Origin of the sequence: Metaclostridioides mangenotii (genome assembly GCF_017873185.1) — a bacterium.
Lineage (GTDB): Bacteria > Bacillota > Clostridia > Peptostreptococcales > Peptostreptococcaceae > Metaclostridioides > Metaclostridioides mangenotii.
Genome location: NZ_JAGGJX010000001.1, coordinates 1 through 57,671, shown reverse-complemented (window position 1 = coordinate 57,671; position 57,671 = coordinate 1). Strand labels below are relative to the sequence as shown.

Genomic DNA, 57,671 nt, shown 5'->3' with positions numbered 1-57,671 from the left:
ATATGCCTGTCATTGTAAGTATAGCCAAGTCTGATCTAAGCGTTGCTCTCGTTACGTTTAAAGTAGCGGCAATATTCTCACTTGTTATCGGCTCATTCTCTTTGACAATTTCAATAATCTTTTGTTGCCTCTCATTAAGTTGAATAGGTTTCACCTTCTTTCATTGTGCTATACTTTATAACTTTTAATCCTGATATAGTATATTATATAACTCAATATATTGTTCTGTAAATAGTAATTTTACTAATAATTAATTTTTCTTGTCAAATTTTGCAAAATTCTTATTTATAACTACAAATATATCGAATAATAGTCTTACTTAAGTAAATAAAATAAATCTTAAGTATATCTACAACTCACTAAAACAATTATTATATATCATATTGTTGCCGATTGTGCTTAAAGGTAAATAATTTATATTAATTATTTTTATTTGTAAAGAAACTAATTTTTTAGTTATAAAAAAATATACAGTCTCTAATTTTTAGACTGCATAATTTCTTTAATTAAATTCATATAATTTGTGTTATACCATTTAAAATTAAACGTATCTTATTAATATTTTATTTAACTCCATAATTTTACGCCATAATTTCTGTTATAAAATTCACGATATAAATAACTAAATTTCGTATATTTTATGCTTGTATTACTGACCTTCATTAAACATATTAGCGAATAAATCTAATTTATGTAAAAATTCTTTTTGCATCTCGCCTAATGTTGATATCTTATTTTTAATTAAAAATGTACCTTTAAAAGTATCTGTTTCAATAGCAAGTTTTGTACTCATAATAGATTTAGAAATCTTCATATATTTTATATCTCTTCTATTAAATACTTCCACTTTTTTTACTTCATTATATAATTTGCTTATAGTAATAGAAATCATTTTATTATCGTTTATCATAAGTATTGTTTGTCTATCGATTATTGTAAAATCTCTAGCTTCAGCAAAAGCACCAATCATATTAGACTCACCATGCTTAGTTATTAAATCATTTATGACTTTTTTTCTTATAACCAACATTTTATTTCTCCCCTACATTAGTTTTTAATCCGTTTATTAAATTCATAAATTAGTTTCTAAGAACTATAATAAATTATATACTAAATTTTACAACTAATCCATTATTTAAATTTAACTAATGTCCACCAGTTACAGCAGCTGCAGCGTTGCCTTGTATTTTCTCACCTGCCTCACCAAATCCATATTAACTAATATTAATTTATTGCATAAAAAAAGGCATGCCCTTAATGGACTTGCCTTTATATTATAAATATTTAAAATCAGACAAAACTTATCGACTTATTTGATATGTCATCAATCAATATTTCACCTAAAATTTGCTCATAACCCCAAATCTAATAATTGATAAATTCTATTAAAACCAACTACTTATATACTATCTTAGATAAATCACATATCTTTAGCATAGTATCGTAAATTTGTTTAAGTAAACCTAATCTATTATTTTTTAATGCCTCATCATTATCCATAACCATCACTGAATCAAACATAGAGTCTACAGCAGGTCTTAGAGATGCAAAAGTCTCAAGTGCTTCATCATATTTTTTGTCAGAGATGAACTCTTCAACCTTAGTCTTTACATTTTTAAACTCACTGTACAATTTTTTTTCAGCCTCTTCTTTAAATAGAGACTCCTCTACTTTATCATTTTCAGCAGCCTTCTGAGCTAATGTAGACACCCTATTAAAAGCTGTAAGCATTTCTACTAGTTCATCTCTATCTAACCAGCTATTAAGCGCTAAAGCCCTACAGTACATATCGTAAATGTCGTTTACATCAGAACTTATAACAGCATCTACAACATCGTATCTTATACCCATATCTTTAAATAAGATTCTAACTCTCTCATTGAAGAAATTCATAATACTAGCACATACTGCTTTTTTATCAAATTCTATCTCAGAATAATTATCCAATGCACACTCAATAAGAGTTTTTAAATCTGCATCAATCTTTTTATCCATAAGTATACTAAGTACACCTAACGCTTGACGTCTTAAAGCATATGGATCTTGTGATCCAGTCGGCTGAATTCCTATTGCAAAGAAACCAGCTATTGAATCAAGTTTATCCGCTATTGAGACTGCAACCCCAGAATTAGTTTGCGGAAGAATATCTCCTGAGAATCTTGGAAGGTAGTGTTCAAATATAGCTTCACAAACTGCATCATCTTCTCCTGATACTTTAGCGTACTCTTTGCCCATAAATCCTTGAAGCTCATCAAACTCTCCGACCATTCCTGTAACTAAGTCTGCTTTAGAAAGTTTAGCAGCTCTTGAAGCATGTATTTTTTCTTCTGGTATATTAAGTATATCTAATATATCCAAACTCAACTTGTCCATTCTTAAAGTCTTTTCATATATAGATCCAAGTTGTGCTTGGAACACAACATCTTTTAATTTTTCAATATAAACATCTAAACTGTGTTTTATATCTTCGTTGTAGAAGAATAACGCATCTGCAAGTCTAGCTTCTAGAACTTTTTCATTACCTTCTTTTACGTTATCTATTCTAAAATCATTCCCATTTCTAACAGCTATAAAGTTTGGAAGTAATTTTCCATCCTTTGTAACAGGGAAGTACCTTTGATGTTGCTTCATAGGAGTTATAACTACTTCTTTTGGCAACTTTGTATAATTTTTATCAAATTCTCCATAAAAAGCTGTTGGATATTCCACTAAATGAGTTACTTCTTCGAGTAATTCTTCGTCTAATTCCACAGTTCCATTTAAACTATCTGCAACTTTAATACATTGTTCTTTTATAATTTCTTTTCTCTTATCTTGGTCTAATATTACGTAGTTTTCTTCTAATTTATTTAAATAATCTTCTAATGAAGTTACTATTATTTCACTTTGTCCAAGGAATCTATGACCTTTAGTTTTATTAGAAGAAACTATTCCTTCAAGATCAAACTCCACTACTTTATCATTTAATAATGTAACTAACCATCTTATAGGTCTAACAAATCTTAAATTTTTTCCTCCCCAACGCATCGACTTAGGGAATACTACAGATTTTATAGTCTGTGGAAGTATCTCTTTTATTATTTCTTCACTTGACTCGCCTTTTTGTCTGATCGTAGCAAACATATACTCGTCTTTACCAACTTCTTTAAAGTATATATCTTCTGGATTTAAACCTTTGCTCTTCATAAAACCTAGTGCAGGCTTTGTGAAATTATTATCTGCATCCATTGCTATCTTTTTAGCCGGTCCTTTTACTTCTTCTTCTAAGTCGCTTTGTTTTTCTACTATTCCATTAACTATTAAAGTCAATCTTCTTGGAGTTCCATAAGCTTTAATATCTTCAAAAGCTATTCTGTTCTCATTAAATAATTTAGAAAGATTGCTCTTTAATTGAAATAATGTATTTCCTACAAATCTAGCTGGCATCTCTTCAACACCAATTTCAAATAAAAGGTAATTATTCATTATTTGTCACCTTCCTTTAAAAGAGGGAATCCCATTTCTTCTCTTTGATTTACATAAGTTACTGCTATAGTCTTTGCCATATTTCTAACTCTACCTATAAAAGAAGCTCTCTGGCTGACTCCTATAGCTCCTCTAGCATCTAGAGTATTGAAAGCATGTGAACACTTAAGCACATAGTCGTAAGAAGGCATTACAAGCCCCTCATCCATTAGTTTAAGTGCTTCTTTTTCGTATGTATCAAATAGATTAAACATCATGTCTATATCACATTTCTCAAAAGCATATACAGAGTTTTCAAATTCAGCTTTCCTAAATACTTCTCCATAAGTGATTTCGTCATTCCATTTTATATCGTATACACTGTCAACTTCTTGGATGTACATAGCTAATCTTTCAAGACCGTAAGTAATCTCACCTGTTTCTAGCTCACACTCTACGTTTCCGACTTGTTGGAAATATGTGAACTGAGTGATTTCCATACCATCTAACCATACTTCCCATCCAAGGCCCCATGCACCCATTGTTGCTGCTTCCCAGTTGTCCTCTACAAATCTTATGTCGTGCTCGTTAGGGTCTATACCAATTTCTTTTAAACTCTCCAAATAAAGCTCTTGTATATTATCTGGAGACGGTTTCAATATCACTTGGAATTGATGATGTTGATATAGTCTATTTGGGTTTTCGCCGTATCTACCGTCTGCTGGCCTCCTAGATGGCTCAACATAACAAACCTTCCATGGCTCAGGACCTAGTGATCTCAAAAATGTATTTGGATTCATTGTTCCTGCACCCTTTTCAACATCATATGGTTGCATCATGATACATCCTTGCTTTGCCCAGTATCTTTGCAACGCTAGTATCATATCTTGAAAATTCATAAAAACTCCTCCTATAATAATAAAGCCTCTCGTCTTCACGAAAGGCCCCTAATAGTTTCTAAAACTAACTTTCTCTAATTTTTAGGTTATCAAATGACACAAAATTTGTCAATATTGACAGAGAAATATTTTTAGTTTTAAATCATATTTTTTATTTGTTTTCTTCATCTTTTTCTTTTTTGCTTTCGAACTCTTTCATAAGATCATCTGTAATATCTTTATCATCATTTTTTGAATCTTTATTTTTGTCAACTACTACATCTTTAACATCTTTTGCAGTATTTACTATCATATTTTTAAGAACGTGAAGCTTTTCTTCGTTTAATTCACCTAAATCTACAACTTCACCGCTTTCTTCGTTCTGAACTTTTATGCGGTATTTTGTTATTACTGCTGCAGATAACCCTACTAAAGTTATTACTGGGACTAAAGCAGCTCCAACTACTCCTACAGTTAAAGGAATGTTCATCATAACTTTATTGTCTTTCTCAACAATTACTCTAACAACGCTACTCTTCTTTAATAAATCTTTTAGTTGATTCTTTATATCTTCTCCATCTTTACCAAATACATCTTCTAATGTTTCTTTAGCTTTTTTACCTTTGTTTTTCTTTTGGTTTTCAAGGTAAACTACAGCTTCAACAACATCTCCATTACATTTTATCAGTGCTTCCTTAGCATCAGCATAAGTAGCACTTGGAATTCTCTCAAATACAGCGTCTACTTTTTCAATAGTTATATTATCCATTATTATCCACTCCTTTATCATTTTGTACACTTTTAAGTAAGTGTAATGACTTCATGTTTATATTGCCTATATGAGTTTGCAAATATTTCTTTAATACATTGTCAAGCTCATTAAGGATATATTTAGAGACTTTTGCTCTACTACATTTTAAAATATCATTACTTAATACATATTCCATAAGCTTTACAGTTGTTAAATCCAACTTGATATTTTGTACGAAATGATTACTACAATTATTGCACAAAATACCGCCTTCTTCAATATTAAAAACATAACTCTCAGAATTTTTTTTTGAACAACTTATACACCTATCGACAACAGGTTTTACCCCGACATAATCCAAAAACTTTAGTTCAAATGCAGAGGTTACATACTGCTTATCTACATTATCTTGTGTATATAAGTAAAGAGTTTGCGCTAACAATGTAAATAGTCTATTGTTGGTTTGGTTTTCATAAATCGAATTTTCTACCAACTTTATAATATACGCTGCGTACGAAAATGCATCGAAATCGTAAGATATATTGTAAAAATTCTTGATAATGTCACTCTGCGTAACTCTATACATGTTACCTTGTTTTTTTAATATGAAGTCACTGTACGAAAACAATTGACAAGACGATAGAAGAGAACTTTTATTTCTTCTTGCCCCTTTAGCGATAGCAGAAACTTTCCCTAATTTACGAGTAAATAACGTAAGTATTAGATCGTTTTCTTTATATTTTACTGCTCTAAGTACTATCCCCTGGGTATTCAAAATTATCATCGTCTTTACTTGTCTCCCTCATATCTTCATTTTCTCCATATATATTATTGTACTGATTAATATATAAATATGCGTCTATGCTTCCAGTCATTTTAAAAACTTCCCAACAAAGATCGTCCATTTTTAAAAACCCCCTTCTTACTTTTATATCTATATTTTTAGTAAGAAGAGGATAATTCATACATAAATTTATAAAGCAATTTTTGACAATAATATCGTTGCTATTGTAAAGTAAACTACTAATCCAGTAATATCAAGTACTGTAGATATAATAGGTGCTGAAATAGTAGTTGGATCTGCATCAATTTTATTTAAAATTACAGGAAGTAATGCTCCTAAAGTTGCACCAAGTGCCATATTTATAAATACAGCTATCGATACAACAAAAGTTATATCAAATGTTTTTGTAAACATAAATATCGCTATTCCTGTGATTATACTACAAATTAAACCAGTCATTAGACCGACTAAAAACTCTCTTAAAACATTTCCGTAGTCCAAATCTTTGTTGGACGATATATTAATAACTGTTACTGATGCAGATTGTGTTCCTGTATTTCCACCCATACCTATCACAAGTGGTATAAAAAACACAAGTGGCGCATATGTAGGATTTAAAACATCTCCGAAATTGTAAAATATCATTGTTGAAATAAATCCACCTATTAATGATATAATCAACCAAGGAGTTCTTCCTCTAATTGACGACATTACTTGCTCTTTAATAGTAATATGTTCATTTTCTGAAAGCCCTCTTTCATGCTCTGAACTTCCAGCTATTTTGTACATATCTTCAGTTGCTTCTTCTTCCATAACATCTATAATATCATCTACAGTTATTATACCCTTGAGTACTCCTTGTCTATCAATTACAGGGATAGTTACTAGATTATACTTTGAAACTAACCTAACAGCTTCCTCTCGGTCTTCATCTACGTATACAGATACTAGATTTTCACTCATCAAATCGCCAATAATACTTTTGTCTCTGGCTATAATAAGTTCTCTAAGAGAAAGTACACCAACCAATTTTTCTTTATCGTCGACTACATAAATATAGTAAATAGTCTCAGCTTCTTCTGCCTCTTCACGCATGTGATCTATAGCTTGAAGTGCCGTCATATCTTTATTTACTGCTATATATCCAGTAGTCATAGTACCGCCAGCAGTATCCTCGTCATAAAATAATAACTCTTTTACATCTTTTGCGTCTTCTTCACTTAAAAGATTTATTATCTTTTCGCGTTCTTTTTCATCTATTTTATTCAAAATACCAGCCATATCTCCAAGAGACATAAGCTCTAGAATATTTTTAGTGTGTTCTACATCAATCTTTGAAAGAACACTAATAAAAAAATCTGAATCGCTTTCTTCAAAAATTGCTGCTGCCATATCTAGAGGAAGTACCTCAAACATCTTTATCTGCATCGCTTCATCTAGATTTTCGATTATGTCTAAAATATCCATTATATGATATTCTTCTATAAGTTCTCGAAGCTCTAACAGCTTATTGGCGTCTATCAAACTAATTACCTCAGATAACAAATCTCCGGAAGTTTCCTGTTTCCTATCCATATAACCCACCTTTATTTTTCATTATACCCAAAATTATTAATATAGTTTTGCAAGTTTCTCCAATTTTCTTTGACTTTTACCCACAGTTGAAGATTTACTTTTGAGCCTAAAAGGAATTCCATATCTTCTCTTGCTGATTTACCAATCCCTTTAAGTTTTCTACCGTTTTTTCCTATTATTATACCTTTGTGAGAATCTCTCTCACAGTAGATTATAGCAGAAATATCTACTAAGTCTTTATCTTTTCTGCCTTTTATTCTCTCAACTTCTACTGCAACACCATGAGGAACTTCATCGCTTATATAGTGCAGTACTTTTTCTCTGATAAGCTCAGATATAAGTACTCTCTCTGGCTGGTCAGTAATCATATCGTCTGGGAAGTATTTTGGACCTTCCTCAAGATAAACTTTTATTGCCTTTATAAGAGAATCTATATTTTTACCTTTAAGCGCTGATAAAGGTACAATTTCTTTAAATATACCTTCTTTATTGTACTTTTCAATCAAGTCGAAAAGTTCCTCTTTTTGATCTAACTTATCTATCTTATTTATAATCAATATAATAGGAGTTTTTGATTCTCTCAAATCCTCTATTATTTTTCTATCACCTGGACCAATGCTTTTAGAATCATCCACTACAAATAAAATTACATCTACATTTTTTAAAGCATCTGAAGCGGCCTTAACCATAACCTCACCTAATTTGTTTTTAGGCTTGTGTATACCTGGAGTATCTAAAAATACTACCTGTGATTCCTCATCAGTGTAAACTGCTTGAATTGTGTTTCTTGTAGTCTGAGGCTTATCACTCATTATAGCGATCTTCTCTCCGACAATATTATTCATCAAAGTAGACTTCCCAACATTTGCTCTTCCTACTATACTGACAAATCCTGATTTAAACATCAAATATCTCCTAACTAATTTTGAATTAAGCTATATTAAAATTCTTCACCTGAAAAATAGTTTGGAAGTAAATCTCCAATCTTTTCTTCAAATATATCCCCTTTAGAAAATCCAGTGATTATGCTGATATTGGTTCCAAACTCTAATATAACTTGTCTACATATACCGCATGGGTATGTAGGTAAGTTTTTTTCTGAATTATCGCTGGCAATAGCGATTTTCTCTATATCAAGATCACCTTCTGATATAGATTTAAATACCGCTGTCCTCTCCGCACAGTTTGTACCTCCATAAGACGCACACTCTATATTGCATCCTGTGTAGACTTTACCTGATTTTGTAAGTAAGGCAGCGCCTACTTTAAATTTTGAATACGGGGAATATGAAAACTCTCTAGCTTTTTCTGCAAGCTTAAGTAGATCTCTGTTGTCCACAACATTTCCTCCAATCAAAAAAATATATAAGTAATTATTTAATACTAAATATTATACCATAATAACATGTAAAACATAAGTATTTCACTTGTTTTAACCAACAATTAACTACCTTTAATTGTAAAATACACCAAATTGGAAAACTAAAATAGCGATTAGAGAACCGAGAAGTGCTCCAGCAAAGGTCTCCCAAAAACTGTGAATCTTTCCTTCTATCCTACTCTGCGCAACTAATACTGCCATTATATACGCAAGTGTAGACGCTACAACTCGTTCTGTCATTAGAGTTATTGCAGTTGCTATAGCAAAAGCTAAAGCTGCATGTCCACTCGGCATACCGCCTTTTAAAGGAGTTCCTGAAGACGTAAGTGCCTTTACTACAACAACGGCTAAAAGCACTAACAGTATACATATTAACGTTATGTGAAGTTCCGATTCTCTAAGCTTTAAAATAAACAAACCAGATAGCTCCGTAAGTTTATCAAAGAAAAGTATATATCCTACGACCACTGAATTTAGAGCTGCAACCAAAACTCCACCTGCAGCAACGTCTTTAGCTATTTTTGCAAGAACATGATATTCATCTGTAACTAAATCTATAGTTTTTTCAACAGCTGTATTAAACATTTCTGCTACTACAACTAAACTTATCGAAAATAGCAACATTATCATCTCAATTCTAGATAGATTGAGAAATAAACTTACTACAAGTACGAGCGCTGAACCTAGGTAGTGTATCTTCATATTTCTCTCAAATTTAAAAGTATAAAGAATTCCTTCAATAGCATCATTAAATGCCTTTATTAAACCTCGTCTCTTTTTTTCAGGTTTCATAATATTAATCCCTCGTTATATTTAATTTCCCAAGAATATGCTCTTCCTTATGTCTCATCTCTTTCGTATTTTCTACTGTATCATGATCGTATCCAAGTAAATGGAACATGCTGTGGCATACTAAAAAACAAACTTCTCTTTCTATACTGTGGTTATACTCTATACTTTGATCAAGCGCTTTTTCTAACGATACTACTATATCTCCTAATGAAACTTCTCCTAATTCAACATCAAATTCATCATCCAATAGAGGAAATGAAAGTACATCTGTTTCCTTATCTATTCCTCTGAATTCTCTGTTCAATTCTCTAATTTCTTTATTGTCTACAAAAGATAAACTCACATCGTAATCATCGTCATAACCTTCATAATGTAGACATTCGATTATTATATCATTTAATTTATCTATAAGTTCATCCTCTAAATTTATCTTGTCTTGTCTATTCTCTAAAATTATCTCCATTAAAACACCTGCTTTTTAGTTAATCTATTGTTTATATAATTGTATTTTTACTTTATACATTTATAACTTTTATTTAATTCTCTGTATTTCAATTTTATTACTTTCTTCTAGTAAATTTTTCTCTTTCTTTTTCCTTCTTCTGCTCTAATTTGGCTTCTTCTTTTTTATCGAATTTATCGTAAGCTCTTATTATCCTTTGAACTAACTCATGCCTTACAACGTCTTTTTCCGTAAGCATTATGGAGCCAACTCCGTTTACATCCTTAAGTATATCAGTTGCCTGAAGAAGTCCACTTTTCTTTTTATTAGGTAAATCTATTTGAGTTATATCTCCAGTTACTACTGCCTTTGATCCAAAGCCAAGTCTAGTTAAAAACATCTTCATCTGCTCTGGTGTCGTATTTTGGGCCTCATCAAGTATTATAAACGAGTTATCTAGAGTTCTCCCTCTCATATACGCAAGAGGTGCTACTTCTATTGTTCCCCTCTCCTGATACTTTGCAAATTTTTCTGATCCTAACATTTCAAACAAAGCGTCATAAAGTGGTCTTAAATAAGGATCTACTTTGTCTTTTAAATCCCCTGGTAAAAATCCTAGACTCTCTCCAGCTTCAACTGCAGGTCTTGTAAGTATTATTCTTTTCACTTCATCCCTTTTAAATGCCCTAACAGCCATAGAAACCGCTAGATATGTCTTTCCTGTACCAGCTGGACCAACTCCAAAAGTTATATCGTTATTTTCAATAAGCTTAATGTAATCTTTTTGTCCAAGCGTCTTTGGCTGAACAGATTTTCCGCTTTGAGTTATAACAATTGTATCTTCAAGTTCTTTAATTTTTCCTTCGCTTCCTTCAAGAAGTAAAGAAAGTGAATAAGTTACACTTTGCTTATCTAATTTTTTGCCATTAGATACTGTTTTATGTAGCTCATTCATTAGCTTAATTGCTGAGTCTACATTCTTTTCTTCTCCTCTTAAAGTCAGATTACCCTCTCTAAGTATCAAATCTATATTTAAAGTTTTCTCAATTAACTTAATATTTTCATCAAAATCGCCAAACAGTTCTCTTTCAAATCTTGTATCTGTAATTTCAAAACTTTTCTGCATTATCACCTAGTAATTCCTCCTCGAGTAGTTTTTATTTAAAATTATAATGTTCATTAAAGCATAAATTTAATTACATAAATTTTAATTCTTTTGAAAGTCTGGTTTAATTTTCTACATCTTTATTATCGTTGTTTTTATCCTTTTCTTTATCTTGCTCTTCAAACTCATTTCTTATGTCATTAATAGGTCTTTTTTCTGGATTGGAAGGAATTTCTTCCTGACCTTCTTCATCTTCTTTTGGTTTGTTCTGCTCTTTTATAAGTTTTTCAGCTTCTGCTTTACTCAGTGGATAAACTTTAGCTATGTTCTCACTTGTCTGAACTGTAATAACATATTCCAAAATATTTTTATTTATTTTATAACTGTGTTTAACATCTACGATTCTCGCTGATACCGGGATCATATACTCCAACTCTTTTAGAGCTTTTTTTGACAGTTCTTTTTTAAGTTCTTGTTGGTTTTTTTTGACCTTTACATCTTTAGTTTCGTAAAATATACTAGTTCTTATTTTTAAAGGAAATGTGTAATTTCCAATTGATAATTTCTTTTCAGAGTTTTCAACAATATAATCTCTATATTTTATCTTTTTTCTAAAGGTAAGTTTTTTGTCATAAAACATATAAGTACGAACTTTCTTTTTTTCACCTGTCTTGGTTTTTTTCATATTTATGTAATTAGCACTTTTTTTCGATTCATAAAAAGTACTCGCCCACACTTCAGGTATAGCACGATTATTTGAGCCATTAAGAAGCACAGCCCCTTTTTGAACTATGTCTCCTTTTTGCACAATTTGTCTACCACTTCTTGGTATTACTTTCTCTATTATACCATTTTTTAATGCAATTATATTACAATAATTTGAATCATCCGTGGACTTTAATGACTCTGCCTTTTTAGTTACAGTAACAAATATATTTGTCCCCTTAACATTTATTGATACATATGCTACATCGTCGAATTTAGACATTATCGTATCTCTTACTTCTTTTCTATCTATACTCTTTTTATATACTCCTGGTCTTACCCCCGCTTTGCTAAACTCTTTTCTCAGCTCTTCTTTTTTTATTCCTTCTGGAGTTTGGATATACACATCTGTTACAAACTGAGATGTTCCCATTAGAAAAGCTAATGAAATAATAGCACATATCCACATAGCTTTATATTTATAAATTCTCTTTGCGAGAAAAGGAATACCTGTCTTTTGTTTTATTTTAATTTCAAAATTACTGCCCCTATATAGTTCCTTAACACCTTTTAAATCCCGTCTATCCACTTTAAATTCTAGACTCGTGTTCTTTATCCTCTTTACATCATATACACAAATTCCATTTCTTTTAAGGTGATTTAAGAACTGTTCGATTCCTATCCCTTCTATAATAATTGTGTAGTAACCTCTTATGTAACTCAGCAACTTTATCCCTCCTAATCATCGATTAACTCAACACCGAAAACTAGTCCCTTAATACCAATCTCAGTGTCAGTTATAAATTTTAGTGAAAGCTTATCTCCTGTAATTTTTACAGTTTTTATCTTAGTCTTTATCTTTATTGAATTTTGTTCAAACTCTATTATAGACAGGTAATTTTCAACACTTACAAAAGTGCTTCCTGTAATGGTAACTATCGGTTGGTTTACTTGTAAATCCGCTGAAATATCTAACATCGGCATTACCTCCTTAATACATTTTATGATTTTAGGCTTTAATTATGATGATTTTAATATTTAATAAGCAAAAATTATAAAACAATTTCCTTATCCTTAAAGAGTTGGCAATAAAAAATGCCAAACGTTTGGTAATTCTCCAAACGTTTGACATTTTCAATATCTCTATTTAATTTTTATTTCATTTATTATGATTTAATCTCTATTTTTTAGTAAATTTTAGAACAAATTAAACTTCCTACTACTCTTGTTCTATTAAACCATATCCATTATATTTTCTTTTATAAACTACATTTATCTCAAATGTATCTTGATTTGTGAATAAATAAAAATTATGTCCAACTAACTCCATCTGAAGTATAGCTTCCTCTGGGCTCATGGGCTTCATATCAAATTTCTTTCTTCTCTCTATAACTATATTGTTTTCTTGGTCTTCGTAATCTTTATCATAGTCTTCACTCTCATTTGAGAAATCTAAATTTTCATATCTTATACTCTCACCATTAAATTGTTTATCTCTAATTTTATTTTTAAATTTAACTATTTGTCTATTTAACTTGTCGCAAACAATATCAATTGCTGTATATAAATCTTCTTCAACATCTTCAGCTCTAACTATTTGACCACCAACTGAATTTATTGTTACTTCAACTTTTTGTCTCTCTTTTTTAGCACTTACTTTTACTTTAACTTCTGATTCAGGACTAAGGTATTTTTCCAACTTACTCAACTTTTCTTCTATGTATCCTTTGATTCCATCAGTCATTTTCATTTGTAATGCAGATACTTTTATTTGCATAAAAACCTCTCCCTTCAAGCCTTGCAACATTTTATTATCAATTTAGAAAGTATTTATTATACCTCCTTCTAAATTAATATAATTATACTTCATAAAACATTCTTTAAATAGACTGTTTATTTTTTTATCATTATGATATTATAAAATTGAAGGGATAATTTCGAAATATGTACACAATTTAGCTATTAATTAACCATATAAAATAGTTAATAAACCCTACATAAACAAGCCAAACCAATTGAACTAAATTAAGATAACCAGCCTTTTTATTTATTCTAGAAAACTTCATTATCATTATTACAACAACAGCAATCAAAAGTAATATACAAATCATAGCTGTAAATCTAAGTCCAAATCCAAAGAAAAGTATACTCCATGCAAAGTTAAGCCCTAATTGAAGTCCATAATAAAACATAGCATCTACAACTCTTGGAACATTATTGCCTTTTCTCAAAATCAAATACGATGATGTTCCTATAAAAATATATAGAATTGTCCATACTACCGGAAAGATAAATCCAGGAGGTGCGAAGCTCGGCTTTGTAAGAGCTGCGTATAGAGTCTGCATATCTGATCCACTTATTATTTTGACAAAAACACTGCTCAAATATCCAATCAACAATGGTATAGCTACGTTTATCAAAAAATTTCTAATTTCCTTTACTGATATAATCAAATTTTTCCCCTTCTTTCAAATTTTTCTTTGATTATAGATATGCACAGTAAAGCGTTTATTATTCTAAAAAATCTAAAAAGCCTAGAGATTTATCTCTAGGCTGTTATGATCTATTGTAGGTTTTTTTTAACCAATTCGTTTACAAGTTTGCCGTCTGCTCTTCCTTTTATTTTAGGTTGAATAACTGACATTATTTTTCCCATATCCTTCATAGAAGTTGCTCCTACTTCAGATATAGAAGCTTTAACGATATCTTCTATTTCTTCTTCGCTTAATTGCTGAGGTAGGTACTCTTTTAAAACTTCGATTTCAGCTTCTGTTTCCTCTACCAAATCTTCTCTTTCAGCTTTTTTGAATTCAACTAGTGAATCTCGACGTTGTTTCATTTGCTTAGCAACTATATCAATAATAGCATCGTCATCAAGTTCTATACGATTGTCGACTTCATATTGCTTAATAGAAGCTCTAATTAGAGTTACAACAGATTTTCTAACTGTATCTTTGTTTTTCATTGAAGATTTTAGATCTTCTTGTAACTTTTGTTTAAGGGACATTCCCCTCACCTCTTTGTTATTATTTACTATTTCTTTGTGTTTTTTCTTCTAGCAGCTTCAGCTTTCTTTTTACGCTTAACACTAGGCTTATCGTAATGTTCTCTTTTTCTAACCTCTGACATTATGCCAGACATTGCACACTGACGCTTAAATCTTCTTAGAGCACTGTCAAGTGATTCATTCTCTCTAACTCTTATTTCTGACATTCTTTTTCCCTCCCTCCAATAGCGCAATTATGCTGGGACTGTAACTTTTGTTATTCTGCATAATCTGTATTACAACCTAACACCTTGTTTATTATAAACTAAAATTTTACTTTTATCAAGTATTTTTATCAAGAAGAAACTTAAATTATCAAATAATTTTCTTGTGTAGCCTCCGCTTCTTGTTTTACTTAGCTTCGGCTTCATAAAGAGGCAGTTTCTTTCCTGCTAATACATGATAGTGAAGGTGTTTTACTTCTTGACCTCCATCGTCCCCACAATTGTTTATTATTCTAAATCCTTTTTTATCAAAACCTAATTCACTAGCTATTTTATTTATTACCACATGAATGTGTGCAACTATATCCATTTCTTTTTCAGAAATATCAGTTATGCTATCGTAATGAACTTTTGGAACAACCAGTATATGGTATGGGGCAACTGGGTTTATATCGTTAAAGGCTATTACTTCATCGTCTTCATAAACTTTTGTTGAAGGAATCTCTCCATCTACTATTTTACAAAATAGACAATTCATCTCAACACCTCCCTTTTTAATGTATTTCTACATATTATACCAAACTTCCTTCTATAAAATTATCTTTTACGTCAATAATTTTCACTTTTTTTATTAAACCTTGTATGTCGGTGTCACTTTTAGCATAAACTCTGATGTAATTTGTTGTTAATCCTTCATAAACATTATCTTTTACATTTTTTTCAAATAATACTTCTAACTCTTTTCCAATAAATCTCGATGCAAATTTAGCAAAGTTTTTACTACTCATTTTTATAAGTTTTTCACTTCGGTCGTGCTTTATTTGAGGGTCCACTTGATCTCCCATTGTTGCAGCTGGTGTTCCTTTTCTTATTGAGTATTTAAAAACGTGCATTTGTGTAAGCTCTATTTCTTTCAAGAAATTATAAGTACTTGCAAACTCCTCATCTGTCTCTCCTGGAAATCCTACTATAATGTCTGTAGTTATCGCTACATTTGGGATAGCTTCTCTAAGTCTATCTACTATCTCTTTATACTCTTTTGTAGTATATCTTCTATTCATTCTGTTTAATGTTTCATCACATCCACTTTGAAGTGATAAATGGTAGTGCGGACAAAGCTTTTTATTTGTAGATATTTCATTTACAAACTCATCGGTAAATAAAATCGGTTCAACTGAACTAAGTCTAATTCTCTCAAGTCCATCAATCTGACTAAGTTTTTTTATTACATCTAAAAGAGTCAACTGATCTTCTTTTAAGTCTTTTCCGTATGATGCAACGTGAATCCCCGTCAAAACAACTTCTTTATATCCATTTTTAACTAGGTTTTCGGCTTCATCAACTACACTTTTTATATCTCTACTTCTAACTCTACCTCTTGCATAAGGTATTATACAGTAAGAACAGTATCTATCGCATCCATCTTGTATCTTCATAAATGCTCTAGTCTTATCATTGGTTTGACTTATTTCTATCTCTTCAAACTCTTTGATTTTCATAATATCGTCAACTGTACTTATTTTTTTAGATAAATCTAGAGTTTTAATCTCTTCGACTATATTTCTCCTATCATTGGTACCCATTACTAAATTAACTTCGTCAATATCTAAAATCTCCTCAGGAGATACTTGAGAATAACACCCGACAACCGCAATAAGGGCATCTGGATTAACTTTTTTCATTCTTCTAATATATTGACGTGATTTACGGTCACTCATATGAGTAACTGTACATGTATTTATAACATAAACATCGGCGTAATCTTCACTATTTACATGTTCGTATCCATCTTTTTCAAACATTTCAAGCATTGCCTCTGTTTCATACTGATTTACTTTACACCCTAAAGTATAAAATGCTACCTTTTTCAATTTACACTTCTCCTCCCAAATCACTAAGCTCGTATAATACGATAGATGTCGCTACTAAAGACGCAGTTTCAGTCCTTAAAATTCTAGGCCCAAGAGAAACTACCTGTGAATCTATTGCTTCTATTTTTTCTATTTCACCTTCGTCAAATCCGCCCTCAGGCCCTATAAATATCCCAATAGTATTTATATCTTTACCTTTGATTGAATCCTTAATAGACGCTGTTTTTTCATTCTCATAAGGACATATATTCATGTCGTTATCTTTCATATCTTCAAGAGCTTCTTTAAAACTCAAAACTCCTCTAAGTTTAGGAATTTTTCCTCTTTTGCTCTGTTTTGCAGCTTCATATATTATACGTTCCCAACGCTCAAGTTTTTTATCTTCTTTTTTATTATCAAATTTCACTACACTTCTTTTATTTTGCACTAATATTATTTCATCTACTCCTACCTCAGTTAATTTCTGAAGTATCATCTCCATCTTAGTACCCTTAGGCAATCCTTGATAAAGTCTCACTTTGACATCTGGCTCTCTATTTACATCTAGCTTCTTCAGTATATTAAGGCAAACCTCATCTTTAGATATATCTTCAATCTCACATACATATTCGCTTTTTTCTTTATCACAAATTTCTACCTGGTCGCCAACTCTAGCTCTCAATACTTTTGAAATATGTTTTACATCATCGCCAGTCATAATACAAGTATTATCTTCTAAATTTATATACTCTTTATCAACAAAGAATCTATCCATATCAATCTCCTAATTATTAAAAATACTTAGTTATTCTTTTTGCAGACAATCGCAGCCCACTCACCCTGTCTATTTACGTTTATTATTTCAAATCCATTATTTTTTAAGCACTCTTTTACCTCATCTACTTTTGCAAGTATTATTCCCGATGAAATAAACACCGCTTCATCTTTCATAAAATCACTTACGTCTTTTGCAAGTATTTTTATTATGTCCGCAATTATATTTGCAACAACTATGTCAGCTTTTCCATCAACCACTTCTGTAAGGTTTCCGTAAAGGACTTTTACACTATCTTCTACATTGTTATTCGCTACATTTTCTTTAGATACAGTCACGGCAACCTCATCTAAATCAACAGCAACTACATCCTTTGCACCTAATTTAGCCGCAGCTATAGCTAGTATTCCACTCCCACATCCTATATCAAATACTGTTGAATCATTTGATACGTAATTTTCTAACTCATTTATACACATACTTGTAGTCTCATGAGTTCCAGTACCAAAAGCCATACCTGGATCAAGCTCTATGATTAAATCACCTTTATTAGGAGTGTACTCTTCCCATGTAGGTTTAACCACAACTTTTTCACCTACTTTTGTAGGTTTGTAGTAAGCTTTCCAATTATTTGCCCAATCTTCTTCATTGACTTTTCCTAGGTCTATAATTCCCTTTCCAATATCTATTCCAAAATCTTTTAACCCTAAAATTCTCTGCTTTATAATCTCTACAAATTCAGTAACATTTTTTTCTTCAGATATGTATGTCTTTACAATTACATCTTCTTCGTGACCTTTAGATAACAAGCCCTCATCTACATAATCCCAATCAAGTGGATTATGTTCTTGAAATAAAAAATCCTTTGGATCTTCTATTATAGATCCATTTGCTCCTGTTTCGTATAGTATATTTGTAACAGCTTCTACAGCCTCTGTTGTTGTTTTTATATCAATTTCAATCCAATTTTTCATAAGATTCCCGTCCTTTTATAGTTTTCTACTATTCTTCATTATAACACAAATAGATCCTTATTTTTTAATATTAGTATCCGTAAATGTCTATTTTATATTCCAATTTATTGAAAAGCAATTACAAATAAGCTGCTCCTATTATTCCAGCATCTGATCCTAAAGTTGCACAGACAATATCACAAATTTCTTCGTCTTTATACATAATGTGCTTTTTAACTTCTTCTCTTAAAGTAGGTAAAAATACATCGCTCGATCTAGAAACACCTCCGCCAATTGAAATAATGTCTGGGTCCAATGTATTTACAACTCCAGCTATTCCAATGCTAAGAAACTTTATAAATCTTTTTACCGCCTCTATTGATAAATCGTCATTTTTTCTGTACTCATCAAATATCATCTCGGCATTTATTTTATCCAAATCTCCATCTACAATATCATATATTGAAGTCTTATGCCCTTCATATATATTTTTCTTTACGTATTCTATAATCGCAGTTGCAGAGCAAAACGTCTCAAGGCATCCGTTATTCCCACAGTTACAATCATAAAAACTCTCTCCAACTACTATATGGCCTATTTCAGAGCCTCTATTATGACTACCAGAGTAAATCTTTTTATCTATGATTATTCCACCACCTACACCTGTACCAATAGTGTACATCACAGATATTGATTTTCCTTTCATACTACCAAAGATTGCCTCTCCTAAAGCCGCGGCTGTTGCGTCATTATCAACATTAAAATCTAGTAATGGCATTTTTTCTTTTAGTTTACCTATAAAATCAATATTGTCCCATCCGAGGTTTATACAATTAACCAAACCATTTTTCTTTACAATACCTGGTATACCTATTCCTATAGATTTCAAATTATTATTAGACATATTTACTTGTTTTAACAAACTGTTTAGCAATATTTCAATATCAAAAACTATTTTTTCCACGTTTTTATCTCGGTCAATTTTCTTATCGATTCGCATTATTATTGTTCCATTTTTATCTACTATACCAGCTCTTAAATTAGTGCCCCCTATATCTATGCCTAAATTATACATACGGTCTCCTCATCGAATTTTTATTTAAAAAAGCCCCATATTATTACATGTGGCTTCTATCAGACTAAACTTTTAATATTTTTTATAATTTTTCTAGATAGAAAGTGCGATTATTGTAATTATTTTTGCTACATAATTCCGATGTCTTTATTTTACCACAAAATAATTTTTTTATGACTATACTATTGCTAATACTAAACTTAGATTGCTAAATACCAATCTATATATAAATTTAACAAATTCGTCCATATATAAATATCAAATGATTTCATTAAATATAATTAATTTATTTTATAAATTTATTTTTTAGAAAGAAGTCTTTTCTATACTAAATCCAACTTTCATTTTAAAAGTTAATCACCTAAAAAAGTTTCTAAATATAAAAAATCCCAGAAGCGATTAAAAATCACTTCTGAGACATATGCTTTTTCCAAAGCATTTTTTTACTTTTTTTTAAACATATCCTCTATCTTTTGCCCGAAACTCCTCTTCTTTTCATGCACATTACTTCCACATTCTAAAGCAAATTGTTTAAGAAGATCTTTCTGAGTATCGTTTAATTTAGTCGGAACTTCTACTATAACTTTTACGTACTGGTCACCTCTAGAGTTTCCTCTTATTTTAGGTATACCTTTATCTTTAAGTCTGAATACTGTTCCTGTTTGAGTTCCTTCAGGTATAGTATACTTAACTTTACCATCAAGAGTAGGAACCTCTATCTCATCTCCTAATGCCGCTTGAACAAATGTTATTGGCATTTCGAAATAAATATCATTTCCTTCTCTAGTAAACAAATCGTGAGGTTTTACTGTAATAAGTATATAAAGATCTCCTCTTGGAGCACCTTTTTCACCAACTTCACCTTGACCATTTAATTTTATCATTTGACCATCATCTATACCTGCTGGTATATCAACTTCTATAGTCTTTGTTTTTCTTGCTTTTCCTGAACCTTTACACTTAGTACATGGAGAATCTATTACTTCACCTGCACCATTACATGTGCTACATGTTCTTGTACTAGCTATATTTCCAAATGGAGTTCTTTGAACGCTTCTAACTTGACCAGCTCCATCACATGTTGGACATGTCTTTTTAGATGTTCCTGGTTTTGCACCACTACCACCACACGCATCACATTCTTCACTTCTATTTACTTTAATTGAAGTTTTCTTACCAAATGCAGCCTCCTCAAATGAAATCTTTACGCCCTGTCTTATGTCTGCTCCTCTTTGAGGACCTCTTCTTTGACGTCCGCCGTAGCCTCCGCCACCTCCGAAGATATCTCCAAACATGTCTCCAAATATGTCTTCAAAGCCTCCGAAACCTTGGCCTCCGCCAAAGCCTCCTCCTCCGAATCCACCTTGACCATTTAAACCGTCATGACCAAATTGATCGTAAGTGCTTCTTTTAGATTCATCTGATAGTACTTCGTATGCTTCACTTATCTCTTTAAATTTTTCTTCTGCTTCTTTATCATCCGGATTTCTATCTGGATGGTATTTCATCGCTAATTTTCTATATGCTTTTTTAATCTCTTGAGCATCAGCGCTTTTCCCCACACCCAAGATATCATAATAGTCTCTCTTAGTACTCAATTTTCACACCACCTTAGTCCTACAAAACAATAGCTTGTAGGAAATCTGCTACAAGCTATTGTAATTCTTTTTAAAATATTAGACTTTACACTTATAGATCTATTATATTATCTACTTTATGTCTTGTCTATCTATATTGATTATAGATTTGTATTAAATATAGATTTTAGTTGATCTTATTTGTCTTCATCAACTTCTGTAAAGTCTGCATCTACTACATTGTCGTCCTTTGAACCTTCATTTGACTCAGAAGATCCTTCAGCTCCACCTTGAGCTTGTTGCTCCTGAGCTGCTTGTTGGTATATTTCTTGAGATACTTTTTGGAACTTATTCATTACTTCATCTACTGCAGCTTTTATTTCTTCTGCTGTAGCTTCTTCTTTATCTTTTACAGCTTTTAAGTCTTCTATAGCTTTTTCTATATCAGCTTTATCATCAGCATTTATTTTTTCTTCTACTTCTTTTAGAGTTTTTTCAGTTTGATATATTGTAGAGTCAGCTTGGTTAACTGCTTCTATTTTATCTTTTTTAAGTTTATCAGCTTCTGCATTCATTTCAGCTTCTTTAACTTTTTTCTCTATTTCTTCTTCAGATAAGTTAGTGTTTGAAGTTATTGTTATTTTTTGCTCTTTTCCAGTTCCTAAATCTTTAGCATTTACATTAACTATACCATTAGCATCTATATCGAAAGTAACTTCTATTTGAGGAATTCCTCTTTGAGCTGGTGGTATATCAGTTAATTGGAATCTTCCTAAAGTTGTATTGTCATAAGACATACTTCTCTCACCTTGAAGTACATGTATATCAACAGCTGTTTGGTTATCTGCTGCAGTTGAGAATACTTGTGATTTTTTAGTTGGTATTGTAGTGTTTCTTTCTATTATCTTAGTCATTACATTACCCATAGTTTCTATACCTAATGATAATGGAGTAACATCTAGTAATAATAAGTCTTTAACATCTCCAGCTAAAACTCCGGCTTGTATAGAAGCTCCTGCTGCAACACACTCATCTGGGTTAATTCCTTTATGAGGATCTTTTCCTATGAATTTCTTAACAGCATCTTGTACAGCTGGTATTCTTGTTGAACCACCAACTAGTAATACATCATCTATATCACTTGTAGAAAGTCCAGCGTCTTTTAAAGCTCTCTTAGTTGGCTCCATAGTGTTTTCAACTAATCCTGCTGTTAATTCTTCAAATTTAGCTCTTGTTAAGTCTAAGTTTAAATGTTTTGGTCCTTCAGCAGTTGCTGTTATAAATGGTAAGTTTATATTTGTGCTCATAGTTGAAGATAATTCTTTTTTAGCTTTTTCAGCTGCTTCTTTTAATCTTTGAAGAGCCATTTTGTCAGTTCTTAAATCAACGCCTTCAGCGCTCTTGAATTGTTCTGCTAAGTAATCTATAACAATTTGGTCAAAATCGTCCCCACCAAGTCTGTTGTTACCTGCTGTAGCTAAAACCTCGAAAGTACCATCACCTATTTCAAGTACAGATATATCAAAAGTACCTCCACCTAAGTCGAATACTAATATTTTTTTCTCTTGATCTAATTTATCCATTCCGTAAGCAAGCGCTGCAGCTGTTGGCTCGTTTATGATTCTTTTTACTTCAAGACCTGCTATTCTACCAGCGTCTTTAGTTGCTTGTCTTTGAGCGTCTGTAAAGTAAGCTGGAACAGTTATAACCGCCTCAGTAACTTTGTCTCCTAAATAACTCTCCGCATCAGCTTTTAATTTTTGAAGTATTATAGCTGATATTTCTTGTGGTGTGAAATTTTTACCATCAATATCAACTTTAAAATCAGTACCCATGTGAGTTTTGATTGAAGTTATTGTTTTATCTGCATTTGTTACTGCTTGTCTTTTAGCAGGCTCTCCTACTATTCTTTCTCCTTCTTTAGTAAAAGCAACTACTGAAGGAGTAGTTCTCATACCTTCGCTATTTTCTATAATCTGTGCTTCTCCACCCTCTAATACTGCGACACAAGAGTTTGTTGTCCCTAAGTCTATACCTATAATTTTTGCCATGATTAAAATCCTCCTTAAATACTCGTATATTTGTTAATCGAAATTTTTTTTTTAATATTACTTTATGTTTTTAATTTAATTAGTTTGTTATATTAGCAAGAAACTTTTACCATTGAAGCCCTTATAACTTTATTTCCTAATTTGTATCCTTTTTGAAGTTCCATTACAACCTTATTTGGCTCTACCCCTTCAACACTCTCTTGCATTACTGCTAAGTGATAATTTGGATCAAATTCTTGCTCTAGTGCTTCTATATGTTCAAGTCCAAGTTTAGATAAAGTATCTATTAATTGCTTGTGTACTAAATCGATACCTTTGTACATGCTATCTTCTTTATCTTCACAAGCCTCTAATGCTCTTTCCATACTATCTACAACTGGAATAAGTTCAGTCATGATCTTTTCATTTGCAAATAATGCAAGAGAATCTTTTTCTTGTTGAGTTCTCCTTCTGTAGTTAGCATATTCAGCTTGAAGACGTTGGTACTTATCATCTAATTCATCTAATTCATCTTGTAATTTTTTTTCATCAAGCTTTGAATTTATATCAGTAACATTTTCACCCTCAACAGTTTCTTCGCTTTGTGCTGCATCATTATCAGTTGATGAATCTTGCGACTCAGTGTCTACCAAATCGTCTTTATCTAATACTTCCTCATCTTGTTGCTGTTTTTTGTTATCCAAGACATTACACCTCTCAACTCCATATTTATTTATCTTTTATCAATTAAAATACTCATATAATTTATTATTGAGTAAATTTTTGCGTAATCCATTCTAGTAGGACCTATAAAACTAATTTTTCCTACTAAATCATTGTCTACATTATATGTTGCAGTTATAATACTGCAATCCTTCGCCATTTCAAAATCATTATCACTTCCTATTACTATATTTAGGTTATCCTTTTTAATACCCGATGATTTTATCATAGTCGCCAAATTATCTTTTTCCTCAATCATATTAAGGAATGATTTAGCTTTTAGTATATCGTTGAATTCTGGATAATTAAATATATTAGTAGCTCCGTTTAATGATAAGGAAAAATCCTCATCTGACATGTTAGAATTTAAAACATGTAGTAATTTATCAATAAGAGCTGAGTAATCACTTATCTCGTACTTAATGTAGTTTATAAGTGAATCATCTAAATCCTCAATACCCTTACCTACTAATTTTTTTGTAAGGTTATCTGATATCAAATTTAGTTTAGATTGATCTAAATACATCTTTGTAGTTAGGCTAGCTTTTTTTATCTCGCCTCTATCAGTCACAACTATAAGCAAAATGTTATTGTCATCCATTGATACCAATTGAATATGTCTTATAACACTCAGCTTAGGCGCGCTGCTTGTCACAGCTATCGTCGTATAATTAGTAAGTGTAGATAGTAACTTAGATGTCTCATGTATCAACTCTTTTATATGGCTTACATTATGCTCCATACACTGTTTAATTAGTGTTTTGTCATTTTCATTTAGTTCACTCTTGCTCATAAGTGAATTTACATACAATTTATAAGCCTTCTCTGAAGGCACTCTTCCAGCAGACGTGTGAGGTTGTATAAGATATCCCTGTTCCTCAAGATCAGCCATTTCGTTTCTTATAGTCGCAGCACTGATACCTAAATCATATCGTTTTGATAGACTTCTAGAGCCTACAGCCTCTGCTGTTTCTATATAATCTTTAACAATAGCTTTGAGGATATTAAGTTTTCTATCATTTAAATCCATCTTTGTTACCTCCCTAGCTGTTAGCACTCACTAGCTTCGAGTGCTAAAAAGATTATATATATTATATATCATTTATAGATTTTTTTGTCAACTATTTTATATTAATTTATAAACTCTATAAACACGCTATTCGAAATTTCACGTCCTATTTGTGTTAATTCAATACCTGTATCACTTTCTTTAATTAATTTTCTACTTGACAACACTTTTATTTGTTCAGAATATACGTTCGCAAAATCTATATTAAATTGTTTTTTAAAGTCTTCGTATTTTATACCTTCATTCATTCGAAGACCCATAAATATTTTTTCTTCTATACTATCTTTTACAGATAATTCCTCATTATTCACAATAGGTTTTTTGCTAACTGTAACCATATTATGATATTCTTCTAAAGATTCTACATTATTATATCTAATATCTTCTAAGTATCCAGATGCTCCTGCTCCTACCCCTATATAATGGTCGCATCTCCAATATCCTTTATTATGTTCACATTCATACCCCACTTTTGAGTAGTTTGATATTTCGTACTGATGATATCCTTTTGTTTTTAAGAAGTCGATAGTGAACCTGTACATCTTGATATCAGTATCCTCGTCATTTAGTTCAAACTTGCTGTGCTCGTACATTGAATAAAGTTCTGTTCCTTCTTCTAGAATTAGTGAATATGCGGATATATGTTTTGGTTCTAGTTTTCCAACTGCTTCTAATGTTTCTATCCAATCTTCAGTAGTTTGATTTGGTAGGTTGTACATTAGGTCTACGTTTATATTTCTAAATCCTACACTTATTGCATCATTGTAGTTTTTTAGAAATTCTTCATATGTATGAATTCTTCCTATATATTTTAAGTGATTCTCCTGAACAGCTTGCAAACCTATGCTAAGTCTGTTTACTCCTATTTCCTTCATTGTTTTTAGCTTGTCCAGTGTTAGTGTTCCTGGATTACATTCAACGGTTATTTCTGCGTGTTTGTTCATGTTAAAGTTTTCTTTTATATTTTTAAATAGTTCTTCTAACTCTCGTGTCGTTAATATACTCGGTGTTCCTCCTCCGATAAATACGCTTGAGATCTCTTCTTTTGTCTTGTACATCTGCATTTCTTTTTTTAGATCTTCTAGGTATCTTTTCTTTTGAGTTAGGTCTAGGTTGTATGAGTTAAAGTCGCAGTAATTGCACTTTTTTATGCAGAACGGTATGTGTATGTATAACATTAACATAGTTTTCCTTCTTTCGTATTCATTTTGTTAGTCTAGTTTATCATTTGTTATTTACTGTGTCTAACTTTAATACTTTATTTCCATAAAAATAGAGAAATACTATTTATTAGTATTTCTCTATTTATGATTATGTATTATTTTATTGGAATCATTGCAGTAAATACAAATTCATTCTCTGTATAATCTATAACAACATCGCCGTCGTATTTTTGTACAGCATCTTTTATATTGCTTATTCCTAGCCCATGCATAATTCCATCTTTTTTATCCGTAAGTATCTTATCTTTTTTCTTAATAATGTCGTTTACCTTACTGTTTATAATTTTTATAACACAAAAGTTATTTACATATTTAACTCTTGCATCGATCCTTTTAGGTATCGTTTCGTCTTTTATTTTATCACATGCTTGTATTGCATTATCTAATGAATTTGCAAATATAGTACTTATATCTAACATGTCTATAAAATCAGATCTAGAAAAGTCAATCTCAGTGATCAATTTAATACCTTTCTCAAGACAAGTTATCTTCTTTTCACTTAATATTATATCTAATACTCTATTCCCTGTATTAAATGTTCTGTCTAAACTGACGAGCTCTTTATTAAGATCATTTATGTAATCTATTGATTCTTTATTATCACAAAGACTTCCTATACACATAAGGTGATTTTTCATATCATGATGTAGTTTCCTAACTTTTTCATTATTATCTTCTAGTTTCTCGTAATATTTATGTTCCATATCTTTTTTATTATTAACTAATTCATTTTCCATAACTACCTTATTATTTTTTATTATTTTTGAAGTTATTAATAATAATGATATATTAGATATAAACAATAGGGATACAGTTAAAAATAATATTGCATCGCTTATATTGCTCTTTTTACTGTACTCTAAACTTGCAATAATGATAAGTAAACAAAAAATATTTGTAAGTATTGGAATTAAAATATATAAATATTCAGTTTTTAAAAATTTTTTTAATTTCTTGATTATTTTATTATTAAAAAATTCTCTTATTTTAACAATATAAAAAGCCAGAAGAATTAAAAGAGGCTTAGAAGCTATCATTGTTTCCAATCTTATAATACCTGGTTCGTATAAAACTGATGTATCATTTATAGAGTTAGTAAATAAAACAAGATTGACACCTATTATTTCTGTAATCATTAAAAATAGATAATACAATAAAGTATATATTATTGTTTTTAACACACTTATTTGATAATTTAATATATAATATATCATGCTACTAACTACCAAAAATATTAACCGAATATCTTGCTGTATTTCCGAATATCTTACTACTATCATCGTTAAAGTAAATATTAATAATGATATATTTCTATATCTTTTACTATTTTTTAGTTTGCTAACTTTATTTATTATATAACAAAAAATCCATGCTTCAATTAATGACATCCCTACGTTGATAAACTTCCATAATACTAAACTTTCTAACATAATAATTCTCCTAAATATACTTATGTTGGAAATGGAATTAGAATTGTTAATATAAACTCGTTTTCTGTATAATCTATTACGGTTTCGCCGTTATATTTATCTACACTCAACTTTATATTACTAATACCAAATCCATGTAAAAACTTATCTTTTTTATTTGTCAATATCTTATTTTCATTTATTATTACTTTATTTCCTTTAGAATTAATAATTTTTATAATATAGAAATTATTAACACATTTAATCTTTATGTCTATCTTTTTAAAAATAGTTTTATCTTCAATTTTTTCACAAGCTTGAATAGCATTATCTATTGCATTTGAGAAAATAGTATTTATATCAACCATCTCTATAAAATCAGTATTTGAAAAATCTATGTATGTAGATAACTTAATACCTTTTTCTAAACAAATTTGATTCTTTTCATTTAATATTATATCTAGAACTCTATTGCCAGTATTGTATATATTATCTAATTTATTTAGTTCGAATTTTAAACTCTCGACATACTTCATTGCCTCATCACTTTCACAAAGACTCCCTATGCAGACAAGATGGTTTTTCATATCGTGATATAAGCTTCTTACTTTATAGTTATTTTCTTCTACTTTGCGATAATAATCATATTCCATAATTCTTTTTTTATCATTCAAGTTCCGTTCTTCTATTAGTGCATTATCTTTTATGATTTTTAAAATAATAAATACTAGAAACATATTAGAAAATAAAATTAAAATAGATATTATAATAAATGACATATCTTGCATAAATCGGCTCGGTAAATTAATTATATCTTTTCCAAAGACTAGAAATAAACTAAATATATTAGTTATCATCGGTATAATTAAATAAATGAAATCTTTAGTAGTAATTCTGGTTAATAATTTGAAATATTTAGAATATATAGTTGCTAGAATAAGCAATGTTTTCGTAATACTAATTAACTCTAATCTAAATAAACCAGGTTCAAAAAGTGGATCAAAATTAGGTAAACCATTTGCAAATTTTACAAACACCATACTAACAGAATCAATACTAATTAGCAACATGTAAAACATCAGTGTTCCAGCAATGCACTTAATAATATTCACATTGTAATTTAATTTATAAAAAATCAAACTTAAAACTATTGCAATCGTAACTCTTCCATTTGAAATTAAATGTATATTCATAGTATTAACCATAATAATAGTTATCACAAATATAATAAATGTTAGCCAAATAAATTTATTACTTCTTTTTTTAATACTATTATCATTTATAAAATAGAAAAATAATGATAATTCAAGCATTGAAAGAATTAAATCAAAAACATACCAAAAGTTATTATTGTTTAACATATTTAACCCCTAAACATTTCTATAGTAACTAATTTCTTCTTAATTATTAAACTAATGTAAAATGTTAAAAAAACTTTAATATTTAAATTTATATATATACTTATTAATTTTTCTCTAAAATAAACGACTTATTTTTGAAGCTAAAATTAGTATCTTCTACAAATGATTACTTACTCTTTTAAACATTATTTAATTTTAAGACATCACTATAGCTTTTTTAATTTTTTTACACTATCATCAATTTCCGGTTGGTATGATGCCCACAGGCAAGTAGTATTTGCAGACATAACTGAAAATGCGAAAGCTATCGAAGATAATCCCCTTAAAATTTTTATTAAATTTTTATTCATCTTTGCGTCCTCCTAGAATTATAATTTTATTTGAATATAAAAACATAAATCAAACTTATAATAAAACTGAAAAATTAAATAAATATTAATTCTAAATAAAATATTAAAGTTTTTTTAATATTTTTCTATCATTCAACTTAGGATCATCAATAACCATTTTCAACAACCTATCCAGAACAACACCAATCTCTTTACCTTTATACCCAATTTCAATCAAATCTCTACCATTTAACGCTAAATCCTTAATACAAAAACATTCTTGGTTCTCTAAAATATCTTCAAGTATCCTTTCAATATTGATCAACTCCAAGATTCTGCTTTTAATATATTTCGGATTTTTAGCAAGGGTATCAGCCCACTTGACTTTTAATAAATCTCTGAACAACTCTACATTTCCTAATTTACTTAGAAGCTTCTTTATACTTACTTTGTCAGGTGAAAGTTTGCAATCATGATACGTAATGAGAGTAATAATTTCTCTCTTTGTATTGTTATCATACTTCAACCTGTTAAGAATTTCTCTTGATATGTTTACAGATGCTTTGGCATGTCCGTAAAAATGATCAATTCCTCGTTTGTCGGTCGTCTTTGATACTGCTTTTCCTGTGTCGTGTAACAGCATTGCAAGTTTTAAAACTAATTTATCTTCAATAGCATCTACTGCAAATAGCGTATGTTCTAATACATTGTATTTATGGTATGGTGTGTTTTGTTCTACTTCATCTAGTTCACATATTTCCGGCATTATAAAACAAAGCAAACCTGTATCTTTTAGGAGCTTTATCTTTGATGAATCAGACATCAAGATTTTATTTAATTCAACCTGTATTCTTTCATTTGACACTTCTTTTATTAGATGTGCTTTATTTTTTATACTAGTGTAGGTATCTTTGACTATTTCAAAATTTAATTGTGAAGAAAATCTTACTGCTCTAAGCATCCTCAGTGCATCCTCTTCAAATCTATCATTGGCTTTACCTACACATTTAATCTGTTTATTTGTTATATCACTATATCCATTAAACGGATCAACAAGCCCTTTATCTCCATTGTATGCTATTGAATTTATTGTAAAGTCCCTTCTCCTTAAGTCCTCTACTATATCGTTGCTAAATTCTACTGAATCTGGGCGTCTTTTATCAGTGTACTCTCCGTCAATCCTATATGTTGTAACCTCGTAACTGTTTGATTTTATAAGTACAGTTACTGTTCCATGCTTTATTCCTGTTGGTACCGTTTTTTCAAATATTCTTATGATATCCTTTGGCTTTGCATTTGTGGTTATATCCCAATCATTAGGAGTCTTTTTTAACAGTGAATCCCTTACACATCCCCCAACTATAAATGCTTCGAATCCGTGTAGATTTAATCTATCAATTATATATCTAACATCTTCTGGCATTTTAATATATACCATTAATATCACCTTTATCCTATCTTAAAACCTTTTTCAACAATTTTGTCTTACTTAATTATACACATTTTTCCAACTTTATTCAAACCTATTAATACTAGTTTTTAAAATTTCCATTAAAATATTATTTGATTTTTTTGAAATTTGAAACTAAAAAAGGCTGTAAATACAAATTAGCTTCCTTTTCAAAACCAATTCATCTTTCAGCCCTTTCTTTTTTTACTATTATTTACACTTTAAATATTCTTTATTCATCAATCTCTGAAATATATACTTTAGTAGTTTTAAAACAATTCTCTTTGATTATACCTTATATACCAACCTATTATAAAAATAAATTACTTATTAATTATTTACTATTATTGTATATATAAGGAACTTTTTCTGGATGCTTAAATCTTTTGAGTAAAAATATTGCTTAAATATATAAGAATAAGAACCTTATTTTTGGACACTTTCAAAACTTTTAAATATTATAAAATTTGCCTACGAGTAAATCCAATGTTGGCAAATCGTAGGCAAATCGATATTTTATAAAATTTTTATTTACAATTGTTGAAAATAGAACTTCTACTACTCATCAAGTTTTAAGACAGACATAAACGCCTTTTGTGGAACTTCAACAGATCCAATTTGACGCATACGTTTCTTACCTTCTTTTTGCTTTTCAAGAAGTTTTTTCTTACGAGATATATCTCCACCGTAACATTTTGCAAGAACGTCTTTTCTAAGTGCACTAATTGTCTCCCTTGCAACTACCTTGTTTCCAACTGCTGCTTGTATCGGTATAGGAAATTGGTGTCTTGGTATTTCACCTTTAAGTTTTTCACACATAGATTTTCCTCTTGGATAAGCTCTTGTTTCGTGAACTATAAAGCTAAGTGCATCTACTTGTTCTTTATTGATTAAGACATCTAGTTTTACAAGTTTAGCTGGCACGTATCCTTTTATCTCGTAGTCAAGTGATCCATATCCTCTAGTTCTAGATTTTAGTGCATCAAAGAAGTCGTAAACAACTTCGTTTAGAGGTAGGTCGTAGTGAAGCATTACTCTTCTATCATCTATATACTCCATATTGTTCATAGTTCCACGTCTCTCTTGACATAGTTCCATTACAACCCCTACATAGTCCTTTGGCACTATTATGTCACCTTTAACTATAGGTTCTTCTATCATATTTATCTCAGCTGGATCTGGTAAGTTTGCTGGATTTTGTATCATTACAACTTCTCCGTCGTTTTTAGTTACTCTATAAATAACTGATGGAGCTGTTGTTATAATGTCTAGATTGAATTCTCTCTCTAATCGCTCTTGGATAATCTCCATATGAAGTAGTCCCAAGAATCCACATCTAAATCCAAATCCTAAAGCTGCAGATGTTTCGGCTTCGTATTCTAGAGCTGCATCGTTAACTTGCAGTTTTTCTAGTGCATCTCTAACATTTTCGTACTTTTCGCCTTCTCCTGGATAAATACCACAGTAAACCATTGGAGTAGCTTTTTTGTATCCTGGCATAATTTCAGAAGTTGGATTATTTGCATCAGTGATTGTATCACCAACCTGACAGCTTCTTATATCTTTGATACTAGCTGCTATGTATCCAACATCTCCTGCAGTAAGGCAGTCAAGCTCTGTCTGACCTGGTGACATTACCCCAACCTCAGTTACCTCGAAGTCTTTTTTGGTATTCATCATCTTTATTAATGTACCTTTTTTTACAGTTCCTTCGAATACTCTCACATATGCTACAACACCTTTATACGCATCATAATAAGAGTCGAATATAAGCGCTTTAAGTGGTGCTTCTCTGTCGCCAGTTGGCGCAGGCACATTTTTAACTATGCTTTCTAATACATCGTCTATATTTATTCCGTTTTTAGCAGAAATTAGAGGCGCATCACTTGCATCAAGTCCTACTAAATCCTCAATTTCTTCTTTAATCTCATCTGGTCTTGCACTTGGTAAATCGATTTTATTGATTACTGGCACTATTTCTAAATCTTGCTCTATAGCTAAGTATACATTGGCAAGCGTTTGAGCCTCTACCCCTTGAGCTGCATCTACAACTAATAATGCACCTTCACATGCTGCCAAACTTCTCGATACCTCGTAGTTAAAGTCAACATGACCTGGAGTGTCTATAAGATTTAAATAATATTCATTTCCGTCCTTAGCTTTATACACCAATCTTATATTTTGAAGTTTGATTGTGATTCCTCTTTCTCTCTCTAGATCCATGTTATCTAGTAGTTGATCCTTCATCTCTCTTGCGCTAACAAGTCCCGTTAGTTGTATTAATCTATCGGCTAAGGTAGACTTACCATGATCTATATGTGCAATTATACTAAAGTTTCTAGTTCTGCTTTGCTTATTGTCCACCTGATACTCCTCCTTCTTTATTCGTCAATAAATATTATATAGTATTTAACCCCAACTGTCACTTGATTTTCCCTCTATTTTCACTTAAAAAGAAAGAATTGGGGTTACCCAAAATATATCACTTATTTTTGGCAACCCCACCTTACAAATACTTATCTAAAGTTTTTTAATATATTCGATATGTCTAGGTTTATATAAGGCAAACTAAACTCTTTTTCTCCCAACATATTTTTTGCTCTACTATCTATTTCAAATATACAAAATACCGTCAAAACTATCATAATTAGTATAAAGATAATTCTTAGCGCTAATTTATATTTGTTGTTCTTTTGTTTTCGCTCTATTGTCCTCTCTAAACGACTCATACAGCATGCTCCTAATTAAAACTACATATTTGCTTCACCGTTTTGCCTAAAGTACTCGTCTAATATATCCGCTACATATTTAGAAGTTTCTTTTGATTCTTCTATTGTTGTAGCATTACTACCTATTTCTATTAATAGGTGTTTCTTAGCTGCAAATTGGTTAAATCTCGCATAGTCTTTTTCTATAATCGGCGATACTAAACCCGGGTATTTTTTCTGTGCTACTTTATTTATATCTTCTGCAAGAGCCCTTAATTCTTTACTGTTGTCGTTTTTACCACCTATAACAAAGAAGAATTTGGCAACTCTTTTTCCATCTATTTCGGTTGTATATTTTTTATGGTCTTTTTCTTTTGTTGCTTTATCTTTTAAATCTCTGGCATCTCTGTGCAAGTCTATAGCAATATCTACAGATGGATACTTAGGCATAAGATCCTTTATAGTCTTCAAACTACTTGAGTAAGAACTATTATAAGACGGATAGTCGTGATATTTGGTTGTATGTACCACACCCCAACCTTTGTTTGCTAGTTCACTAGTTAAAACACTTCCTACTTCCATTACAGAGTTTACCTTATCTGTTGAATGGTAGTTGCCTTTTGGTGAGTTTGAATAAGTCTCACATCCATGTGTATGGTATATAAGTATTTTTGGATTTTCTTTTGTAACTCTAATATCGTTTTTGTAGTTTAAACTCGATACTACTTCACCATCTGTTGCTTCTGTATCTACAGTATCTTCCTTTGGGATATTTTCTTCTCCAACAAATACTTTTACATACTCTTTATTTACTTTATTCTCTTCAGATTTATCTTCTTTTTCAGTAGATTTGTCTGATGGATTTTTTTGATCACTTGCGCTCTTTGGCTCATCTGTTTTCTCACTTTTATCTTTTTCTTTCGCTGTTGTTTCAGGATAAGCTGAGTTTATTAAAAATTTCAAAAACTCGTCCTGACTTATAGCAAAAGTTGTATTTGTAAAAATGCCCACTAACAAACATGCTACGGTTAATGATTTGAAGCATTTTTTTAACATACATTTCCCTCCTTATTTAGCCACCCTACCAGGGTGGAGAGACCTATTTAGCCCTTCGCTTATTATTATCGATAAATTTTCTATTGTCTCATCTATATCTTTAGGTGTTACAATTAGATTTTTATCATAAGGGTCTAAAGATTCTCTTATTAGATGATACTTCTCATCTTCTTTTAAATTTTTCAGCATATTGTAAAAACTTTCATTGCCTTCTGACTGTGCAATTAAATTATCAATAGCTAAATCTAATACGTCAATTGTAAGTGTTGCTGCATCCACAACTGTAGGAACTCCTATTGCAATTACATCGACACCTAAATACTCTTTATTTAAAGATCTTCTCTTATTTCCTATTCCTCCTCCTGGAGCTATACCAGAAGTCGCTATTTGTATTGTAGAGTTTACTCTTTCCATCTTTCTAGAAGCTAGGGCATCTATAGCTATTACTCTATCTGGTTTTATCTTATCTACTAAAGATTTGACAATTTCACTGGTTTCTATACCTGTAATCCCCATAACACCCGGACTTAAACCCGCTACTTCCGAAAAATCATCGTCGTAGTCTTTGTTGTAGTTTTTAAATATATGTCTTGTAACTAGTGTTTTGGATACAGATTTCGGCCCCAGTGCATCTGATGTTATATTCCAGTTTCCAAGCCCTATCACCAGAGTCTTTTTGCTTTTATCATCGCCTAGAACCTCTTTAAGCTCATCTTTTAAGTATTCTATTATCTCTTCCCTAGACTCATCATCGTCAAACTTCATTAGATTGCTCTCTAAGGTAATGTACTTTCCTATTTCTTTGTTCATAATTTTGGAACCTTCTTCATTTATTATCTCAACTTTTGTTACTTTGCAATTTTCAAGCTCTTTGTTTTCTACTTCTACACCTGGAATACTAGTTCCTGCTTGCGCTTCTTCATACACTTCTTTAGCTTCTACGGCTAAATCTGTCCTAATTTGAATCATATTAACCTCCCATTTTAATTAAATGATATCTATAATTGTTAACAAAATTTATAATTTTATAACAAAAATTAGTAAATTTATTTGCAATCTGTGGATTAATTGAATTATTTGTTACTAAAGTGTCCAAATTTTTGTATTTTCTTCGTTGTATAATATGAAGACAATACGTCGTAAAATATATAAATAAATAGGAGGAATTAAGGAATTAATTTATGAATGCAAATTTTTTAAGTATAAGTTTCTTTTTAAGATTTTTAATACAATTATTATATTGCAATTAAAATTTTTATATTAGGCGCATAGCTAAGTTTTCAAAGTATCTTGAGTAGAATATAAAGTAAATAGTCTATAAATTGTTTAGAATTACGTACAATTTATTCTTTTTTTATTTTCAAAGTATAAATTACAAAAACTTGTCCTAGAATATAAAGGTGTAAATTAAAGGATATAAATCAAATTTAGATATTGTAAATTATGTTTTTATGTTATATAATCTAAAAGGAAAAATTATTGAAATTATATTAAATATGTAAATATTTATCCTTGATTTTTAGTTTTATTTCTGCTAAAATCTAATATGTTGACAATGTACAGACAATAATAAATGAGGAGGTGAATGATTTGGCAAATATAAAATCAGCTAAGAAAAGAATAAGCGTTATCGAAAAGAAAACTGCTTTAAATAAAGTAAGAAAATCTCAAATAAAAACTGCAATAAGAAAATTTGAAGATGCTGTTGCTGCAGGAAACAAGGAAGACGCTGCTGTTAAGTTCCAATCTGCTCAAAAGAGAATACACCAAGTAGCTTCTAAAGGAACGATACATAAGAATGCTGCAGCTAGAAAAGTAGCTAAGCTTGCAAACAAGTTAAACAGTATGAACGCATAATTCTGTTTGATTATTCTTATTGATAATATAAAAGCCACAGATATTTCGGTATCTAGTGGCTTTTTTTATTTATATTGTATCAATCTCATAGTCATCTTAAACCACTCTTTGTTCACTTCTAAGTTACATGCGAACTCCTTTACTTTCTATCTGTAGCTTTCTAATCGTCTCCCTTATACCTTTTCTAATTTGAGGATCTAACCCCGTAGTTGGCTCGTCTAAGAAAAGAATCTTCGGTTTATTTACAAGTGCCTTAGCTATATCAGATCGTCTTCTCTGACCCCCAAAAGCTTATAAATCCTAATTCTGTCCATATTCTCCTCCTAAGCTGCATTTATCATATATTAAAATGCAAATTGCTTATATAAAATATGGTAAAATACATAAATAAAAGCCAGAAAGCAATTGCCCCTGACTTAAATAATCGAAATATTTTATTTTACTATCTTCTTAATTAAACCTATAGAATTAACAGTACTTACCTATAAATATCTCTACAGCCAATGTATCTCTAATAAGCCCGTTTTTAATCTTGTAGTCACTATCTAGTAAGTAGTTCATAATTTCTGTAATCTCACTGTCTGAGAAGTTAGATGTCTGCTTTAAAGCCTTTCCAGCAACAAAAGGATGTATCTTTAGCCTATCGGCTATTGACTTTGAGGATAATTTCTCAGACTGAAGCCCTCTAGCTTGTATTATTAACTTAAACTGTCTAGATATCATTGCAAATATACCTAAAACAGACTCTCCCTCTTCAATCATATCGTTTAGTATCTTCATTGCGCTTGAAGAGTTCTTAGCTCCTATATTATCTATAAGTTTGAATATGTCGTTTTCAATTTTCTTTTCAGTAAGCTTGTCTATTGCATCTTTTTCTACGGTATTTCCTTTACCTACGAATGAACTAATCTTATTTATATCATTTTTCAGATCTGATAAAGTCTTTTCACTGCTTTTATCCTTGTACCCTATTTGTTCAATAAAGTGCATGATCTGAGGATTATCTATAATAACTCCACTATTTTCAAATGTCTTCTTAGTCCACTTAAACAAATCCATATCTGATAATTTGTCACAATTGACTAATTTTCCGTTTTTATTTATCTTTTTTACAAATGACTTCCTCTTGTCTATATCTCCGTACACCAAAAACACTATAGTTGTAGTTTCTGGAATATTGTCAATATAATCTACTAAGTACTTTTCATCACTGTCTGAGAAGTTTTTTTTCTTCCCTTTTAATAATTCAAAATCTTTAATTATAACTATCTTTCTCTCATCCATGAATGGCAATGTTTCAATAGAGCTTATTAAACTTGCTATATCAGTCTCTCTACCATCGATGATATCCAAGTTAAAATCAATCATGCTCTCATTTAGATTCCCCCTGAAAGCTTTTATTGCGTTATCTATAAGGAAGTACTCCTTCCCATAAAAAAAATATAGTTTTTCCATTTTGTTGTCGTTAATATTCTTTATAATATCCTTGTAATCCATTGTCTTGCTCCCTCATCTCCTTTATTTCCCAGTAAACCATATATGTAAATACAACTGTATAATAAACTAATACAATATAAAACTTCGGGCTTTTAATATCCAAATACGAAAAACTTAAATTGCCGATTTTATCAAGCATATAATATATATTTTTAATAACAGATAAATTTATAAAAGCAATAACTTTACTTACCAATATAAACTTATATAAAAGTATACTGAAAATACTCAAATACATTATTACTGCCATAAAAGGCACTACAATAATATTCCCCACTATAGATAGTACTGGAATTCCCCCAAATGTGTAGTATATTATTGGCAATGTCAAAATATTTGATGATATCGTTACCGAAATCAGCCTAAGTTTTATAGCCCTGAAAAAATAGGGTTCGAAGTATATTATAGACAATGTTGCGGCAAAAGACAATTGAAAACTTACATTGTATACGACAAATGGGTTGTTAAATATAAACAAACTCCCTATAAATGCTAGTGTTGATATACCATCCCTCTTTCTATCGACAAAAATAGAAAAATATAAGATAAAGGAAAAAATTATAGATCTTAAAACTGAAGGAGACGATCCCACCATAATACTGTACAAATACATTAATATTATTAAAATAAATAGTTTATAAAATTTATTTACTCCTCTCATCATAAAAGCTATAATAACACACAATATGCCAGTATGAAGTCCAGAAATAGCTATCACATGGCTTGTACCTGTCCTCTTAAACATCAACTTCTCATCTTCATTCAAACTGCTAGAATCGCCAAGCAGTATAGAATTTACAAAATTAGAATATTCCTTATACAAATACCTAGAAATATCTCTAACCTTTAATTTAAATGTTCCAAGATACTTATAAATAAAATCTTCACCAACAACCTCATAAGATTTAATATAAATAATCCCCTTATATCCAGTGCTTTTTACATATCTACCATAATCAAAATCATCAAACTTCATCTTATCTAAGCTCTTAAACTTTCCGTTTACATTAACTTCTTGCCCAATATCCAATTTAAAAGTTCTAGAGTAATCATTTACTAAAAAAGATCCCACCTTGTATTGGTTGTACTTAGGCTTTTCAATTTTATCCTTGACTACACCTCTAATATTAACAATTTGATCATCAAAACTATAATCAACATCCTTGAAATTGGTTAATAGAACATCAACAAACAAGATAACTAGAAAAACAATAAGCATAGGTCTTCTCAAACATCATCCTCTCCTTAAGTATTTTATCTAGATTATTTTCAAATTCATATAATTTAAAACAGATAAAATAAAAAAGCATTTTGCATGTATATAATAATACTAGCAAAATACTTCTTTATAATTATCGGACGTTTAAAGCCCTAAATATTTTCTTGTCTATGCAAAAAGTTTTTATTGTAAGCCTTACCAACATAATAAGAGAATGGAAGAGCTATAACCATGCTTATAACACCTTGTACAGAGTTTGCTGGGATAGAACCTAGTGCTATAATCCAACTTCCTTTAAGAATAAATCCACCTATTAAATATCCCCCTACCATTACTACAATACCAACTATCATAGCAATAGCCATAGACCCTTTAGTTTTCAGAGATCTGTATATTAACCCTACTATAAGACCCTCAAAACCTTTTATAATTAATGTAAATGGCGCCCAATGCGTATAACCACTAAGTACATCTGCAAAAGTCGATCCAATTCCCCCTGCTATCATGCCTGGTATAGGTCCCAAAACTACTGAAGATATAAATATTATGCTATCACCAACATTTACATAACCACTTGTTCCTGGTATTGGTATTTGTATAACCATTGTAGAAACACATACTAAAGCAATCATAAGTCCGTTTAAAACTAAATTTTTTGTGTTATTCATCTATAATCCTCCTCTAAAATAACTCTATATTTATAAGTTAATTATATATGAATGAAATGAGCGGTACAACAGAAATTGTACCGATACAATTTTATTTTAGATTTATTTGGAAAAGATAAACACTAAAAAATTTTTAAAAAATAAACGACTATATATAATTATATATAGTCGTTTAAATAGTTATTTTTTTTAGGAAGTAAACTTTTAAAAAATCTAACTACTTCATTTCTCTTATTTTTATCTACATCTACTTCATATAGAGATAAAACTTCATCTATACTTAGGTATGAGAATGCAATTTGAGTTATCGCATTTATACTAAGCACTAGATCCTCATTCTCTTCAGTAATATCTACTGTCAAATTTTCGTCTTTTATATTTATTTTAAATACTTGATTATTCTCTTTTATTTGATTATCTACAACTTTAACATTTATAGATCCATCAAAGCCGCAATTTACATCTATACTTTCAAAATACTTTCTTACATCAATTACTCTTCCCATCATAAATGGCACAAGCTTCATATCGACATCTTTTGGATTGTCAAACAGAAGTTTAAGTTTATCGCCAACAGGAGCTGATATAGATACTTTTTTACACTGTGTATTGTGATTATATATAAAGCCCATCATCGATTTCAGTGAATCTATATCTTTATAAAATAATTCTCTTACAAACATAGTATCCTCGTTTAAAGAGTAAACCAGATACCCTTTATAACCATCATTTTCATAAATATAAAAATTACCATCGTCGCTCTGTATTTCTCCATATAAATTTTCGAAATACTCTCTGTCCCTAACAGTATTTCCATTAAAATCTAACTGAAATTCCACTGCGATATCTATAAGAGCTTCCATATGATCCTTATTAGATTTATGAAAATTTCCTTTTGTTCTAAAACTTCTCAAATCATTGACGTCAATATTGTATTGAATTTGGTCATAGCAATGCTCATAACCATATCTTCTGTAAATTCTATAATCAATAGGCATTAGTGTAGATATTTTTTCTCCCCTTTTATAGAGTTCTTCTAGAGTAAAATTCATCATTGATTTCATGAATCCCTTACCTCTAGCCTCTGGAAGAGTAGATACCCCAACGACATAAGATGTTTTATAAACTTTGCCATTTAAATTAATTTTGTATGGTGCCAACTGTAAAGACGAAATAATACTTTCATCTTGTTCAACTACTACATTGTGCTCTTTGAAATATCTATTTGAAAAATAATAATCCATAAATTTTTCTGTATCTCCAAAGCAGTAACTCCATATCTTTTTAATATCATCTATGTCTTTATCTATAGCATACCTAACATTTATCATACAATATTACGCCTCCTTGACGCTGTATTTTTCTACAAATCTTATCGGATGGTAAGAAAGCTTTGCTTTTCTAAGTCCTTCGATTCCCATATCTTCTTCTCTATTTACAAACTCAACATCTGGAAATTCACTTACTAAAAACTGTTGATTGATAAATGGATACAGTCCTCTTATATCTGGATTAGCTTTTTCAACATGTATAAGAGCCATATTTGAGTTTAAGTATTCTCCTATAGAAAATGCCTCTAGTTTTCCATCTACAAATATCCCAAATACCTTTACTCTATCATTTAGCACATCAAAGTCATTAAATATTTTTTTAATTCCTGCATATTCATCATCCATACTATCATCAAAATCATCACTCTCTTCTTTACTAGCTTCCCAATCTTTTAGTAATTTAAGACAGGCATCGAAATCTTCTTTTCCTAAGAGTCTATATTCGTGTCTTCCTTCATACTCTTTTAAGAAGTAGTTTATATGATTTCTCTTCTTTTGATTTTTTCTTCCTTTTAATGTTCTAAGTGCTTCTGCATCATATACATAGTCAAACAAATCTCTTTCTTCTATATATTCAAATTTACCAGCGTATTTTTCTTTTAAGAAATCCACAACTTCATCAGATATACCTCTTAAAAATATCTTCTTATTGTGTTTTTCAAAGAAGTTTAATACAAAATCTACAACTTCTGGTAATTTATCTTTTTTGGCTAATGGCAGTATTGAGAAGCTATCTCCCTCATACTCACCTACTAATACTGCAAAATCATCTCCTATATGATAACCTGTTTTATATACATGTTGCCACATATAAAGAGTACTGAAACAGTATTCACATGCCTCATAATCTACTAGATCAAAATATGGATCTAAATCCCGTTTTGCATCTAGATTAATTTCTTTAAATAACATAAAATCCTCCTACATTTTAACGTGCATAATTTAAAAACACCTATTTATCTAAATCGTCTCCAAAATATTGTATTAATACATACTTAAGTGTACAAAATATATATAGGTAATTTTCTTCTATTATATCTTACCCATACTTTTATCATATAAACATCCAAAGAATGGAGTGATTTATCAATTGAAAAGATATCTTATTATAATGCTACTTATTATAATAACACTTTTAAGCGCTTGTGACAAAACACCACAACTGGCAATTCACGTAATCGACGTTGGACAAGGTGATGCCATGCTTATTCAAACACCATCTAAAAAAAATATTTTAATAGACGGAGGTGATGAGAACGCTGATCATATGGTAAAAAGTTATCTTAGGAAAAAGTGGGTCAAAAGCATAGATCTAATAATTGCAACACATCCTGACAGCGATCACATAGGTGGTCTTGATAATGTTGTAGATGCTTTCGATGTTAAGTCTATATACATGACTGAAAAAACATCTGACAGTGAATCATATATCAATTTGATAAAATCCTGCAAAAATAAAAATCTAGATATACAATACTTAAATAGAGATGACAATTTAAATATTGAAAACGAACTATCTTTACAAGTCTTATCTCCATCAAATATAAATGATGAAAACAATCTAGCTTCTATTGTCTTTTATATGAAATACAAGGACAATACGTTCATCTTAACTGGAGATTCTGAAAAAGAAAATGAACAAGAAATATTAAATATATACGACATTAATGATGTCGATTTTTTAAAAGTTGCCCACCATGGAAGTAATACATCTAGTTCACCTGAATTTATTTCTAAAATAAGCCCAGATATATCTGTCATATCTTGTGGTTATAAAAATCAATATGGACATCCACATAAAGAAACATTAAACACTCTCTACCAAAACGACTCGTCAGTCTACAGAACCGATAGAATAGGCGATATTGTTTTTTACAGCGATGGCGATAAAATTTTTACAAAGAAAAACTACGAACATGATTAATCAGTACATAATAATATGCAAAGTATGATGAGCCTAGAATTTAGACTCACCATACTTTTTTAATTTATATTTATATTATTATAATACTTACATCTATTATTAAAATCTCTAAGTAATATTATCTTCTCTATATAAATTTATATTCTCCAACTAAATCATTTACCACTACAGAAGCTATTGTAAGCCCACCTACAGAAGGAACAAAAGAAATACTCCCAGGAGTCAATTTCCTACCATTTACAACCTTCTTTTTAAGTTCCACAGGCGTTTCTGTTGAGTAAACTACCTTTAAATCTTTTATCTTTCTATCTCTTAGCTCTTTACGCATAACTTTTGCAAGTGGATCTGTAGAAGTTTTGTATATATCCGTAACAACAATTTTCGTAGGATCTACTTTATTGCCCATTCCCATGCTACTTATTATTTTTATACCTTTTCTTTTACAAGTTTCTATTAAATGAATCTTAGATGAAACCATATCGATTGCATCTATTACATAATCGTAATCTTGATCGAAGAACATCTCGCTAGTTTCTTTATTGTATTTTTCTTTAAAATTTCTGATATTTATATCGGGATTTATATCTAAAATCCTCTCCTGCATAACATCTACTTTATCTCTTCCAACTGTAGAGTGAAGCGCTGGTATCTGTCTATTGATATTGGTTATATCAACATCATCAAAATCTACTATTGTTATATTTCCTATTCCCGCTCTAGCCGTTGCCTCTGCAACAAAACTTCCTACTCCGCCAACTCCAAAAATTAATATATTTGAAGCTTTTAATTTGTCTAAACCCTCATCACCAAGCAAAAAGCTAGTTCTAGTTGTAAAGTTATTTTCCAATCAATCCACTCTCCTATTAGCTGTATATCTTCAGAATAAAAATCCTTATTATATTATAGCAAATTATAAAAATAAAAAAAGAGTATCCTCTCTATGTAACTACTTTATCAAAATTTTTCCTCGGTCTTTTTTGCGGATTTTCATCAGGATATCCATATGCCATAGAAGCCATTAATTGACCGTCGATGTTTATCCTATTAACTAATTATTCATTCATCTTTAATTATATTCCTAATTTATTGTAGATAAATAAATGCTGGATAATAAAAAAAGACTAGATAATATCTAATCTTTTTCAATTTAATTATTATAATTTTATATTATATTGTCATACTTAAATATCCTCTTTTGAATTTTAAAATTCTAACGCATAGCCATTTTTTTAAATCGTCTTATCCCAACAACACCCATCAAAATAGTGAAGAATACAATACCTGCTAAACTGACCAACAGTGGCATTGTTTCTATAGACGTACCCATTGCATATCTCAACGCTTCATTGATATAAACCAATGGATTGATTAATACTATCCATTTAAAAATTGGAAGTGGCAATAACGCAGACCAACTAAAGAAAATTGCTCCAGTAAATATTAATGGCATCAAAAACCCCGGGAACATCGCTGCGATTTGCATCGGTTTGACAATTGTTCCAACTAGTAGACCTAATGTTGCGGATGTAATAGAACTCAAAATAAGAATTATAAGCAAAAGAATGCTCGATTCAAAATTCAAATGAATATTAATATTGGCACCCATAAAAATCAAAGAAATTGGCAGTACAATCAAGGCCCCAATCCATGATTCTACAACACCCACAAACATTTTAGCCCATGCAGTCATTAGTGTATTAACTGGTGCTTGTAGACGATCTTCAATTTCCCTTGAATTATTAAAATCCATTGCCATAGGAACGGCCGTTCCATGAATACCTGTCACCAATAAACTCATACCCACCATTCCAGGAAATAATTGATTTGGAAAATCTGGTGAAAGTATGCCAATTTTCGGTAATACATATCCATATGTTAAAATTAAAATGAATGGTAACATTCCCACTCGGAAAATAAATTCCATCCAGTTTCTTCCTTGTATCAATAAATCTCGCTTTACCATTGTCCAAAAAACTTGTGTTTTTATTTTACGTTGTTTCTCAGTCGTCATTTTAATTTCCTCCCATTGTTTTCTGATTTGTTAAATGAATGAAAATATCTTCAAGTGTAGCGGAGCTTAAATTAATATTTTCAATACTGGCGTTTTGTTCATCTAACCAACCCAATAATTTGCTCAATACTTCTTTACTGTTTTCTGTATAGACGATAAAGGACTTTTCATCTTTCAAAGTAACGTCTTTAACTCCCTTCATCTCTATTACATTCATGATATTAATAGAAGCTAATGAATCTACAGTTATGGTAATAACATCACTTGATGGTATAAGTTTCCGTAATTCATCTACAGTTCCCATCGCTTTAATTTCGCCTTGATTGTAAACGGCAACGCGATCAGAAAAACGCTCAGGCTCTTCCATATAGTGTGTTGTTAAAAAAACCGTTGTTCCTTTTTCCTTATTTAAATGTAGAACATGTTCCCATAAAATCTCACGATAAGCTGGATCCAAACCCGTAGTCGGTTCATCTAAAAATAATATTTCTGGTTCATGCATGATAGCTCGTGCAATTTTTAAACGTTGCGCCATTCCTCCAGAAAAGCTTTTTACAAATTCATTCTGCCAATTACTTAAACCAAAACTTTTTAATAACTCAGAAGCTTTCTGTTCAGCTTCCATATGTGTCATTCCAAAATATTTTCCATGATAGACTAAGTTTTCTTTCGCAGTTAATCCTCTATCCAAATTGTTATGCTGTGCTACAATTCCAATCCTTCCTCTTGCAAATGTTGGTTCTTCATTGATTGGCTGTTTGTGAAGAGTAATTGTACCTCCTGTAGGTTCCATTTGCGTGGTTAACATATTGATAGTAGTACTTTTCCCTGCTCCATTAGGTCCAAGAAAACTAAAAATCTCTCCTTTCACTAAATGAAAGCTAATGCCATTAACAGCAATATGTTCACTACCATCTTTTTTCTTGAAAACCTTCTTTAAATCCTTTACCTCTAATATTTTTTCCATTTTTTCTCCTCTTTTCTTTTACAGTTGTGATTAAATATTTCATGTTTATTTCCCTCAAGTATGCCGAACCCAGCTTTTTTAATTGCTCCTTTTATATTATTAAACTTTACCTTTGAATTATCATATTCTATATTTAAATTTTGATTTAAAATACCACTAAGCTTACAAACACTTCTTTCAACTAACTTTATACATAATACACACGACAATCCTGTCATCCTATATGACTTCTTAACTACTTAAACTCATAAATTTAACCCCCTGACAAAATTATTTATATTATATTATTTCTGATATCATTATACCCCCCTAGGGTATAAATATCAATGATAAAATAATTATTCTTTATAAAAATATGACTCTAATGTTTTTAATGTTTGTAGAAGCTTATATATTTTTCTTTTTATCTTGTACATTCAACTTTTAATATATTCATTTCAACGAATATCTAGGATTAATGAACTGAATGCTGTATAAAAATCATCTATATTTAATTTGCTAATATTTTCATTTAGCATGCCTAAAACTATTGATTACTTACAAATAATATAGAAGAGATTCGTTTACAACTCATTGGTGTAAAATATAGATAAAGATTAGAACTGATTTGTAGAATTTTCACACTTGATAAAGCTTGAGTTGATAAGCATATTCTAAGCCAAAAAGGGGTGTGACTTTAATTAATAGATGTGATACAATACAATCATAAAATTAGATTGGAGGTATTAGTATGAAAGAAATCAGGAAAATGAAGGCAGTTTCTACCTCATATACTAATAGAAAGGATGTGATAAATATTATTAAAGGAGAAATTTAAAAATGAAAAATATACCAAACCCCAATGAAATTTTCCCAAATGAATATAAGACTTCTTGTTTTATTAAAAATGCGATAACTGCTCCCAATATTTTTATTGGTGAATATACTTATTATGACGATTCTGCAGATCCAACAGGGTTTGAAAAAAACAATGTGCTTTTTAATTATCCAGAATTTGGAGATAAATTAATTATCGGAAAGTTCTGTTCAATTGCAAGTGGAACCAAATTCATTATGGGTTCAGCAAATCATAGAATTAGTAGCGTTACAGCATATCCATTTAATATATTTGGTGGAGAGTGGACCAAAGTTACTCCACCCCATATGTCTCAACTTCCTGTAAAAGGAGATACTATAATTGGCAATGACGTATGGATTGGTCGTGAAAGTATAATAATGCCAGGTGTTAAAATTGGCGATGGTTCCATTATTGCCGCTTACTCTGTTGTCACAAAAGATGTAGAACCTTATAGTTTAGTGGGCGGAAATCCAGCAAAGTTTATTAAGAAAAGATTTGATAATGAATTAATTGAAATGTTATTGCATGTAAAATGGTGGGACTATGAACCAAAAGATTTAGTAGAATTACTTCCTATGTTATGTAATTCTAACTTAGAAGAAACTAAGAAAGAGTTACGAGAAATAATATCAAAAATTAAATAAAAAAGAAGTAATCTCTAGTTTATTATCAAAACGGTTGTTGAAATAGTACGTAAAAAAACATAATAAAAATAAAAAAACGGGTAGCAATTAAGCTACCCTTTTCTATTTAAATTAATATTCTCTCTTCTAGCCACTAGCACTTTTCTATATGTCTCCTTAAAATCCTTGCCTACAAACTTAGTTACATTGTCAGGGAACTTTTCTAATCCTTTGCTTGCACCTCGTCCGATAGCATAAGCATTTCTACATCTATATCTTCAATAGTGGATTTTTTCAATTTCTGATTAGATTACCACTATTGGTTATTACCACTATTGTACTTTGTCTATTCTCAACAAATTATAAATAAATTCTAATGATTTTTCTAATGCTCTGTTGTATTAGTATATTTAATAATCATTTTTTCCCCCCTCATTAAATGGCGATTTTATTTGAATATATCATAAAAACAAGGAGGTCAATTAAGCTCCCTTAGTGATGGTTATTTTAAGCATTAAAAAATAGCTAATAATGTTTAAATACAACTTCATTATAATTAATATTCAAAACTTTTATCGGAATGTAATAATCGTAAAAGCCCACTTAAAATGTTAACAAGTGGGTTTTATATATCCTATTCCTATTGTATTATGTAAATATATTTTCGTATACTAATCTCCTATCGGATCATCTATTAAAGTAGCAAATTGGAATTCGTGTTCATGACCATCATTGATTTTAGTGTACCCTTCAACAAAGTGTACATGTCTACCATTTCCAACAGGAATTCCAGGACCTATTATATCACACATTTTATGAAAATGTTCTTCGTAAAAATCTGTTCTGTTAAAAAGCTTATGAAAATGAGTTCCATCAGGATTAAATATTGCTTCCCTAATGTTCTAAAAACGACCTCATTGTCATGTTCTATGGATCTTATTAAAGTATCCTCTTTCCTGTATGCAAGATATAGTAAAGTTATTATGCCATCTTATTATATATATAAGGTGGTATTTTTATGCATTTTGTTTAAATCAGTTTGATTCCTTTTTCTTCGAATATATCCATACTCTCTGTTGTCTAAACTTATATTTTTAATATTAAAACCTTTATCAGCAAATATCTTTCTATATTCTAAAGGAGTATAGTTATATTCTTTCTTAAAAACCTTATAAAATTAACTGGTACTAGAAAAGCCATTCATTAAAGCTATCTCTGTTATATTTTTAAATTAATGTATATTATAGAGTTTTTAATACTAGATATATTTTATCTATTTTTTCCATTATGTAAAGTAACTTTAAAAATAAAGGTAGTATAAAATAGAGATAGATATAATATGTATATTAAAATAAGGGTAGCAATTAAGCTACCCTTTACTATTTATTTATTATCGATTTATCTATTAATCAGAAAAGATATTACTAACTCCAGTTGATGCAGCAGTGACATCTTCTTCTGTCACAATGATCTCTATCTATCTCTGTCGCAATGCTCTCTTTTGCATTCTCTTCTACAACGCTCTCTTTCTCTTTCGCATTCTCTTTCGCAACGCTCTCTATCTCTATCTCTATCCCTGTCGCAATGCTCTCTTTCGCATTCTCTTCTACAACGCTCTCTTTCTCTTTCGCATTCTCTTTCGCAACGCTCTCTATCTCTATCTCTATCTCTATCTCTGTCGCAACATTTAATGCACCAATGCCAATTATTACATCTGTGGCAACGATGACAGTTACATCTTCTGTCTCTATCACAACGGTCTCTATCTCTGTCTCTATCACAGCGGTCTCTATCTCTGTCTCTATCTCTATCGCAGTGACATCTTCTATCATTTCTATTACACATAATATCTATCTCCTTTTAGAATTTTTGTGAGATAAATTTGCTTCCCACAATACTATAATATGATCTTATGTATATAATTGTTATCGAATATGACATTTTCTAGTAAAATAACCTATTTTTATTTAAAAATTACCAAGAGACCAATTCATATTAAATTAATTTTCTTTCCTTTAAATACTTATCCATTAACTCATAGGTTTCTTTAAAGTCCTCGTCTAACGAAGTTTTTACAACGCTTAACGTTTTAGGTGAAAGTGAAGACAAACATTTCTTTATACTGTCTACATCAATTTACTACCTTCCAACCACACAACTACTTTTCTATATGTCTCTTTAAAGTCATTACAAACAAACTTAGTCACACTGTAAACAATTTTCACTATAAACACTTTTTCGACATAAATTTCATATTATATATCAGTGGACAAGAATATAATCCACTGTATTATATGAATTATGTTTTTAAGCTAATGAGTAAATTACCCTTATGTCACAACTATTTAAGTTAATTTCACCATTTATATATGATAATTTCCTTATCGAATACATCCCTACAATCAACTACGAGTCGTAATAGTAAATGATATGTATTTTAATAAAAGTGCTTTTTACTCTATTATACTATTATATTAAAGGAGGGTGTTTATAAGGATAGATGTTTCATTTCTTGTAGAAGATGTTCACGTTGTAGAAGAAGATTTTCAAGAAGGCGCATATGCAGCAGATGCGGCTGCTGTTCAAGATGTTGTAGATGTCGAAGAGACTAATAAAACTATGATAATGATTAATTATGCATATAGTATAAGGGTAGCAGTCAAGCTACCCTTATACATATTTACATTAACATCTTACTTACCTTCTAACCACTCAACTACTTTTCTATATGTCTCCTTAAAGTCATTCCCTACAAACTTAGTTAATGTAAAGCCCTCTATAGTCTTTTAATTTACCTCTATTCTTAAATCCCGTTCCTGATGTATACCAAATTCTGTACCATAGTCTTATCCATTACTAGCGTTTAAATGTAATTCTAAGCACAGATCATATTTATCTGAATTCTGAATTTTAGCTGGTTACTTTTGTAATACAGCGTTACTGCTTCAGCAATATAAATCATTCTATACTAAGTACCTCCTTTGTATGTCAGACTTATTTTTATTGTACTTCCTCTCTACCTTCGAACTCTTAGGTATCTTCTCCATTTCCTTACTCAACTTAGTAAGCTCCTTGTTAGTTAAATCTATAGTCATTCCAATAAGTCTATCATAAACCCAAACTTTCTTACTTATTAACCTCTCCTTTGTTGCATTAAAAAAGAACTCTATTGCTAGAGCTCTAGTTAACCCCCTAAATATTCGTTCTCTTACTACAAATTACCAATAAATAAACAAAAATAAAAGACTATATTAAAAAGAACCCTATTTCTAAAGTCCTTGTTTGTTATAATTTTTATTTAATAATAGCTTTCCTATATTATATCCAACTAAATGCGAAAATAAATTAATTATTGTTGGAATTGGTTGAAACATTCCTACCACTGTATATGAGAAGTAATTAAGAAGAATTAAAGTTATTATAATAGTGAATTTCCAGTCTAACCCTTTTAAAGCACATATAATTCCATTTGCTAAGACAGTTAACGGAATAAGAAATGTAATTATTACTAGAACTAAACGAATATCCCATAAATTAGATTTAGATATAATTTGAAAAAGTGGAGTTTCCCAAAAAAAGCTACACATTACTAAAAGCATAGTAGTTGTTGGTATTAACGAGCCTAAAATAATTTTTTTCATAATTCATGCCTCCTGCTATTTTACTATATTTTACCATAATAATTGTACTTTAAAGTTACAACAAAAAAGACCTAGAAATTAATCTAAGTCTTTCTATATTATATATATCAAAGGGAGAAAACAGTCAGCAAGTTGTAGGGGAGAACCCACTTTTCCATTTCTTGTATATCTGAGCGAGACATCACCCTCACCCTATTAAATATAGATTCTCGTAATATATAGAAATTCCTGCTTAATAAATATAACTTCCATGTGACATTATTCATGTACAATTAACTCAAAAATATCAGGTCTTGCATAATGACCGGTTGGATCAAAATCCATTCGACTAAGCGGTACTAAATCAAGATCTAGTTCTGCAAACAATATTTCCTCTTTTTCCCATATAGGTCCAGCAACATATTTTCCAAATGGATCGACTATGCAACTTCCCCCGGGACACATGTTTTTAGGACACTTGTCCAGCTCATCTTGGTAATTAAAGATTTGAGGATACATACTTTTTGTTACATATTGATTACATCCAATCACAAAACACCTACCCTCCAAGGCAATATGACGCATAGTATATTGCCATTCTTCACGAGAATCAGCAGTTGGTGCTATATAAATTGAAACACCTTTTCGATACATTGCAACACGTGCTAATGGCATATAATTCTCCCAACAAGTTAAACCTCCAATCACTCCATAAGGAGTACTAATGGCAGTTAATGTGCTTCCATCATCTTCTCCCCAAATAAGACGCTCTGAACCCGTCGGCTTAATTTTGCGGTGCTTTCCTAACAATGATCCATCTGGACCAAAATAAAGTGTGGTACAATATAGAGTACAATTGATATTATCTCGTTCAGTAACTCCTATACATACATAAGCATTAGCTTCTTTGGCTGCTTGTCCAATCAAATCAGTATCTTTACTAGGAACAATAACGGAGTTATCATAATATTTCTTCCAGTCCTCTCGCCCTTCCATTGTTCTACTGCCAACAACATACCCATAAGAAAATCCCCTTGGATATGCAGGTACAAACGATTCTGGAAAAACAATAATATTAGCACCTTTACTTCCTGCTTCATTAATTTTTTCAATAACTTTAAAAATTGTCGCGGTCTTGTCAAATAGAATTGGTGATGCTTGCACCACAGCAACTCTACATGATTTCAATAAATCTTCCAAAATAATCCTCAATTATAATATTAAAAACTTTCCTTTTTTACTATTACCTCACACATTATGGTAAATTTTACCTATGAGAATGTATGCACTAATTAGATTATACTTATAACTTAATTAGAATACAACAAAAACGCTATTTTAAAGGTGTAGCTATCCCAAGCGCCTATATTAAGTTTTGTATGTGGGTTATTTTTCCACAATACTATTATCTCATGTTTTTCTATACAAAACAGGTAATAAAAATGCAATTTAAAATTTTATAAATATTCAATTATATCGATAATCATGTCTATTATAAAACCTAGGTCTATCTTTGCTGACACACTCTTCTATTGTAAATAATTTCCCCCTCATAATGATATTGTATAGAAGGTACATTGAGTACCTTCTATATCAATAATCTAACTTTGTTTTTTATTTCGAATTTCATTCTCTAATTTCATATTTTCTATATTAAGTTGTTCAAATTTTATTCTTTGCTCTGAGTAAATTTCTTGCTCTAACTTTCGTCCATAGTTATATATTATAATTAGACTAACGGCAGCAATTGCGATATAGGTTAACAAGGTTATTATATTAATCATAAATCCATCCTCCAATTCCCATCCTCTTATATAGTTTTAGAATTTTCAGAACCTTTACCTATATGTTTATGCAATTTGTATCATCAGTGTGTGTCTATACCTTTTATCTTCTAGTATATATTTACTAACTCTTACTCATCTAAATCATCCTTAGTTAAATTATTCAAAATATGGATATAAATATACTTACTATTTCATAAAGATTAGGACATGAAAAAGTGGATACAACATGGAATATATATTCACATTTATATCCGAATAAGCAAATTGAAGTATTAGAGAAATTGGAAGTATTAAATTTATTTCAATGTATTTTCTTTTATATTTTCTGTATTTTACGCATAAAATAAACGGTTATCATTTTTTAGAACCAAACTATAACCACAAAAACACGGCTATAGTAAAGAGTTCTATAAATTAGGGCACATTTTATATTTTTTATAATTATTCAATAGAGACATGCACATTTAAGAATTTTTATTCATACACTTCATTACTCATGTGAATAACAAGCGAAGCATTCTTAAACTTGTTTTAAGATGTGATAAACGTTAAGTGATTAAAGTGACCTTGAAGGAAATCTGTTTATTTTGATTTCTCTATTTTTTTACGTAAATTTATTAAAATTCATTATCTTTTACATAAAAAATTACCCAAATTTAAGCAGGTAGTTTTGCAATAAAATGAAATTTAACAACTTGTAAAAATAAATTTAGCATATATCCTTTGACGAAAATCATTAAAACTGGTTGTAATGAAACATTTTTTATTCCAACAGTCCAAATTAAAATCAAAAGTATTATTGCTAATATATACATAATTGTATTTATAATTTTTAATATATTTTTTTCATAAATATCATCCCCTATATAAGAGAAGTTATAAATTTCTAACGTACGATACTAGCGACCTTACATTATCTTTATTGGTAAAGTTTATTGGATTTATATAAGCCTCTAACATCCCTTTAATATCCTCATCTCTATCTCCTTCTTTTATTCCCTTTAATTTGATTTTCAATATATTCATCATAACTTTGTCTATCATATTTAAATTTTTATAATTGAATGCACCTCTTAAATAAAAATGTTTTATATCCTGTAAACCTTTAAAATTCATTTCCTCAATAGCTTTTATATCTTCTTCTCTTTCACCAGTTGAACATCCTACTGAAAATACTACAATATTTTTGTCTTTTAATTTATCAATATCTTTTGATATTACCTTAAATCCTTTTATATTTCCTGCATGTAACCATCCACCATAAATTATAGTATCAAAAATTTTTAACTTTTCTACTGTAGCATCCTTTGTTTCAATTAATGTACATCCTAAATCTTGTGCTATCCACTGAGCATATTTTTTAGTACTTCCATATCTTGATTCATAAACGACTGCAATATTTTCCATTATATTCTCCCCTTATTTTTAAGTGTATATGAAATTATATTCATAATAATCTTTTATCACATTAAGATTAGAGTAATAGCACATTCTATTTTACACATTTCAGGCATATCACCTTGATCTATGATACCTTTAATTATTTCTTTTATAACATATATATTAGCACATATCTAATTTTATACAAATAAAAAAGGGAAAATTAAAAATAGAGATTTAGAAAATGAATATAAAAGATGAAATAAACAGATATAGCTTCTTAAAGAATGAAAAAGAGCTAGAATAATCTTTTAATAGATCTATTCTGGAAACCTTGGTATTAACTTAAAACCTCTCTTATTCCTTAAATCTGTACTATCTTTATCTAAATATGCTATACATCTTATTCCATCTAGCTTTATTTCAAAAATATAATCTGGATAATCAAAAACCTCTTGCATCTCACCTATTAACTTTGGTTTGATTCCCTTTTCATCGAATATATCCATACTATCACCATCCTATAAGTAGTATGGTCAATGATGGGGATTAAAAGATTCTACGCTTAGAAAGGCAGTTGCTACAGGTAAGCTAATTAAAGATGATGACTGCAAGAAATTCGCCTCAGTTTGGCTAGTTACAAAAGAAGCAATGGAACGTGAAAATGGGCAACAAAAAAAGGACCTGATTTAGTTTCAGGTCCTCTTTATTCTTTACACTCTGTAGGTGATTTATCTTCTCTAATATCTTTTAAAACTGGTTCCTTAATGAACCTTTGTCTTTTTCATAATATCTTTTATTCATTGATAAATGTTATAATAATACGGATATAATTTTTGTATAACACTTTTAACGTCTTTGTTATCTAAACTTATATTTCTAATATTACAAAGACTTTTATTAAAACCTTTATCAACAAATCTCTTTCTATATTCTAAAGGGGTACAGTTATATTCTTTCTTAAAAACCTTATAAAAGTAACTAGTACTAGAGAAGCCATTCATTAAAGCTATATCTGTCATATTTTTATTGCTGTGTTTAATCATATTTGATGCTTTTTCTAACCTTATTTTATTTAAATAATTTTGAAACGACATCCCAATATTATCTTTAATGCTATGGGACAAAAAATGATAATTAAGATTGAATTCACTTGCTACTTTGCTTAATGTAATATCAGTATTATATTTTTCGTTAATAAAGTTTATAATATTGACAATTCTATTGTCTTTTCGAACTTCACTATGCTTTGGCCCTCTTTTATTTACCTCAAAATTATTATATAAATGATCTCCTATCAAATAAACATAACTACAGGCTTTTAATTCAAATCCATTTTCTCTTTTTACAAAAACTAATAATACATTAGCAATTAAATTTCTAATTTTATCATATATATACTTATTATTATCATTTTCAAAAATAGAGTTACATTTAAAATAGGTGTAATTATAGCTAGGAAAATATTTTATTAATACTCTAACATTAATTTTAAGAGATACAAATCTATTTTTACTTAAACTCGTAATTGAATGTGTTTCATTCCCATTTATTAATATAAAATCATCTTCTTTGAGAATGCTTGTTTCATTTCTAATATTTACTTTTATACTTCCTTCTATAACTAAAATAAACTCTAGTTCTTCATGACAGTGAATACTGGAACAGCTATCTTTATGAAAAACTACATCAATTGGAAAAGAATTCTGGTCTATTTTGTTAATAAATTCATCTTTTATTACGACTCACTCCTTGTTATTCATTAAGAATAATAATTTGCGATCTATAGATTCGTCTTTATTTGCAACAATAATATATATTAAGAATTTCGTTGTTAAATGTAAAATACCCATTGTTAATAATATGAAACACATTGCGTCACTACAAATTCATTTACTTTCATCGGAAACATAAATGTAAAAATCTCTTGACTTTAAGTAATAAGATGTTACAGGAGATGAATTTTTTAGATATAAAAATATATAGTTGAACTAAACATTATCTTATGTTAAAATTTATTTACTAAAAAATAATTTAATATATTTAAGTTTTCTAGGGTTCCGCAGTTTCCAACTGGCAGGTCCGAGAGAAAACACTCAGTTCTCTGTGTTCACGTAAGGATAAAAGCCTGGGAGATATTTAATAATATTTCTCTAGGCTTTTTTATTTTTTATTATAACTAGGTAACTGATACATACATTTTCATTAAAACAATAAAAAAAGCACACATATAGTGTGCTATTTTCTAATATATACTTTATAACTTTTTTTCTTAGTATTAACTGTGATATTACATAAATGCAATTATTATAGAATATTGTTTTATAAAGAATCAGATATTATTTGTATGGTTCTTTTAAAATCGACTAATCCATATCCTCGAGAATCGTTAGGATATTCGTATAATTCATTTCTTGTTGAACCTATCATTAAGTATGTTTTTAAAACTTGAGAATATAATAATAGCTTTGGATATCTACCTTGTTTACTTAAAAACTCCATAATTAGTGCTAACATGCCTGATGTAATAGAACTGCTAATACCAGTTCCTGTACCCGTTCTATAGCTATCATTACCGTAAGCTGATATAATATTTACACCAGGAGCTACAAAATCAGGTTTCGCAGAAACTCCTTTTGTCGGGCCCTTTGATGAACCAATCCACATATTTTCATATCTATTGTCATAAGCACCAACAGTAATTATATTCTCGCCTGTTCCAAGAAAGGTTATAGTTGAAAAAGAACTGGTATCTATAAATCCACCAGCGCCTAAAAGATTTTCGTTTGGTAAATAAACATGGTATTCTCCATTTAGGAATACATCAGGTCTAACTCTAAGGGTCCACGCTCCAGGTTTCATATTTCTAAGGTTTACCTCAAGAAATAAAGATCCTGTAGATAACCAAGGATAAAAGTATCTAATCCTGTATGTTGTATTTTCTAAATTGAATCTTCCTGTGTATTCATAGTAATCTGGAGCATAAATTGCTGTATAACTCACTTCTCCTGACGGCGAAATTATAGTTGCGTTTATTCTATCTAAGTCACTCCCTTCGAGATAAATATCTAAATTTTGACCATCTCCGAATTCAATAATAATATCATTTACATCCATCTGATTTCTAAATTTACCAGCATAATGTATATATGTATTTCTTTGATTTCCTGCACCACTTACCACAACAATCCCTGGATAGTCTAATTCAGTAAATGTGTTTAAGGCTGTTATAAATCCCAATGAAGATCTCTGCCCAACAGTTAAATTTATTATAAGAGACTTTTCTTCCCTAAG

Annotated in this window: 60 protein-coding genes, 3 pseudogenes and 1 riboswitch (1 of these 64 running past the window's edge); of the genes and pseudogenes, 5 read left to right on the top strand and 58 right to left on the bottom strand. The window is 30.1% G+C overall.

The annotated features are described in order from the left end of the window. The 37 genes from J2Z43_RS00305 to gpr form a co-directional block, all read right to left on the bottom strand. Window positions 1-154 carry the 5' portion of a helix-turn-helix transcriptional regulator gene (locus tag J2Z43_RS00305; protein ID WP_209455338.1) on the bottom strand. Its footprint begins 485 nt before the window's first position, so only the first 154 of its 639 coding nucleotides appear in the window; the start codon lies at window positions 152-154; its stop codon lies off the left edge, out of view. 495 nt (window positions 155-649) lie between these two features. Further along, entirely contained in the window at window positions 650-1,030 is a 381-nt protein-coding gene (locus tag J2Z43_RS00300) for a hypothetical protein (RefSeq protein ID WP_209455337.1), read from the bottom strand. Between the two features lie 365 nt (window positions 1,031-1,395). Beyond that, on the bottom strand, window positions 1,396-3,465 hold the full coding sequence (gene glyS / locus J2Z43_RS00295; protein WP_209455336.1) for a glycine--tRNA ligase subunit beta: 2,070 nt from the start codon (window positions 3,463-3,465) through the stop codon (window positions 1,396-1,398). Continuing rightward, on the bottom strand, window positions 3,465-4,343 hold the full coding sequence (glyQ, locus tag J2Z43_RS00290; protein ID WP_209455335.1) for a glycine--tRNA ligase subunit alpha: 879 nt from the start codon (window positions 4,341-4,343) through the stop codon (window positions 3,465-3,467). Before glyQ ends, glyS begins: the two co-directional genes overlap by 1 nt. Before the next feature lie 151 nt (window positions 4,344-4,494). Next, a complete protein-coding gene (locus J2Z43_RS00285) occupies window positions 4,495-5,094 on the bottom strand; it encodes a DUF4342 domain-containing protein (RefSeq protein WP_209456323.1) in 600 nt (199 codons plus the stop codon). Further along, window positions 5,084-5,857, bottom strand: coding sequence for a DNA repair protein RecO (gene recO / locus J2Z43_RS00280; RefSeq protein ID WP_209455334.1), 774 nt, complete (start codon window positions 5,855-5,857; stop codon window positions 5,084-5,086). The genes J2Z43_RS00285 and recO overlap by 11 nt, the downstream gene beginning before the upstream one ends. Further along, window positions 5,823-5,978, bottom strand: a complete 156-nt coding sequence (locus J2Z43_RS00275) for a YqzL family protein (protein WP_065365620.1) — start codon at window positions 5,976-5,978, stop codon at window positions 5,823-5,825. The genes recO and J2Z43_RS00275 overlap by 35 nt, the downstream gene beginning before the upstream one ends. Before the next feature lie 68 nt (window positions 5,979-6,046). Next, entirely contained in the window at window positions 6,047-7,432 is a 1,386-nt protein-coding gene (gene mgtE / locus J2Z43_RS00270; protein WP_209455333.1) for a magnesium transporter, read from the bottom strand. Window positions 7,433-7,443: 11 nt separating this feature from the next. Next, entirely contained in the window at window positions 7,444-8,337 is an 894-nt protein-coding gene (era, locus tag J2Z43_RS00265) for a GTPase Era (protein WP_027702395.1), read from the bottom strand. A gap of 35 nt (window positions 8,338-8,372) precedes the next feature. Continuing rightward, window positions 8,373-8,771: a cytidine deaminase gene (locus J2Z43_RS00260; protein WP_209455332.1), complete on the bottom strand. Its 399-nt coding sequence runs from the start codon at window positions 8,769-8,771 to the stop codon at window positions 8,373-8,375. Between the two features lie 114 nt (window positions 8,772-8,885). After that, window positions 8,886-9,605: a diacylglycerol kinase gene (locus tag J2Z43_RS00255; protein WP_209455331.1), complete on the bottom strand. Its 720-nt coding sequence runs from the start codon at window positions 9,603-9,605 to the stop codon at window positions 8,886-8,888. Between the two features lie 4 nt (window positions 9,606-9,609). Beyond that, window positions 9,610-10,068, bottom strand: coding sequence for an rRNA maturation RNase YbeY (ybeY, locus tag J2Z43_RS00250; RefSeq protein WP_209455330.1), 459 nt, complete (start codon window positions 10,066-10,068; stop codon window positions 9,610-9,612). Window positions 10,069-10,165: 97 nt separating this feature from the next. After that, window positions 10,166-11,179 carry a PhoH family protein gene (locus tag J2Z43_RS00245; RefSeq protein WP_327786906.1) on the bottom strand — a complete coding sequence of 338 codons (1,014 nt, stop codon included), beginning with the start codon at window positions 11,177-11,179 and terminating at the stop codon, window positions 10,166-10,168. Window positions 11,180-11,276: 97 nt separating this feature from the next. Beyond that, window positions 11,277-12,584 carry a sporulation protein YqfD gene (gene yqfD / locus J2Z43_RS00240; protein WP_209455329.1) on the bottom strand — a complete coding sequence of 436 codons (1,308 nt, stop codon included), beginning with the start codon at window positions 12,582-12,584 and terminating at the stop codon, window positions 11,277-11,279. Window positions 12,585-12,595: 11 nt separating this feature from the next. Next, complete coding sequence (locus tag J2Z43_RS00235) at window positions 12,596-12,835, bottom strand: YabP/YqfC family sporulation protein (RefSeq protein WP_027702399.1); 240 nt, start codon at window positions 12,833-12,835, stop codon at window positions 12,596-12,598. A 241-nt stretch (window positions 12,836-13,076) separates the two neighbouring features. Further along, window positions 13,077-13,634 carry a ribosome hibernation-promoting factor, HPF/YfiA family gene (gene hpf / locus J2Z43_RS00230; RefSeq protein ID WP_209455328.1) on the bottom strand — a complete coding sequence of 186 codons (558 nt, stop codon included), beginning with the start codon at window positions 13,632-13,634 and terminating at the stop codon, window positions 13,077-13,079. A gap of 178 nt (window positions 13,635-13,812) precedes the next feature. Beyond that, window positions 13,813-14,310 (bottom strand): TspO/MBR family protein, encoded by a 498-nt coding sequence (locus J2Z43_RS00225; RefSeq protein WP_027702401.1) that lies wholly within the window; start codon window positions 14,308-14,310, stop codon window positions 13,813-13,815. A gap of 110 nt (window positions 14,311-14,420) precedes the next feature. After that, entirely contained in the window at window positions 14,421-14,864 is a 444-nt protein-coding gene (locus J2Z43_RS00220; protein ID WP_209455327.1) for a GatB/YqeY domain-containing protein, read from the bottom strand. Window positions 14,865-14,890: 26 nt separating this feature from the next. Continuing rightward, window positions 14,891-15,070, bottom strand: coding sequence for a 30S ribosomal protein S21 (gene rpsU, locus J2Z43_RS00215; protein ID WP_209455326.1), 180 nt, complete (start codon window positions 15,068-15,070; stop codon window positions 14,891-14,893). 184 nt (window positions 15,071-15,254) lie between these two features. Continuing rightward, window positions 15,255-15,605, bottom strand: a complete 351-nt coding sequence (locus tag J2Z43_RS00210; protein WP_209455325.1) for a histidine triad nucleotide-binding protein — start codon at window positions 15,603-15,605, stop codon at window positions 15,255-15,257. A gap of 34 nt (window positions 15,606-15,639) precedes the next feature. Then, a complete protein-coding gene (gene mtaB / locus J2Z43_RS00205) occupies window positions 15,640-16,938 on the bottom strand; it encodes a tRNA (N(6)-L-threonylcarbamoyladenosine(37)-C(2))-methylthiotransferase MtaB (protein WP_209455324.1) in 1,299 nt (432 codons plus the stop codon). A gap of 1 nt (window position 16,939) precedes the next feature. Next, window positions 16,940-17,692, bottom strand: a complete 753-nt coding sequence (locus J2Z43_RS00200; protein ID WP_209455323.1) for an RsmE family RNA methyltransferase — start codon at window positions 17,690-17,692, stop codon at window positions 16,940-16,942. A 26-nt stretch (window positions 17,693-17,718) separates the two neighbouring features. Continuing rightward, window positions 17,719-18,666 carry a 50S ribosomal protein L11 methyltransferase gene (gene prmA / locus J2Z43_RS00195; protein ID WP_209455322.1) on the bottom strand — a complete coding sequence of 316 codons (948 nt, stop codon included), beginning with the start codon at window positions 18,664-18,666 and terminating at the stop codon, window positions 17,719-17,721. A gap of 118 nt (window positions 18,667-18,784) precedes the next feature. Next, window positions 18,785-19,720: an ROK family protein gene (locus J2Z43_RS00190; RefSeq protein ID WP_209455321.1), complete on the bottom strand. Its 936-nt coding sequence runs from the start codon at window positions 19,718-19,720 to the stop codon at window positions 18,785-18,787. A gap of 443 nt (window positions 19,721-20,163) precedes the next feature. After that, complete coding sequence (dnaJ, locus tag J2Z43_RS00185) at window positions 20,164-21,318, bottom strand: molecular chaperone DnaJ (RefSeq protein WP_209455320.1); 1,155 nt, start codon at window positions 21,316-21,318, stop codon at window positions 20,164-20,166. 176 nt (window positions 21,319-21,494) lie between these two features. Beyond that, window positions 21,495-23,348 carry a molecular chaperone DnaK gene (gene dnaK / locus J2Z43_RS00180; RefSeq protein ID WP_209455319.1) on the bottom strand — a complete coding sequence of 618 codons (1,854 nt, stop codon included), beginning with the start codon at window positions 23,346-23,348 and terminating at the stop codon, window positions 21,495-21,497. A gap of 92 nt (window positions 23,349-23,440) precedes the next feature. Beyond that, on the bottom strand, window positions 23,441-24,031 hold the full coding sequence (grpE, locus tag J2Z43_RS00175) for a nucleotide exchange factor GrpE (RefSeq protein WP_234925904.1): 591 nt from the start codon (window positions 24,029-24,031) through the stop codon (window positions 23,441-23,443). 29 nt (window positions 24,032-24,060) lie between these two features. Further along, complete coding sequence (gene hrcA / locus J2Z43_RS00170; RefSeq protein ID WP_027702410.1) at window positions 24,061-25,080, bottom strand: heat-inducible transcriptional repressor HrcA; 1,020 nt, start codon at window positions 25,078-25,080, stop codon at window positions 24,061-24,063. Between the two features lie 101 nt (window positions 25,081-25,181). Further along, entirely contained in the window at window positions 25,182-26,303 is a 1,122-nt protein-coding gene (gene hemW, locus J2Z43_RS00165; RefSeq protein WP_209455318.1) for a radical SAM family heme chaperone HemW, read from the bottom strand. Window positions 26,304-26,437: 134 nt separating this feature from the next. Further along, window positions 26,438-27,478 (bottom strand): sensor histidine kinase, encoded by a 1,041-nt coding sequence (locus J2Z43_RS00160; RefSeq protein ID WP_209455317.1) that lies wholly within the window; start codon window positions 27,476-27,478, stop codon window positions 26,438-26,440. 314 nt (window positions 27,479-27,792) lie between these two features. Next, on the bottom strand, window positions 27,793-28,944 hold the full coding sequence (locus J2Z43_RS00155) for a sensor histidine kinase (RefSeq protein WP_209455316.1): 1,152 nt from the start codon (window positions 28,942-28,944) through the stop codon (window positions 27,793-27,795). Window positions 28,945-29,318: 374 nt separating this feature from the next. Beyond that, window positions 29,319-29,462 (bottom strand): cyclic lactone autoinducer peptide, encoded by a 144-nt coding sequence (locus tag J2Z43_RS00150; protein WP_209455315.1) that lies wholly within the window; start codon window positions 29,460-29,462, stop codon window positions 29,319-29,321. A gap of 103 nt (window positions 29,463-29,565) precedes the next feature. Beyond that, window positions 29,566-30,879: a CCA tRNA nucleotidyltransferase gene (locus tag J2Z43_RS00145; protein WP_209455314.1), complete on the bottom strand. Its 1,314-nt coding sequence runs from the start codon at window positions 30,877-30,879 to the stop codon at window positions 29,566-29,568. Between the two features lie 570 nt (window positions 30,880-31,449). Then, a complete protein-coding gene (gene lepA, locus J2Z43_RS00140) occupies window positions 31,450-33,255 on the bottom strand; it encodes a translation elongation factor 4 (protein ID WP_209455313.1) in 1,806 nt (601 codons plus the stop codon). A 152-nt stretch (window positions 33,256-33,407) separates the two neighbouring features. Beyond that, on the bottom strand, window positions 33,408-33,620 hold the full coding sequence (locus J2Z43_RS00135; RefSeq protein ID WP_038299115.1) for a hypothetical protein: 213 nt from the start codon (window positions 33,618-33,620) through the stop codon (window positions 33,408-33,410). Between the two features lie 21 nt (window positions 33,621-33,641). Next, window positions 33,642-34,655, bottom strand: coding sequence for a stage II sporulation protein P (gene spoIIP / locus J2Z43_RS00130; RefSeq protein ID WP_209455312.1), 1,014 nt, complete (start codon window positions 34,653-34,655; stop codon window positions 33,642-33,644). A 12-nt stretch (window positions 34,656-34,667) separates the two neighbouring features. Continuing rightward, on the bottom strand, window positions 34,668-35,624 hold the full coding sequence (gene gpr / locus J2Z43_RS00125) for a GPR endopeptidase (protein WP_027702417.1): 957 nt from the start codon (window positions 35,622-35,624) through the stop codon (window positions 34,668-34,670). 621 nt (window positions 35,625-36,245) lie between these two features. Between gpr and rpsT the strand changes: the two genes are divergently transcribed. Then, window positions 36,246-36,512, top strand: coding sequence for a 30S ribosomal protein S20 (gene rpsT, locus J2Z43_RS00120; protein ID WP_024620455.1), 267 nt, complete (start codon window positions 36,246-36,248; stop codon window positions 36,510-36,512). A 123-nt stretch (window positions 36,513-36,635) separates the two neighbouring features. Here rpsT and J2Z43_RS00115 read toward each other — a convergent pair. The 6 genes and pseudogenes from J2Z43_RS00115 to J2Z43_RS00090 all read right to left on the bottom strand — a co-directional run. Then, a pseudogene (locus tag J2Z43_RS00115) lies at window positions 36,636-36,785 on the bottom strand (ABC transporter ATP-binding protein); the annotation flags it as partial. A 195-nt stretch (window positions 36,786-36,980) separates the two neighbouring features. Further along, window positions 36,981-38,009 carry a DNA polymerase III subunit delta gene (gene holA / locus J2Z43_RS00110; RefSeq protein WP_209455311.1) on the bottom strand — a complete coding sequence of 343 codons (1,029 nt, stop codon included), beginning with the start codon at window positions 38,007-38,009 and terminating at the stop codon, window positions 36,981-36,983. After that, complete coding sequence (locus tag J2Z43_RS00105; protein WP_234925903.1) at window positions 37,978-39,240, bottom strand: ComEC/Rec2 family competence protein; 1,263 nt, start codon at window positions 39,238-39,240, stop codon at window positions 37,978-37,980. The genes holA and J2Z43_RS00105 overlap by 32 nt, the downstream gene beginning before the upstream one ends. Before the next feature lie 140 nt (window positions 39,241-39,380). Continuing rightward, window positions 39,381-39,896: an ECF transporter S component gene (locus J2Z43_RS00100; protein WP_209455310.1), complete on the bottom strand. Its 516-nt coding sequence runs from the start codon at window positions 39,894-39,896 to the stop codon at window positions 39,381-39,383. Window positions 39,897-40,054: 158 nt separating this feature from the next. Continuing rightward, on the bottom strand, window positions 40,055-41,227 hold the full coding sequence (locus J2Z43_RS00095) for a GNAT family N-acetyltransferase (RefSeq protein WP_234925902.1): 1,173 nt from the start codon (window positions 41,225-41,227) through the stop codon (window positions 40,055-40,057). A 6-nt stretch (window positions 41,228-41,233) separates the two neighbouring features. Beyond that, a complete protein-coding gene (locus tag J2Z43_RS00090; RefSeq protein WP_209455309.1) occupies window positions 41,234-42,139 on the bottom strand; it encodes a DUF2156 domain-containing protein in 906 nt (301 codons plus the stop codon). A gap of 178 nt (window positions 42,140-42,317) precedes the next feature. Here J2Z43_RS00090 and J2Z43_RS00085 point away from each other — a divergent pair, with 178 nt between their 5' ends. Then, complete coding sequence (locus tag J2Z43_RS00085) at window positions 42,318-43,151, top strand: ComEC/Rec2 family competence protein (protein WP_209455308.1); 834 nt, start codon at window positions 42,318-42,320, stop codon at window positions 43,149-43,151. 127 nt (window positions 43,152-43,278) lie between these two features. Here the strand turns inward: J2Z43_RS00085 and J2Z43_RS00080 are convergent, their stop codons facing one another. From J2Z43_RS00080 to J2Z43_RS00065, 4 genes are all read right to left on the bottom strand, one after another. After that, window positions 43,279-43,998 (bottom strand): tRNA threonylcarbamoyladenosine dehydratase, encoded by a 720-nt coding sequence (locus tag J2Z43_RS00080; RefSeq protein ID WP_209455307.1) that lies wholly within the window; start codon window positions 43,996-43,998, stop codon window positions 43,279-43,281. A 363-nt stretch (window positions 43,999-44,361) separates the two neighbouring features. Then, entirely contained in the window at window positions 44,362-45,162 is an 801-nt protein-coding gene (locus J2Z43_RS00075) for an ABC transporter permease (protein WP_209455306.1), read from the bottom strand. Between the two features lies 1 nt (window position 45,163). Further along, window positions 45,164-46,129, bottom strand: a complete 966-nt coding sequence (locus J2Z43_RS00070) for an ABC transporter ATP-binding protein (RefSeq protein ID WP_209455305.1) — start codon at window positions 46,127-46,129, stop codon at window positions 45,164-45,166. Continuing rightward, window positions 46,114-46,338, bottom strand: a complete 225-nt coding sequence (locus tag J2Z43_RS00065) for a hypothetical protein (RefSeq protein WP_209455304.1) — start codon at window positions 46,336-46,338, stop codon at window positions 46,114-46,116. Before J2Z43_RS00065 ends, J2Z43_RS00070 begins: the two co-directional genes overlap by 16 nt. 610 nt (window positions 46,339-46,948) lie before the next feature. On the opposite strand from J2Z43_RS00065, the gene J2Z43_RS00060 reads away from it, so the two are divergent. Continuing rightward, window positions 46,949-47,611, top strand: coding sequence for a CatB-related O-acetyltransferase (locus J2Z43_RS00060; protein WP_209455303.1), 663 nt, complete (start codon window positions 46,949-46,951; stop codon window positions 47,609-47,611). A 650-nt stretch (window positions 47,612-48,261) separates the two neighbouring features. Here the strand turns inward: J2Z43_RS00060 and J2Z43_RS14625 are convergent. Then, complete coding sequence (locus tag J2Z43_RS14625) at window positions 48,262-48,477, bottom strand: YmaF family protein (RefSeq protein ID WP_327786925.1); 216 nt, start codon at window positions 48,475-48,477, stop codon at window positions 48,262-48,264. A 537-nt stretch (window positions 48,478-49,014) separates the two neighbouring features. Continuing rightward, window positions 49,015-49,371 carry a hypothetical protein gene (locus J2Z43_RS00050; protein ID WP_209455302.1) on the bottom strand — a complete coding sequence of 119 codons (357 nt, stop codon included), beginning with the start codon at window positions 49,369-49,371 and terminating at the stop codon, window positions 49,015-49,017. 703 nt (window positions 49,372-50,074) lie between these two features. Between J2Z43_RS00050 and J2Z43_RS00045 the strand changes: the two genes are divergently transcribed. After that, entirely contained in the window at window positions 50,075-50,380 is a 306-nt protein-coding gene (locus J2Z43_RS00045; RefSeq protein ID WP_209455301.1) for a hypothetical protein, read from the top strand. Between the two features lie 173 nt (window positions 50,381-50,553). Here the strand turns inward: J2Z43_RS00045 and J2Z43_RS14940 are convergent, their stop codons facing one another. The 6 genes from J2Z43_RS14940 to J2Z43_RS00020 form a co-directional block, all read right to left on the bottom strand. After that, entirely contained in the window at window positions 50,554-50,685 is a 132-nt protein-coding gene (locus J2Z43_RS14940) for a hypothetical protein (RefSeq protein ID WP_268828368.1), read from the bottom strand. A gap of 174 nt (window positions 50,686-50,859) precedes the next feature. After that, on the bottom strand, window positions 50,860-51,231 hold the full coding sequence (locus J2Z43_RS00040) for a hypothetical protein (RefSeq protein WP_209455300.1): 372 nt from the start codon (window positions 51,229-51,231) through the stop codon (window positions 50,860-50,862). A gap of 258 nt (window positions 51,232-51,489) precedes the next feature. After that, the gene (locus J2Z43_RS00035; RefSeq protein WP_209455299.1) at window positions 51,490-52,410 is read right to left on the bottom strand and encodes a carbon-nitrogen hydrolase family protein; all 921 of its coding nucleotides are present in this window, start codon (window positions 52,408-52,410) and stop codon (window positions 51,490-51,492) included. A gap of 401 nt (window positions 52,411-52,811) precedes the next feature. Further along, a complete protein-coding gene (locus J2Z43_RS00030; RefSeq protein WP_209455298.1) occupies window positions 52,812-52,994 on the bottom strand; it encodes a hypothetical protein in 183 nt (60 codons plus the stop codon). An 879-nt stretch (window positions 52,995-53,873) separates the two neighbouring features. Beyond that, window positions 53,874-54,404 (bottom strand): flavodoxin domain-containing protein, encoded by a 531-nt coding sequence (locus J2Z43_RS00025; protein ID WP_209455297.1) that lies wholly within the window; start codon window positions 54,402-54,404, stop codon window positions 53,874-53,876. Window positions 54,405-54,697: 293 nt separating this feature from the next. Further along, the gene (locus J2Z43_RS00020) at window positions 54,698-54,886 is read right to left on the bottom strand and encodes a DNA ligase-like domain-containing protein (RefSeq protein ID WP_209455296.1); all 189 of its coding nucleotides are present in this window, start codon (window positions 54,884-54,886) and stop codon (window positions 54,698-54,700) included. Between the two features lie 46 nt (window positions 54,887-54,932). Between J2Z43_RS00020 and J2Z43_RS15360 the strand changes: the two are divergent. Further along, window positions 54,933-55,070, top strand: a pseudogene (locus tag J2Z43_RS15360) (helix-turn-helix domain-containing protein); the annotation flags it as partial. Window positions 55,071-55,177: 107 nt separating this feature from the next. On the opposite strand, the gene J2Z43_RS00015 reads toward J2Z43_RS15360, so the two are convergent. The 3 genes and pseudogenes from J2Z43_RS00015 to J2Z43_RS00005 all read right to left on the bottom strand — a co-directional run. Then, entirely contained in the window at window positions 55,178-55,678 is a 501-nt protein-coding gene (locus J2Z43_RS00015; RefSeq protein WP_209455295.1) for a helix-turn-helix transcriptional regulator, read from the bottom strand. Between the two features lie 210 nt (window positions 55,679-55,888). Continuing rightward, window positions 55,889-56,071 (bottom strand): annotated as a pseudogene (locus J2Z43_RS15355) (cupin domain-containing protein); the annotation flags it as partial. Window positions 56,072-56,418: 347 nt separating this feature from the next. Next, window positions 56,419-56,514, top strand: a riboswitch (guanidine-I (ykkC/yxkD leader). Between the two features lie 185 nt (window positions 56,515-56,699). Further along, window positions 56,700-57,671: S8 family serine peptidase (locus tag J2Z43_RS00005; RefSeq protein ID WP_209455294.1), on the bottom strand; the 972-nt coding region annotated here is incomplete at its 5' end.

What these genes read in the sequence shown, in the direction of transcription:
- J2Z43_RS00300 (WP_209455337.1), bottom strand. Translation starts at nt 1,030, where the DNA reads ATGTTGGTTATAAGAAAAAAAGTCATAAATGATTTAATAACTAAGCAT.
- glyS (WP_209455336.1), bottom strand. Translation starts at nt 3,465, where the DNA reads ATGAATAATTACCTTTTATTTGAAATTGGTGTTGAAGAGATGCCAGCT.
- glyQ (WP_209455335.1), bottom strand. Translation starts at nt 4,343, where the DNA reads ATGAATTTTCAAGATATGATACTAGCGTTGCAAAGATACTGGGCAAAG.
- recO (WP_209455334.1), bottom strand. Translation starts at nt 5,857, where the DNA reads ATGATAATTTTGAATACCCAGGGGATAGTACTTAGAGCAGTAAAATAT.
- J2Z43_RS00275 (WP_065365620.1), bottom strand. Translation starts at nt 5,978, where the DNA reads ATGGACGATCTTTGTTGGGAAGTTTTTAAAATGACTGGAAGCATAGAC.
- mgtE (WP_209455333.1), bottom strand. Translation starts at nt 7,432, where the DNA reads ATGGATAGGAAACAGGAAACTTCCGGAGATTTGTTATCTGAGGTAATT.
- era (WP_027702395.1), bottom strand. Translation starts at nt 8,337, where the DNA reads ATGTTTAAATCAGGATTTGTCAGTATAGTAGGAAGAGCAAATGTTGGG.
- J2Z43_RS00255 (WP_209455331.1), bottom strand. Translation starts at nt 9,605, where the DNA reads ATGAAACCTGAAAAAAAGAGACGAGGTTTAATAAAGGCATTTAATGAT.
- ybeY (WP_209455330.1), bottom strand. Translation starts at nt 10,068, where the DNA reads ATGGAGATAATTTTAGAGAATAGACAAGACAAGATAAATTTAGAGGAT.
- J2Z43_RS00235 (WP_027702399.1), bottom strand. Translation starts at nt 12,835, where the DNA reads ATGTTAGATATTTCAGCGGATTTACAAGTAAACCAACCGATAGTTACC.
- hpf (WP_209455328.1), bottom strand. Translation starts at nt 13,634, where the DNA reads ATGCAAATAAAAGTATCTGCATTACAAATGAAAATGACTGATGGAATC.
- J2Z43_RS00220 (WP_209455327.1), bottom strand. Translation starts at nt 14,864, where the DNA reads ATGTCCCTTAAACAAAAGTTACAAGAAGATCTAAAATCTTCAATGAAA.
- rpsU (WP_209455326.1), bottom strand. Translation starts at nt 15,070, where the DNA reads ATGTCAGAAATAAGAGTTAGAGAGAATGAATCACTTGACAGTGCTCTA.
- J2Z43_RS00210 (WP_209455325.1), bottom strand. Translation starts at nt 15,605, where the DNA reads ATGAATTGTCTATTTTGTAAAATAGTAGATGGAGAGATTCCTTCAACA.
- J2Z43_RS00200 (WP_209455323.1), bottom strand. Translation starts at nt 17,692, where the DNA reads ATGGATAGATTCTTTGTTGATAAAGAGTATATAAATTTAGAAGATAAT.
- prmA (WP_209455322.1), bottom strand. Translation starts at nt 18,666, where the DNA reads ATGAAAAATTGGATTGAAATTGATATAAAAACAACAACAGAGGCTGTA.
- J2Z43_RS00190 (WP_209455321.1), bottom strand. Translation starts at nt 19,720, where the DNA reads ATGTATAATTTAGGCATAGATATAGGGGGCACTAATTTAAGAGCTGGT.
- dnaK (WP_209455319.1), bottom strand. Translation starts at nt 23,348, where the DNA reads ATGGCAAAAATTATAGGTATAGACTTAGGGACAACAAACTCTTGTGTC.
- hrcA (WP_027702410.1), bottom strand. Translation starts at nt 25,080, where the DNA reads ATGGATTTAAATGATAGAAAACTTAATATCCTCAAAGCTATTGTTAAA.
- hemW (WP_209455318.1), bottom strand. Translation starts at nt 26,303, where the DNA reads ATGTTAATGTTATACATACACATACCGTTCTGCATAAAAAAGTGCAAT.
- J2Z43_RS00160 (WP_209455317.1), bottom strand. Translation starts at nt 27,478, where the DNA reads ATGATTACAGAAATAATAGGTGTCAATCTTGTTTTATTTACTAACTCT.
- J2Z43_RS00155 (WP_209455316.1), bottom strand. Translation starts at nt 28,944, where the DNA reads ATGAATATACATTTAATTTCAAATGGAAGAGTTACGATTGCAATAGTT.
- J2Z43_RS00150 (WP_209455315.1), bottom strand. Translation starts at nt 29,462, where the DNA reads ATGAATAAAAATTTAATAAAAATTTTAAGGGGATTATCTTCGATAGCT.
- J2Z43_RS00145 (WP_209455314.1), bottom strand. Translation starts at nt 30,879, where the DNA reads ATGGTATATATTAAAATGCCAGAAGATGTTAGATATATAATTGATAGA.
- J2Z43_RS00135 (WP_038299115.1), bottom strand. Translation starts at nt 33,620, where the DNA reads ATGAGTCGTTTAGAGAGGACAATAGAGCGAAAACAAAAGAACAACAAA.
- spoIIP (WP_209455312.1), bottom strand. Translation starts at nt 34,655, where the DNA reads ATGTTAAAAAAATGCTTCAAATCATTAACCGTAGCATGTTTGTTAGTG.
- gpr (WP_027702417.1), bottom strand. Translation starts at nt 35,624, where the DNA reads ATGATTCAAATTAGGACAGATTTAGCCGTAGAAGCTAAAGAAGTGTAT.
- holA (WP_209455311.1), bottom strand. Translation starts at nt 38,009, where the DNA reads ATGGATTACAAGGATATTATAAAGAATATTAACGACAACAAAATGGAA.
- J2Z43_RS00100 (WP_209455310.1), bottom strand. Translation starts at nt 39,896, where the DNA reads ATGAATAACACAAAAAATTTAGTTTTAAACGGACTTATGATTGCTTTA.
- J2Z43_RS00095 (WP_234925902.1), bottom strand. Translation starts at nt 41,227, where the DNA reads ATGATAAATGTTAGGTATGCTATAGATAAAGACATAGATGATATTAAA.
- J2Z43_RS00090 (WP_209455309.1), bottom strand. Translation starts at nt 42,139, where the DNA reads ATGTTATTTAAAGAAATTAATCTAGATGCAAAACGGGATTTAGATCCA.
- J2Z43_RS00075 (WP_209455306.1), bottom strand. Translation starts at nt 45,162, where the DNA reads ATGACGACTGAGAAACAACGTAAAATAAAAACACAAGTTTTTTGGACA.
- J2Z43_RS00070 (WP_209455305.1), bottom strand. Translation starts at nt 46,129, where the DNA reads ATGGAAAAAATATTAGAGGTAAAGGATTTAAAGAAGGTTTTCAAGAAA.
- J2Z43_RS00060 (WP_209455303.1), top strand. Translation starts at nt 46,949, where the DNA reads ATGAAAAATATACCAAACCCCAATGAAATTTTCCCAAATGAATATAAG.
- J2Z43_RS14940 (WP_268828368.1), bottom strand. Translation starts at nt 50,685, where the DNA reads ATGACTATAGATTTAACTAACAAGGAGCTTACTAAGTTGAGTAAGGAA.
- J2Z43_RS00040 (WP_209455300.1), bottom strand. Translation starts at nt 51,231, where the DNA reads ATGAAAAAAATTATTTTAGGCTCGTTAATACCAACAACTACTATGCTT.
- J2Z43_RS00030 (WP_209455298.1), bottom strand. Translation starts at nt 52,994, where the DNA reads ATGATTAATATAATAACCTTGTTAACCTATATCGCAATTGCTGCCGTT.
- J2Z43_RS00025 (WP_209455297.1), bottom strand. Translation starts at nt 54,404, where the DNA reads ATGGAAAATATTGCAGTCGTTTATGAATCAAGATATGGAAGTACTAAA.
- J2Z43_RS00020 (WP_209455296.1), bottom strand. Translation starts at nt 54,886, where the DNA reads ATGGATATATTCGATGAAAAGGGAATCAAACCAAAGTTAATAGGTGAG.